The sequence below is a fragment of the Stenotrophomonas sp. STEN240 genome (assembly GCF_056756175.1).
This window is the reverse complement of sequence record NZ_JBRRBO010000024.1, coordinates 1-57,671: the sequence shown is the minus strand read 5'-3', so window position 1 is coordinate 57,671 and position 57,671 is coordinate 1. Positions and strand designations below refer to the sequence as shown.

General features: G+C 65.4%; 42 protein-coding genes and 2 pseudogenes (1 of these 44 running past the window's edge). 24 read left to right on the top strand and 20 right to left on the bottom strand.

Annotated elements, in window-relative coordinates; all coding sequences use genetic code 11:
* From ACVOKO_RS12040 to ACVOKO_RS12020, 5 genes are all read left to right on the top strand, one after another.
* A protein-coding gene (locus tag ACVOKO_RS12040; RefSeq protein ID WP_346499144.1) for a MurR/RpiR family transcriptional regulator crosses the window boundary here: on the top strand, positions 1 to 784 show its 3' portion. The gene continues 92 nt to the left of window position 1, outside the view; the window shows 784 of its 876 coding nt (coding positions 93-876); its start codon lies off the left edge, out of view; it ends in the stop codon at positions 782 to 784.
* Positions 785 to 787: 3 nt separating this feature from the next.
* Positions 788 to 2,227: an N-acyl-D-amino-acid deacylase family protein gene (locus ACVOKO_RS12035; RefSeq protein ID WP_346499143.1), complete on the top strand. Its 1,440-nt coding sequence runs from the start codon at positions 788 to 790 to the stop codon at positions 2,225 to 2,227.
* Positions 2,228 to 2,261: 34 nt separating this feature from the next.
* On the top strand, positions 2,262 to 2,657 hold the full coding sequence (locus tag ACVOKO_RS12030) for a RidA family protein (protein WP_346499142.1): 396 nt from the start codon (positions 2,262 to 2,264) through the stop codon (positions 2,655 to 2,657).
* A gap of 370 nt (positions 2,658 to 3,027) precedes the next feature.
* On the top strand, positions 3,028 to 4,233 hold the full coding sequence (gene gltS / locus ACVOKO_RS12025) for a sodium/glutamate symporter (RefSeq protein ID WP_346499141.1): 1,206 nt from the start codon (positions 3,028 to 3,030) through the stop codon (positions 4,231 to 4,233).
* An 85-nt stretch (positions 4,234 to 4,318) separates the two neighbouring features.
* On the top strand, positions 4,319 to 5,560 hold the full coding sequence (locus ACVOKO_RS12020; RefSeq protein ID WP_346499140.1) for an FAD-dependent oxidoreductase: 1,242 nt from the start codon (positions 4,319 to 4,321) through the stop codon (positions 5,558 to 5,560).
* Positions 5,561 to 5,566: 6 nt separating this feature from the next.
* Here ACVOKO_RS12020 and ACVOKO_RS12015 read toward each other — a convergent pair whose 3' ends face one another.
* On the bottom strand, positions 5,567 to 6,823 hold the full coding sequence (locus ACVOKO_RS12015) for a flavohemoglobin expression-modulating QEGLA motif protein (protein ID WP_346499139.1): 1,257 nt from the start codon (positions 6,821 to 6,823) through the stop codon (positions 5,567 to 5,569).
* Between the two features lie 338 nt (positions 6,824 to 7,161).
* Entirely contained in the window at positions 7,162 to 8,259 is a 1,098-nt protein-coding gene (rsgA, locus tag ACVOKO_RS12010; RefSeq protein ID WP_346499138.1) for a ribosome small subunit-dependent GTPase A, read from the bottom strand.
* Between the two features lie 311 nt (positions 8,260 to 8,570).
* On the opposite strand from rsgA, the gene ACVOKO_RS12005 reads away from it, so the two are divergent.
* The 4 genes from ACVOKO_RS12005 (at position 8,571) to ACVOKO_RS11990 (ending at position 11,597) form a co-directional block, all read left to right on the top strand.
* Complete coding sequence (locus ACVOKO_RS12005; protein ID WP_346499137.1) at positions 8,571 to 9,842, top strand: pyridoxal phosphate-dependent aminotransferase; 1,272 nt, start codon at positions 8,571 to 8,573, stop codon at positions 9,840 to 9,842.
* A gap of 9 nt (positions 9,843 to 9,851) precedes the next feature.
* Positions 9,852 to 10,493, top strand: a complete 642-nt coding sequence (locus ACVOKO_RS12000; protein WP_346499136.1) for an SGNH/GDSL hydrolase family protein — start codon at positions 9,852 to 9,854, stop codon at positions 10,491 to 10,493.
* Positions 10,490 to 11,188, top strand: a complete 699-nt coding sequence (locus tag ACVOKO_RS11995; RefSeq protein WP_346499135.1) for a class I SAM-dependent methyltransferase — start codon at positions 10,490 to 10,492, stop codon at positions 11,186 to 11,188. Before ACVOKO_RS12000 ends, ACVOKO_RS11995 begins: the two co-directional genes overlap by 4 nt.
* Before the next feature lie 79 nt (positions 11,189 to 11,267).
* A complete protein-coding gene (locus ACVOKO_RS11990) occupies positions 11,268 to 11,597 on the top strand; it encodes a DUF6172 family protein (protein ID WP_346499134.1) in 330 nt (109 codons plus the stop codon).
* Positions 11,598 to 11,737: 140 nt separating this feature from the next.
* Here the strand turns inward: ACVOKO_RS11990 and ACVOKO_RS11985 are convergent.
* Both ACVOKO_RS11985 and ACVOKO_RS11980 read right to left on the bottom strand, forming a co-directional pair.
* Positions 11,738 to 12,988: pseudogene (locus ACVOKO_RS11985) on the bottom strand (DEAD/DEAH box helicase); the annotation flags it as partial.
* Between the two features lie 41 nt (positions 12,989 to 13,029).
* The gene (locus tag ACVOKO_RS11980) at positions 13,030 to 13,809 is read right to left on the bottom strand and encodes a polysaccharide deacetylase family protein (RefSeq protein ID WP_346499133.1); all 780 of its coding nucleotides are present in this window, start codon (positions 13,807 to 13,809) and stop codon (positions 13,030 to 13,032) included.
* A 60-nt stretch (positions 13,810 to 13,869) separates the two neighbouring features.
* Between ACVOKO_RS11980 and grxD the strand changes: the two genes are divergently transcribed.
* A complete protein-coding gene (gene grxD / locus ACVOKO_RS11975; RefSeq protein WP_346499132.1) occupies positions 13,870 to 14,796 on the top strand; it encodes a Grx4 family monothiol glutaredoxin in 927 nt (308 codons plus the stop codon).
* 311 nt (positions 14,797 to 15,107) lie between these two features.
* Here the strand turns inward: grxD and ACVOKO_RS11970 are convergent, their stop codons facing one another.
* Positions 15,108 to 15,647, bottom strand: coding sequence for a DUF924 family protein (locus ACVOKO_RS11970; protein WP_346499131.1), 540 nt, complete (start codon positions 15,645 to 15,647; stop codon positions 15,108 to 15,110).
* A 243-nt stretch (positions 15,648 to 15,890) separates the two neighbouring features.
* Here ACVOKO_RS11970 and ACVOKO_RS11965 point away from each other — a divergent pair, with 243 nt between their 5' ends.
* The 3 genes from ACVOKO_RS11965 to ACVOKO_RS11955 all read left to right on the top strand — a co-directional run bounded on the left by ACVOKO_RS11965 (position 15,891) and on the right by ACVOKO_RS11955 (position 17,926).
* Positions 15,891 to 16,835, top strand: a complete 945-nt coding sequence (locus ACVOKO_RS11965; protein WP_346499130.1) for a DegV family protein — start codon at positions 15,891 to 15,893, stop codon at positions 16,833 to 16,835.
* A gap of 71 nt (positions 16,836 to 16,906) precedes the next feature.
* A complete protein-coding gene (locus ACVOKO_RS11960; protein WP_346499129.1) occupies positions 16,907 to 17,245 on the top strand; it encodes a hypothetical protein in 339 nt (112 codons plus the stop codon).
* Between the two features lie 3 nt (positions 17,246 to 17,248).
* On the top strand, positions 17,249 to 17,926 hold the full coding sequence (locus tag ACVOKO_RS11955) for a Dph6-related ATP pyrophosphatase (protein ID WP_346499128.1): 678 nt from the start codon (positions 17,249 to 17,251) through the stop codon (positions 17,924 to 17,926).
* Positions 17,927 to 18,046: 120 nt separating this feature from the next.
* On the opposite strand, the gene ACVOKO_RS11950 is transcribed toward ACVOKO_RS11955, so the two are convergent.
* The 7 genes from ACVOKO_RS11950 to ACVOKO_RS11920 form a co-directional block, all read right to left on the bottom strand.
* Positions 18,047 to 19,483, bottom strand: coding sequence for a GGDEF domain-containing protein (locus tag ACVOKO_RS11950; protein WP_346499127.1), 1,437 nt, complete (start codon positions 19,481 to 19,483; stop codon positions 18,047 to 18,049).
* Between the two features lie 403 nt (positions 19,484 to 19,886).
* The gene (gene fghA, locus ACVOKO_RS11945; protein WP_346499126.1) at positions 19,887 to 20,714 is read right to left on the bottom strand and encodes an S-formylglutathione hydrolase; all 828 of its coding nucleotides are present in this window, start codon (positions 20,712 to 20,714) and stop codon (positions 19,887 to 19,889) included.
* Positions 20,715 to 20,803: 89 nt separating this feature from the next.
* Complete coding sequence (locus ACVOKO_RS11940) at positions 20,804 to 21,913, bottom strand: S-(hydroxymethyl)glutathione dehydrogenase/class III alcohol dehydrogenase (protein WP_346499125.1); 1,110 nt, start codon at positions 21,911 to 21,913, stop codon at positions 20,804 to 20,806.
* A gap of 51 nt (positions 21,914 to 21,964) precedes the next feature.
* Entirely contained in the window at positions 21,965 to 22,240 is a 276-nt protein-coding gene (locus tag ACVOKO_RS11935) for a metal/formaldehyde-sensitive transcriptional repressor (protein ID WP_346499124.1), read from the bottom strand.
* A 471-nt stretch (positions 22,241 to 22,711) separates the two neighbouring features.
* On the bottom strand, positions 22,712 to 23,725 hold the full coding sequence (locus tag ACVOKO_RS11930; RefSeq protein ID WP_346499123.1) for an OmpA family protein: 1,014 nt from the start codon (positions 23,723 to 23,725) through the stop codon (positions 22,712 to 22,714).
* A 10-nt stretch (positions 23,726 to 23,735) separates the two neighbouring features.
* Positions 23,736 to 33,161 carry an SdrD B-like domain-containing protein gene (locus ACVOKO_RS11925; RefSeq protein WP_346499149.1) on the bottom strand — a complete coding sequence of 3,142 codons (9,426 nt, stop codon included), beginning with the start codon at positions 33,159 to 33,161 and terminating at the stop codon, positions 23,736 to 23,738.
* 350 nt (positions 33,162 to 33,511) lie between these two features.
* On the bottom strand, positions 33,512 to 34,858 hold the full coding sequence (locus ACVOKO_RS11920) for a DUF11 domain-containing protein (protein WP_346499122.1): 1,347 nt from the start codon (positions 34,856 to 34,858) through the stop codon (positions 33,512 to 33,514).
* Positions 34,859 to 35,737: 879 nt separating this feature from the next.
* Between ACVOKO_RS11920 and ACVOKO_RS11915 the strand changes: the two genes are divergently transcribed.
* Positions 35,738 to 37,339, top strand: a complete 1,602-nt coding sequence (locus ACVOKO_RS11915; RefSeq protein WP_346499121.1) for a winged helix-turn-helix domain-containing protein — start codon at positions 35,738 to 35,740, stop codon at positions 37,337 to 37,339.
* Here ACVOKO_RS11915 and ACVOKO_RS11910 read toward each other — a convergent pair.
* Together ACVOKO_RS11910 and ACVOKO_RS11905 are read right to left on the bottom strand one after the other, a co-directional pair.
* A complete protein-coding gene (locus ACVOKO_RS11910) occupies positions 37,323 to 38,426 on the bottom strand; it encodes a serine hydrolase domain-containing protein (RefSeq protein WP_346499120.1) in 1,104 nt (367 codons plus the stop codon). The two genes, ACVOKO_RS11915 and ACVOKO_RS11910, sit on opposite strands and share 17 nt — an antisense overlap.
* A 277-nt stretch (positions 38,427 to 38,703) precedes the next feature.
* Positions 38,704 to 40,293: an alpha/beta fold hydrolase gene (locus ACVOKO_RS11905; protein ID WP_346499119.1), complete on the bottom strand. Its 1,590-nt coding sequence runs from the start codon at positions 40,291 to 40,293 to the stop codon at positions 38,704 to 38,706.
* A gap of 176 nt (positions 40,294 to 40,469) precedes the next feature.
* Between ACVOKO_RS11905 and ACVOKO_RS11900 the strand changes: the two genes are divergently transcribed.
* Together ACVOKO_RS11900 and ACVOKO_RS11895 are read left to right on the top strand one after the other, a co-directional pair.
* Complete coding sequence (locus tag ACVOKO_RS11900; protein ID WP_346499118.1) at positions 40,470 to 42,179, top strand: histidine kinase; 1,710 nt, start codon at positions 40,470 to 40,472, stop codon at positions 42,177 to 42,179.
* Positions 42,167 to 42,868 carry a LytR/AlgR family response regulator transcription factor gene (locus tag ACVOKO_RS11895; RefSeq protein ID WP_346499117.1) on the top strand — a complete coding sequence of 234 codons (702 nt, stop codon included), beginning with the start codon at positions 42,167 to 42,169 and terminating at the stop codon, positions 42,866 to 42,868. Before ACVOKO_RS11900 ends, ACVOKO_RS11895 begins: the two co-directional genes overlap by 13 nt.
* Before the next feature lie 210 nt (positions 42,869 to 43,078).
* On the opposite strand, the pseudogene bla reads toward ACVOKO_RS11895, so the two are convergent.
* The 3 genes and pseudogenes from bla to ACVOKO_RS11880 form a co-directional block, all read right to left on the bottom strand.
* Positions 43,079 to 43,855 (bottom strand): annotated as a pseudogene (gene bla / locus ACVOKO_RS11890) (subclass B3 metallo-beta-lactamase); the annotation flags it as partial.
* A 495-nt stretch (positions 43,856 to 44,350) separates the two neighbouring features.
* Positions 44,351 to 44,989 (bottom strand): glutathione S-transferase family protein, encoded by a 639-nt coding sequence (locus tag ACVOKO_RS11885; RefSeq protein WP_346499116.1) that lies wholly within the window; start codon positions 44,987 to 44,989, stop codon positions 44,351 to 44,353.
* A 229-nt stretch (positions 44,990 to 45,218) separates the two neighbouring features.
* Positions 45,219 to 46,583, bottom strand: a complete 1,365-nt coding sequence (locus ACVOKO_RS11880; RefSeq protein WP_346499115.1) for a glutamate--cysteine ligase — start codon at positions 46,581 to 46,583, stop codon at positions 45,219 to 45,221.
* Between the two features lie 203 nt (positions 46,584 to 46,786).
* Here ACVOKO_RS11880 and ACVOKO_RS11875 point away from each other — a divergent pair, with 203 nt between their 5' ends.
* From ACVOKO_RS11875 to ACVOKO_RS11865, 3 genes are all read left to right on the top strand, one after another.
* Positions 46,787 to 47,485, top strand: a complete 699-nt coding sequence (locus tag ACVOKO_RS11875; RefSeq protein ID WP_346499114.1) for a VIT1/CCC1 transporter family protein — start codon at positions 46,787 to 46,789, stop codon at positions 47,483 to 47,485.
* Between the two features lie 3 nt (positions 47,486 to 47,488).
* Positions 47,489 to 48,322 (top strand): helix-turn-helix transcriptional regulator, encoded by an 834-nt coding sequence (locus tag ACVOKO_RS11870; protein ID WP_346499113.1) that lies wholly within the window; start codon positions 47,489 to 47,491, stop codon positions 48,320 to 48,322.
* Positions 48,323 to 48,422: 100 nt separating this feature from the next.
* The gene (locus tag ACVOKO_RS11865) at positions 48,423 to 49,397 is read left to right on the top strand and encodes an MBL fold metallo-hydrolase (protein ID WP_346499112.1); all 975 of its coding nucleotides are present in this window, start codon (positions 48,423 to 48,425) and stop codon (positions 49,395 to 49,397) included.
* A gap of 367 nt (positions 49,398 to 49,764) precedes the next feature.
* On the opposite strand, the gene yihA is transcribed toward ACVOKO_RS11865, so the two are convergent.
* Positions 49,765 to 50,415, bottom strand: a complete 651-nt coding sequence (gene yihA, locus ACVOKO_RS11860) for a ribosome biogenesis GTP-binding protein YihA/YsxC (RefSeq protein WP_346499111.1) — start codon at positions 50,413 to 50,415, stop codon at positions 49,765 to 49,767.
* Between the two features lie 172 nt (positions 50,416 to 50,587).
* Between yihA and ACVOKO_RS11855 the strand changes: the two genes are divergently transcribed.
* From ACVOKO_RS11855 to ACVOKO_RS11840, 4 genes are all read left to right on the top strand, one after another.
* Positions 50,588 to 51,373 carry a c-type cytochrome gene (locus tag ACVOKO_RS11855; protein ID WP_346499110.1) on the top strand — a complete coding sequence of 262 codons (786 nt, stop codon included), beginning with the start codon at positions 50,588 to 50,590 and terminating at the stop codon, positions 51,371 to 51,373.
* Positions 51,374 to 51,466: 93 nt separating this feature from the next.
* On the top strand, positions 51,467 to 52,114 hold the full coding sequence (locus ACVOKO_RS11850; protein ID WP_346499109.1) for a thiol:disulfide interchange protein DsbA/DsbL: 648 nt from the start codon (positions 51,467 to 51,469) through the stop codon (positions 52,112 to 52,114).
* A gap of 120 nt (positions 52,115 to 52,234) precedes the next feature.
* Positions 52,235 to 53,044, top strand: a complete 810-nt coding sequence (locus ACVOKO_RS11845) for a thiol:disulfide interchange protein DsbA/DsbL (RefSeq protein WP_346499108.1) — start codon at positions 52,235 to 52,237, stop codon at positions 53,042 to 53,044.
* A 71-nt stretch (positions 53,045 to 53,115) separates the two neighbouring features.
* A complete protein-coding gene (locus ACVOKO_RS11840; protein ID WP_172837775.1) occupies positions 53,116 to 53,853 on the top strand; it encodes an endonuclease/exonuclease/phosphatase family protein in 738 nt (245 codons plus the stop codon).
* Positions 53,854 to 53,861: 8 nt separating this feature from the next.
* Here the strand turns inward: ACVOKO_RS11840 and ACVOKO_RS11835 are convergent, their stop codons facing one another.
* Both ACVOKO_RS11835 and ACVOKO_RS11830 read right to left on the bottom strand, forming a co-directional pair.
* Complete coding sequence (locus ACVOKO_RS11835) at positions 53,862 to 54,737, bottom strand: EamA family transporter (protein ID WP_346499107.1); 876 nt, start codon at positions 54,735 to 54,737, stop codon at positions 53,862 to 53,864.
* A 139-nt stretch (positions 54,738 to 54,876) separates the two neighbouring features.
* Positions 54,877 to 55,287: an ExbD/TolR family protein gene (locus ACVOKO_RS11830; RefSeq protein WP_346499106.1), complete on the bottom strand. Its 411-nt coding sequence runs from the start codon at positions 55,285 to 55,287 to the stop codon at positions 54,877 to 54,879.
* Between the two features lie 182 nt (positions 55,288 to 55,469).
* Here ACVOKO_RS11830 and ACVOKO_RS11825 point away from each other — a divergent pair, with 182 nt between their 5' ends.
* Entirely contained in the window at positions 55,470 to 57,416 is a 1,947-nt protein-coding gene (locus tag ACVOKO_RS11825; RefSeq protein ID WP_346499105.1) for a transglycosylase SLT domain-containing protein, read from the top strand.
* Positions 57,417 to 57,671 lie beyond the last annotated feature (255 nt).

Below are 57,671 nucleotides of genomic sequence, written 5' to 3'. Positions count from 1 at the left end.
CGCCGACGTGGATGCCGCCGCGCAGTACGGGGTCAGCGAGCTGGCCGAACGCGCCGAAGTCAGCGCCGCCGCCATCTCGCGTTTTGCCAAGGCGCTGGGCTGCGAGCATGTGCGTGAGCTGCGTGCGCGGCTGGCCTCGGCCAGCGCGGTAGGCAAGCGCTTCCTGGAACAGCAGAACGCACCGCCGGTATCCGCGCTGTACGCGCAGATCTGCGATGACATCCAGGAAAGCCTGCGTCACAACATCGCCAACCTGAAGGAAGAGGTGGTGCAGGAGCTGGCCGAAGCAATCTGCCAGGCGCGGATGATCCATATCTTCGGCCTGGGCGGATGCTCCACCGTTTTCGCGCAGGAGCTGCAGAGCCGCTTCGTGCGTTTCGGGCGGCCGGTATCGGCCTGCAGCGATGCGTTGATGATGAAGATCATCGGCGCCACACTTGGGCCGCAGGATCTGGTGCTGGTGTTGTCGGTCAGCGGCATCACCCCGGAAATCATCTCAGCGGTGGATATCGCCCGCACCTATGGCGCCCGCATCGGCGCCATCACCCAGGCCAACACGGCGCTGGCCGAGCGCAGTGACTGGCTGCTGCCGATCCAGATCGAGGAAACCGATTTCGTGTTCAAGCCCTCGGCCTCGCGCTACGCGATGATGCTGGCCATCGACGTGCTTGCCACCACCACCGCGCTCAACGACGCCAACGCCAACCATGAACACCTGCGCCGCATCAAGCTGGCGCTGGACCGCCACCGTGGCGGTGATTCGCGCCTTCCGCTGGGTGATTGATCCATGCATGATTTCCTGATCCGCAACGCGCTGATCTTCGATGGCAGTGACCAACCGGCCGAGCACGGCGATGTCGCCATCGATGCCGGGCGCATCACTGCTGTCGGCGCGCTGGGCAAGGCTGCGGCTGCAAATGTCATCGACGCGCAGGGCCTGGCGTTGGCGCCGGGCTTCATCGATGTGCACACCCATGACGACCTGGAGGTGATCCGCAACCCGGACATGCTCAGCAAGTTGTCGCAGGGCGTGACCACGGTGGTGGTTGGCAACTGTGGCATCAGCGCCAGCCCTGTGAGGATCCATGCGCAGGTGCCGGACCCGATGAACCTGCTCGGTGATGCCGAGGATTTCCGTTATGCGGATTTCGCCAGTTATCGCGACGCCGTCGAACATGCCGGCCCGGCCGTGAATGTGGCAGCCCTGGTCGGTCACACCGCCTTGCGGCAGAACCATATGGATCGCCTGGACCGTGCCGCCACCGACGAGGAAATCAGCGCGATGCGGGCGCAGCTGCGCGACAGCCTGGCACAGGGCGCACTGGGCCTGAGCAGCGGTCTGGCCTATGCCTCGGCCTATAGCGCACCGTCCTCGGAAGTGGACGCGCTGGCCAAGGAGCTGCCACGCAACGGCCTGTATGCCACCCACCTGCGCGATGAATTCAGCGGCATCCTCGATGCGATGGAAGAAGCCTTCTACGCCGCACGTGCGCCACAGGCCGCAGTGCGTGTTTCGCACCTGAAGTGTGCCGGTGTCGACAACTGGGGCCGCAGCGGCGAAGTACTGGACTGCCTGCATGCGGCCTCGGCCAGCCAGGATGTGGCCTGCGACTGCTACCCGTATGCGGCCAGCGCCTCGACCCTGGACCTGAAGCAGGTCACCGAGGCCTACGACATCCTGATCACCTGGTCCGAGCCCGAACCCAGCCAGGGCGGCCGCCTGCTGGCCGAGATCGCCGCCGACTGGAAGGTCCCGTTGATGGATGCCGCGATACGCCTGCAACCTGCCGGCGCGGTGTACCACGGCATGGACGAGGCCGACGTGCGCCGCATCCTGAGCCATCCACTGACCATGATCGGTTCCGATGGGCTGCCACGCGATCCGCGCCCGCATCCACGCCTATGGGGCACATTCCCGCGCGTGCTGGGCCACTACGCCCGCGATCAACAGCTGTTCCCGCTGCACACTGCCGTGCACAAGATGACCGGCCTGCCGGCCTCGCGTTTCGCGATGGGCGCGCGCGGCTTGATCCGTGCCGGCTGGTGCGCCGACCTGGTGCTGTTCGATCCGGCGCGGGTACGCGACACCGCCAGTTTCCACGATCCGATCCGCGCCGCCGAAGGCATCAACGCCGTCTGGGTCAACGGCTGCCTGAGCTATGACGGCAGTCGCGTCGTCGCCCGCGCTGGCCGTTTTGTGCGGCCAGAACCCGCACCGACAGCCTGACTGCTACCGCTGCACCCCATGAAGAGGAATACCGATGAGTGACATCAAACGCTACGGCGCCGAAGGTGGCGTTGGCCAGGGCAAGCAACACATGCCGTTCTCGCGCGCGGTCGAAGCCGATGGCTGGCTGTTCGTGTCCGGGCAGGTACCGATGCGCAACGGCGAACTGGTCGCCGGCACGGTCACCGAACAATCGCATGTGGTGATCGGCAATGTGCTGGAGATCCTGGCCGAAGCCGGTTACGGCCCGGAGCACGTCGTGCGCTGCGGCGTCTGGCTGGACGACGCCCGCGACTTCTATGCCTTCAACGGCGTGTTCAAACACTACTTTGGCGAGAACCCACCCGCCCGCGCCTGCGTCGAAAGCCGCATGGTGGTGGACTGCAAGGTGGAAGTGGACTGCGTGGCCTACAAGCGCCCGCAACGCTGAGCCTGCCGCATCACCGTAGTGCCGAGCCATGCTCGGCAGAGGCTTTACCGCAAGACCCAAACTGTAGTGCCGAGCCATGCTCGGCAGGGGCTTTACCGCAAGACCCAAACTGTAGTGCCGAGCCATGCTCGGCAGAGGCTTTACCGGGAAGGCCCCTTGCCGAGCATGGCTCGGCACTACCGCCCGCTTGGAAAGCCCTTGCCGAGCATGGCTCGGCACTACAGGTAATGCGACAGCCGAGCATGGCTCGGCACCACATTGGGGCGGGCGAGCGCACCCTGACAGCCCGGCCAGTGCCAATAGGCCCGGTTGCTATTGTGCCGGGGGAACGACAAAGTTCGCCTTTCGCTGGTGCAAGGTCCCCGCCCTGATGATCCAACTTGACGCAGTACAGACAGTCGCCTTTGCCGGCCTGACCCTGTTTGCCGGCTACGCATTGTGCCGCGCCATTCCGTTCTTCCGCCGCTACAACCTGCCCGAACCGGTGGTTGGCGGCCTGCTGGTGGCCTTGGCGGTGTGGTGGGCGCATGGCCAGCAGACCACCCTGTTCACACTGGATACCACCCTCAAGACACCGCTGATGGTGGCCTTCTTCACCACCCTGGGCATCAATGCCAGCGTGCGGCTGCTGCGGGTCAGCGGCAAGCAGGTGATGTTGTTCCTGCTGATCGGCAGCCTCTTCGCGGTGCTGCAGAACCTGATCGGCATCAGCGTGGCCAAGATGTTCGGCCTGAACCCGATGTTCGGTGTGCTGGCCGGCTCGGCCACGCTCACCGGTGGCCCGGCCACCGGCCTGGCCTTTGCCGGGCATTTTGAACAGGCCGGTCTGGTCGGCGCGGAAAGCCTGGCGGTGACTGCGGCCATGGCCGGCATCATCTGTGGCGGCCTGGTCGGCGGCCCGGTGATCACCGTGCTGATGCAGCGCTTCAAGGTGCAGCACCCCAGCCAGAAGGCCACCGGCGCGCAGCTCGGCGAAGACGAAGCCGTCACCGTGCGTTACCCCAGCGAATCGGCACGCGAGTTCGATGCGCTCAAGAGCATCGTCGTGCTGCTGATGGCGATGTGGCTCGGCGTCTGGGTAGGCAAGGGCTTTGAAGGCCTGGGCCTGACCTTGCCGACGTATATCGGCGCGATGCTGGTGGGCGCGGTGATCCGCAACATCGATGACTACACCGGCTGGATCAAACTGTCAGTGCCCACCACCGACCTGATCGGCAATATCTGCCTGGCGCTGTTCCTGGCCATCGCGCTGATGGATCTCAAACTCTGGGAATTGGCTGGAATGGGCTTCCCGCTGCTGGTCAACCTAATCATCCAGGTGGCGGTGGTCGCGCTGTTCGCGGTGCCGATCTATTGGCTGATGGGCCGCGACTACGACGCGGCAGTGATGGGTGGCGGCTTCATCGGCTTCATGCTGGGCACCACCGCCAATGCGATGGCGGTGATGCGGCGGCTGGCGCAGCGCTATGGGCCGGCGCCGCGCGCCTTCCTGGTGGCACCACTGGTCGGCGCGTTCTTCATCGACTTCATCAACGCCTTGATCATTACCGGCTTCCTCAACTTCTGGCCGCACTGATCGGGCTGTTCCGTGCGCCACACCCGTGCCTTGCGCGCGGGTTGGCGCGACAATGGGCACTCACCTGTCCCGTGTTGCTCCGCTGATGACCCCCAATGCTGCGCCCCCGGTTTCTTCTGGCCATGACCTCATCGTCATCGGCGCTGGCGTGGTGGGCCTGGCCACGGCGTATGCCGCCGCAAAGCGGGGGTGCTCGGTGCTGCTGCTGGACCGCAATGCCGGCCCGGCGCTGGGCACCTCGTTCGCCAATGGCGCACAGCTCAGCTACGCCTATACCGACGCGATGGCCGGCCCCGCCACCTGGGCGCAACTGCCGGAAATGGCCTTCGGCCGCAACGGGCCGTTCCGCACGCGCTGGTCGGCGGACCCGGGTTTCCTGCGCTGGGGGCTGGCCTTCCTGCGCCAGGCCAGCAGCGGCGGCCTGCATCGCAATACCCTGGCCACGCTGGAACTTGCGCTTCAATCGCGCACCGCCATGCAGGCCTTGCTGCAGCAGCACCCCATCGATTTCGATCATCAGGTCTCCGGCAAACTGCACCTGTACCCCTCGGCCGAGGCGATGCACGGTGCCGCCGCGATGATCGCGCTCAAGCGCACAAGTGGCGTGCAGCAACGGTTGGTGGATGCCGCCGAAGCCCGTGCCATCGAACCTGCGCTCGCTGGCGCGCCATGGCTGGGCGGCGCGGTCTACTCGCCCGAGGAAGAAGCCGGCGACCCCTACCGTTTCAGCCAGGGCCTGCTGCAGGTATTGCAGCAGCACTACGGCATGCAGGCGTGCTTCGGCTTCGACACCCGGTCATTGCGCCATGCCGATGGCCGCTGGCAGCTGCAGGCCGGCGATGGCCGCAGCGTTGAGGCCGCGCGCGTGGTGGTCTGTGCCGGCATCGACAGCGCCGCGCTGCTCAAACCGCTGCGCCTGCGCACGCCGCTGATGGCGATCAAGGGCTATTCGTTCACCGCACCGCTGGGCGCCAACGCGCCACGGGTCAGCCTCACCGATACCAAGCGCAAGCTGGTGTTCTGCCGCCTGGGCGATCGCATCCGCGTTGCAGGGCTGGCTGATCTCAACGACTGGAATCCCACCCCCGAGCCGGCGCGGCTTGCCACCCTGATCGCACAGGCACGCGCCTCGCTGCCCGAGGCGGCCGACTACGATCACATCGAAAGCAGCTGGGCCGGGCTGCGACCGGTCACGCCGTGGTCGTCGCCTATCATCCGCAATCTTGGCGATGGCCTGGCCTGCAACATCGGCCACGGCATGCTCGGCTGGACGCTGGCAATGGGCAGTGGCGAACGCGCGGTGCAGCAGCTGCTCGACACGCCCTGAGCCCGCTCAGGTTTCGCTGATCTGGTCCATGCGGATGCGGTTGGCGAACAGCGAGAACGCCAAGGCGCCGGCCAGGCCGTTGGCGCGGTTGATCCACTGCGGCAACCAGCGTGGCGGCGCCAATACGCCGGCTTCGAACAAGGGCGTCAGCGCCACTGCATCGCCCAGGGTCATCTTGCCGGCAAACAGCCAGCGGCAGGTCTGCAGTTTTTCATCGCGCAGCATCTGCCGGAAAAAGGTGTGCACCGAGACCAGCCCGCGCAGGTAGACGGTGTCCTTGGTGAAGGCGGCACCGCCGCTGGTGGGCACGCCACGGAACACGCGCTGGGCCGAGGAGAAACTTTCCTCGGCGGTCTGCCCGGCAGCACGGAAGAAATTGAAGATCTCGATGAAATCGGCACCGTCGCGCGCCATCGCGATCGCCTCGATGCGCAGGCTGATGCGCTTCAGGCGCTGGATGTCGATGCTGCCGGTGATCTGTTCGGCAAAGGTGGCCAGGCCTTCCTGGGTGGCAGTGATACGCGGAGAGGCCAACGCGAGGCTGGGCAGCAAGGTCTGCTCACGGCCATTGAGGGCAGTCAACGAATGCACCAGCGCCTCGTGGTGGTACAGCTGGGCGCGGTCGTAGGCACTGAATGTGGCGCTGGTGCGCAGGCGGATGCGGGTGGCACCAGCGGCGGCCTTGGCGATCAGTTCGCGGTCCAGTTCCACCGTGATCAGGCGCCCATCGAAGAAATCATCCAGGTCACTCTGCAGCATCAGCTGCAGCGCGGTGGCCGACACCGGCACCTGCTCTTCCGGTGCCAACAGTTCGTGATCGAGTTCTTCGGCGATCTGGATGAAATGCCGCGCGGCATCGCGGGTGGTCGGGCCATTGCCCGGCATGGGCTGCTCCGGCACGCCGAACAACTGCGCGGAATAATCATTCACCGCGCGCGTGCCCAGTGCTTCCAGCAGACCGGCGGCAAGGTCCCAGCTGTGGGCCGAATCGTGTACGTAAACGCCGAGCGGATGCGAGGTATCGGCGGCGGCCATGATCGCGGCCAGTTCGCGCCGCGTATCGCTGAAATCCTGCTTCGGGTATTCCACCTGCGGCAGCAGCGGCTTGCCACGTGCGACGCTGTCGAGGAACGGCGCCTGGGTGGTGGCCGGCCAGCTGGTCAGACCCAGCAAACGGACACCACGTACCGCCGCCACCATGCGCGCATCGAGCGCGGCGTGATGGCTGATGGCTGGATCGTTGTGGGTATCAACCGTGTCCATGCCCGCCTCGTTCAAATCGATATAACGCGCAGCCTCTGCACGCTTTATGTAGGAGCGGCATAAGCCGCGAAGCCACAAACCCATCAGCGCTGCGAAAGCCTACCCCTCCCCAACCCTCCCCTTTGCCACGCAAAAGGGAGGGAGTTGAAGCAGCAGCGTAAGCCGCGAAGCCAAACCCGCATCAATGCTGCGAACAGCCTACCCCTCCCCAACCCGCCCGGCCCGAAGGCATAGCCTTCGGTCGTTCATCAGGCCGCGCGCCAGTGGCGCGCAAGCAGCCTTCTTCACCCCCTTTGCTACGCAAAAGGGAGGGAGTCGAAGCAAAAGCGGCCCCACGCTCAGCGCCGCTTGCCCTTGTTGATTGGCCGCCACTGCGCACCGCGCCCCGTGTGCTTGCGTTCGGTCGCCTGCTCGGCCTGACGCTGCGCCAATTTGGCCGCCGCCAGCGCAACTTCTTCGCGCAGCTTGAGGTAACTCTCCAGCCGGGTTTCATCGATGTCGCCGCGCTCGATCGCTTCCTGCACCGCGCATCCCGGCTCGCTGTTATGCGAGCAGTTGCGGAACTTGCACTGCGTGGTCAGTTCTTCGATATCGGCAAAGCCGCCCTCGGACAGGGTTTCCTCGCCGGTGGGCTTGAGCTCACGCATGCCCGGGGTATCGATCAGGCAGGCACCGTAGGGCAACGGCATCAGCGCGCGATGGGTGGTGGTATGGCGGCCGCGCGAATCATTGCCGCGCACTTCATTGGTCTTCATCCGGTCCTCGCCCAACAACGTGTTGGTCAAGGTGGATTTGCCGGCACCGGAGGAACCCACCAGCACCACCGTATTGCCTGGACCCAGCCACGGTAGCAAGGCGGAAACACTTTCAGGGTCCTTGCCGTTGATCGCCAGCAGTGGAATCTGCTGCGCGGCCAGGTCTTCCAGCACCGCCAGTGCATCTTCGCTGTAGTCGGTCTGGTCGGCCTTGGTCAGCACCACCACCGGCGACGCGCCACCACCGCCTACCAGCAGCAGATAGCGCTCGATACGACGCGGATTGAAGTCCGCATCCAGCCCGCAGACGATGAACACCGTATCGATATTGGCCGCGATCACCTGCTGGTGATAATGCTCACCGGCGGCGCCGCGCTTGATCGAGGTATGCCGTGGCAGCAGCGCGACGATGCGCTTGCCTTCCAGCAGCACCCAGTCACCCACCGCCGCCCGCTCATGGCTGGGGAAGCGCGGACGCTGCCACTCCGGCGGCGACTCGGTCTTGAGGCTGTTATCGGGCGCATCGGCAACCACGTAGCCGGAACGGTGCTGCTCGATCACCCGCCCCGGGCGCGCCTGCGGATGCTCGGCAAAGGCCGCCTGCCAGGCCGGATCCTCAGGAGCACCGGGCCAGGGCCAGCCGATATGGCGCAGCGAATCGAAATCGATGGAATCTGTCATTGGCCGATTCTACCGGGGTAGCGCTTGCCGCCGGGAATGTGGGTTTGTCGGGGCCGGAATCAAAGCAGAACAGGAGCACCCCTCCCCGACCCTCCCCTTGCCTGCGGCAAAGGGAGGGAGCCAAGCGCCCCCTCCCTTGCGCGCAGCGCAGGGGAGGGTTGGGGAGGGGTGCCGTTGCCCTCGCTTGAACGCTTGCTTTTACCTGCAACCAATCCCCAATCCCGATTCCTCTCATCCGCCCCCAAGCCCCGCCCCGCAGCGCAACAATTCGGCTACCATGCCAAATCCATGCCCTTGATGGCCCTGAGAAAATGTCAAGCCCTGTCAAACCGCTAGCCACCCGTGAACGCCTGTCTGAAGTCCGCTACGAGATCCGTGGTGAACTGGCCCGACGAGCGCGGGAGCTGGAGGCCCAGGGCCACAAGCTGATCAAGCTCAATATCGGCAATCCGGGCAATTTCGGCTTCCGTGCGCCGGCTCATCTGCAGCACGCCATCGCCGATGACATGGGCCGCACCGATCCCTACACCCACCAGCAAGGCCTGCCGGTCGCGCGTGAAGCCATCGCAGCCGCCTACGCACGCCGTGGCGCACCCGATGCCGTGGCTGACCGGGTATTCCTGGGCAACGGCGTGTCCGAGCTGATCGATCTGTCGCTGCGTGCCCTGCTCAACCCGGGCGACGAAGTACTGATCCCCTCGCCGGACTATCCGCTGTGGTCGGCCGCCACCATCCTCAATGACGGCCGCCCGGTGTATTACCGCTGCCGCCCGGAAAACGGCTTCCTGCCCGACCCGGTGGAGATGGAAGCGCTGGTGTCCTCGCGCACCCGCGCCATCGTGCTGATCAACCCGAACAATCCGGCCGGCGCCAGCTACCCGCGCGAACTGCTGGAAAAAATCGTCGCCATCGCCCGCAAGCACAACCTGTTGCTGCTGGTGGACGAAATCTACGACCAGATCCTCTACGACGGTGCGCAGTTCCAGCCGGTAGCTCCGCTGGCCGGCGACCATCCCTGCCTGACCTTCAGCGGCCTGAGCAAGGTGCACCGCGCCTGCGGCTGGCGCGTGGGCTGGATGCTGCTGTCCGGCGCTGGCGAACAGCTGGGCGAGTTCCGCGCCGCACTGGATCTGCTCAGCGCGCTGCGCCTGTGCGCCAACGTGCCCGGCCAGTACGCGATCGAAGCCGCGGTGAACGGCCCGGACACCATCACCGAGCTGTGCAGCCCCGGTGGTCGCCTGTACGAAACCCGCCGCGCGGTGATCGAGGCCTGCGCGGCCAGCGAACACCTGTCATTGGTCGCTCCGGCGGGGGCGCTGTACGCCTTCCCGGCAGTGATCGGGCCGGCCGCACAGGGCTTTGATGACCACGACTTCGCCCTGCAGCTGATGGAAGAAGAAGGCGTGCTGGTGGTGCCGGGTTCGAGCTTCAACGTGCCCTACCGCAACCACTTCCGCGTCACCTTGTTGCCCGAGGCCAGCGTGATGCGCGAGGTGTTCGGCCGCATCGACAAGCTGCTCAGCCGCCGCGCCGAAGCCGTCACCAAAGTCGTGCAGCTCAAGCCGCGCAGCGCGGTGGGCTGACCGGCCTTGATGAGCGAAACCGCAGCCACCACCACGTCCTACCTGGCACTGGGCGACTCCTACACCATCGGTGAAGGCGTTCCACAAGCCGGCAGCTGGCCGTTCCAGTTGGCTTCGGCACTGCGTGCGCAGAGGATCCAACTTGCCGACCCGCAGGTCATCGCCACCACCGGCTGGACCACCGACGAACTGGCGGCAGCCATCGACGCCGAAGCCCCGCAGGGGCCGTATGCGCTGGTGAGCCTGCTGATCGGCGTGAACAACCAGTACCGCGGGCGCCCGCTGGCCGAATACCGCCAGCAGTTCGAACAGCTGCTGCAGCGCGCGATTGCGCTGGCCGGCGAGGACCCGCGGCGGGTGCTGGTACTGTCCACGCCGGACTGGGGCTTCACCCCGTACGCGCAGCAGCACGGCCGCGATGCGGCCCAGGTGGCGCGTGAAATCGACGATTTCAACGCCGCCGCCCAGGCCTGCTGCGGCGACTATGGCGTGGCCTTCGTCGACATCACCCCGATCAGCCGCGACAACGGCCAGGACGCACAGATGCTGGCTGAAGACGGCCTGCATCCTTCCGCCCTGATGTACCAGCGCTGGATGCAGGCAGCACTGCCGACCGCAGCCGAACTGCTGCTGGCAGCCCCGGCCGCGTGACGGCGGGCGCCGACAACCAGGCCCTTCCCAGGGATGCCGCACGTGCCATCGCCGGCGCGTTCGCCCCGGCACAGCCTTGGGGCAACCGCTGGGACTACTGCTACACGCTTGCCAAACTGCGCAGCGACCCGCTCTACCCCGGCGTGCTGGACGCCCTGCGTGGCAGCAGCGCCCCCGTGCTGGATATGGGCTGCGGACTGGGTCTGCTGGCGCACGCCTTGCGCCACGACGGCCAGTCCATGCCCTACCGAGGGGTCGACAACGACGCGGCCAAGATTGCCCGCGCCGGCAAGGTCGCGGCGCGCGCCGGGCTGGCCGCCAGCAGTTTCGAGGTCATGGACCTGGGCACCCAGCTGCCCGTCCACCGTGGCAGTGTCGCCATTCTGGATGTATTGCAGTATCTGAACGCCGAAGCCCAGCAGGCACTGCTGCGCAACGCAGCGGCGATGCTGGAGGGCGATGGCCGTCTGGTGATGCGCATGGCCTTGGCCGATAGCAGCCGCCGCGGGCGCATTTCGCGCATCGGCGACCGCGCAGCCAACCTGATCGGCTGGATGCAGTTCCGGCCCCGCCACTACCCGGATGCCGAGTCATTGCGCGCCCTGCTGCAGCAATGCGGCCTGCAGGTCAGCCTGCGCCCGCTGTACGGCAACACCCCGTTCAACAACTGGCTGCTGGTCGCACACCGCGGTTGAAGCACGGTCCAGCCTTTTGCGCCGATAATGGCGCCATTCCCTGCCGGCCCAACCGGGCTGGCGCAGCAACGAGATTCCCGTGAAGAAGACCTACAGCCTCGCCATCGAAGGCAAGCACCCCGACCGTCTGCTGGAAGCCAGCAAGCACGACATCCGCAAGTACACCAAGCGTGAGCGCGGCAAGGCCCTGCCGGCCGGCGCCGACACCTGGGGTTTCGACAGCAAGCTGGGTGTGGACGAAGCCTCCGCCAAGCCGGTGGCCTATGACGAGCTGTTCCGCGCCATTGACGCGCTGGTAGCGGCTGGCAACACCCAGTTCTACGTCGAAGTGACGAGCAAGTCGGCCAAGCGCACCCCGCGCCCGGCAGCCGAGCCGGCCCCGGCAGCGGAAACCGATTTCGAAGATTGATCACCGAAGCACCGTAGTGCCGAGCCATGCTCGGCAGCGACCTGCCGTTGTAGTGCCGAGCCCAGCTCGGCAGTAGCTTTACTGGTAAAGCCCCAGCCGCGCAAGGGTAGGCGCTCCAGGTGGGGCGGGGGCGGGCACGGCTCGGCTTTTTCCGCCGCCGCAGCCCGCGCCCGGTCCTTCTTGCTGGGCCGGCGGCCCTTGATACCGCCCTTGTCGTCAGCCACCACCGTGGCTGCCGGTGCTGCCTGCGTCGGCTCAAAGCCCTCGAGCACTTGCGTGGCGCTGTCCAGCCCATGGCGTTTGCAGATCAGACGCCAATGCGGCATGGCCGCCGAATCGACAAAACTCACCGCCAAGCCCTTTTCCCCTGCCCGGCCGGTACGGCCAATACGGTGCAGGTAATCGGCCGGCGCGCGCGGCAGGTCGTAATTCACCACCACCGGCAGACGCGTGATGTCGATGCCGCGCGCCGCCAGGTCGGTCGCGACTAGCACCCGTACTTCGCCGTCCTTGAAATCCTGCAGCATGCGGAAACGGCGGCCTTGCGACAGTTCGCCATGCAGGGCCTGCGCGTTGATATCGGCCTTGCGCAGCAGCCTGGCCAGACGGTCACCGTCACGGATGCTGCCGACAAACACCAGCACCTGTTGCCACTGCGGGTCTTCCAGCAAGGACAGCAGCAACTCGGCACGGCGAGCGCTATCCACATGGATGGTGCGCTGTTCGATGGCCGGCGCGGACTGTTCGCCGATTTCCAGGCGCTGCGGCTCACGCAGGCCGGCTGCTGCCAAGGCTTCGATATCCGCAGCAAACGTGGCCGAGAACAAGGCCGTCTGCCGCTGTGCCGGCAGCTGCGCCAATATCTGCCGCAACTCATCGCCGAAACCCAGTTCCAGCAGGCGGTCGGCTTCATCCAGTACCAGCAGCTGCACCTGCTTCAATGACAGGGCGTTGTGTGCCATCAGATCCAACAAGCGCCCCGGGGTGGCCACGACGATGTCGGCACCGCCCCGCAGCGACATCATCTGCGGGTTGATCGACACCCCGCCCACCGCACAGACCAGATGCGGCCGGCGCGGCAACTCCCGCCCCAAGGTGGTGAATACATCGCTCACCTGCTGGGCAAGCTCGCGGGTCGGCACCAGGATCAGCTGCGCCAGCACGCGTGGTTTGCGCGGCGTTGCCATGAAGAAGCGTTGCAGCGCTGGCAGCACATAGGCAGCAGTTTTGCCTGAACCCGTAGGCGCCAGCGCCACCACATCACGCCCTTTCAGCAACAACGGCACGGCCTGCTGCTGGATCGGTGTCGGCGCCAGATAGCCGGCCTGCTGCAGGGCTTGCTGCAGCGCAGGCAGCACGTAGGGAGACAGGCCGAGTTGGGAGAAGGGCATGGTGCGGGTCCAGAAACCGCCAAAACGGCGGGGAGGCGAGTCTACGCTGTTGGCTGCGGCAGGCGGGCGCGCAGGCCACGGGCCTGCAGCTGCTGCAACACGGCTTCGATGATGGCCAGGTTATGGCCGTGGGCGGCACCTTCGTGCAGCAGGACGATGGCACCTGGCCCCAGATCCGGTGCAATCCGTGCCACCACGCCCTCCGGCGTGCAGTCCACACCGTCATAGCCACGGGCGCTCCAGCCGATCCGCGCCAGCGCATGTCGCTTGAGTGCCGCCGCTACAAAGGGATTGGTCATGCCCACCACCGAGCGGTACCAGCGCGGCGGCGCGCCGGCAATCGCCGCCAGCGCCTGCTGGCATTGGCCGATTTCCTTTGCCATCTGCGCCGGGCCCAGCGCCCAGAAGCGCGCCTGCGGGTGTGAATGGCTGTGATTGCCCAGGTCGTGGCCGCGCCGCAACACCTCGTGTACCAGCTCCGGGCGGGCCTGCGCCCGCTCGCCCACCATGAAAAAGGTGGCCTTGGCGTCGTGCTGATCGAGCAGGTCCAGCACCGCCAGGGTCTCCGCGGACGGGCCATCGTCGATGGTCAGCCACACGTCCTGCCCGGGCGCGCGGCTCACCACCGGCGCATAGAAGCGGCTGTTGGGCAGGAAGACCGGCACGATGAACAGCGCGTGGCTGAGCAGCAGCGCCGGCAGGCCCCACATCCAGCCCAGCCGCCACCACAACAAGGCCACCAGCAATTGTGAGATCAGCAGCCAGGGCAGCCAGCGCCAGGGGCGTACGGGAATGCGATGCAGGGTTTCCGGGGCAGTCATTCCCCATGATGCCATGCAGCGTAGAATCAGCTGGTCTACGACCACTTATACGAGTTCACGATGTCCCTGGACCCCGCCCTGCGTTCGCGCATTGAATCCATCCTCGGCGCCGATCGCGTCGTTCTGTTCATGAAGGGCCAGCCGGCCATGCCGCAGTGCGGCTTCTCGGCCAAGGCCGTTGGCGCGCTGCAGGACCTGGGCGTGCAGTTCGGCCACGTCAACGTGCTGGCCGACCAGGAAATCCGTGAAGGCATCAAGGCCTACGGCGACTGGCCGACCATTCCGCAGCTGTACGTGGACGGCGAGCTGATCGGCGGCAGCGACATCATCCTGCAGATGGCCAGCAGCGGCGAACTGAGCAGCCTGCTCGGCCTGGCCGCACCCGACCGCACCCCGCCGTCGATCACCGTCACCCCGGCGGCGGTTGAAATGCTCAAAGGCGCACTGGCTGACGCCCCCGGCGCGGCCCTGCAGCTGAGCATCGACGCCAGCTTCCAGCCGAACTTCCAGCTGGCCCCGCGCGACGACAACGCCATCGCTGCCGAGTCCAACGGCCTGCGCGTGCAGTTCGACAGCGCCAGCGCACGTCGCGCCGATGGCATCACCATCGATTGGGTCGACGACATCCGCGGCCAGGGCCTGGCGATCAACAACCCGAACGCGCCCAAGCCGGTGCAGGAACTGGACGTGCGCGCCGCCGACGACCAGCTGCGTGCCGGTGCCATCACCCTGGTGGACGTGCGTCCGGCTGACGAACGCGCCATCGCCGCCATCAACGGCAAGTTCGAAACCTTCGACGGTGACAACCGCGCCAAGCTCGAAGCCCTGCCCAAGGACACCCCGCTGGCCTTCCTGTGCCACCGTGGCGGCCGCAGCGCACAGGCTGCCGCGCAGTTCCTGGCGCTGGGCTTCACCAATGTGTTCAACGTCACCGGCGGCATTGATGCCTGGTCGGAGAACGTGGACAACAGCGTTCCCAAGTACTGATCGGGCTACGTTGCAGCAGTAAATAAAAACGCCGGCATCGCCGGCGTTTTTCATTTCAGGCATTTGAGTCACACGAACGCGATGCCAGAGCTCTTGCTTCGGATTCTTGTGGGAGCGGCGTCAGCCGCGAAGCACGCTGATCATCAGATATCAGCGTTGCCCTGGCTTCAAGCACCACCAGCTTCGCGGCTCACGCCGCTCCCACAGACAAACACCAGGCCCGCGCTTCAGCGGTATTTTTCTTGTCCGTGATTAGGTGCTGGATCGGGGGAGCGTTTCAACCAGATCCGGCAGCAAGCGCACCACAGCCCTCAGCCAGCAAAGCCGCCTTCAGCAAGAAAATGCAGCTCTTCGGCCGTGGGAATGCGGCCAAGCACGGCGTTGCGGTGCGGGAAGCGGCCGAAGCGGCGGATGATATCGCGGTGCAGCTCGGCGTACTTCAGGTACTCCAGGTCACCCAATACCTCGAACATCGCCACCGCGCGTTCCTGGTCGTGCGGATCTTCGGAGTGCTCGAACGGCAGGTAGATGAAAGCCCGCAGCTTGAGCGGCAACTCCCGGTCCCAACCTTCCTCGATGGTGCGGATGGCGTAATGCCGCGCGAGCCCGTCGGTAGCGTAAGAGTGTGCGGTGCCACGGAAGCAGTTGCGCGGGAACTGGTCCAGCAGGATCTGCAGCGCCAGGGCGCCCTCGGCATTTTCCAGCCAACCCTCGCAGGCACGGCTCGCCGCCTGATGGTGCGCCTCCAGGAATCGCTCGCGGAACTGTGCATCAAAGCCCGCATCACGCTCAAACCAACGCTGCGGACCCGCCGCGCGCCAGAACTCAACTACCGAACTTGCCGTTTCCATTACTGATTCCTGGCTCACCACCACCGTCAGGCGGTGAACTCCCACCCATGCCGTCGCACCCGGGGAGCTGGCCGCAGTTGCTTGGCAGTAGCTTAATAGCCAGCCGCGCTGGATGAAATGAGGAAATGGTGAAAAAAGTTGACCTATATTGCGAAGATGGCCGCAGAAACCATCTTTGGGCACCTGAATTTGCGATAGGGTTCTGATCTTTCGACACTGTTACGACCCAGGGGATACAACCGCATGCGTATTGGAATTGTGGTCGACTCAGCCTGTGACCTGCCCGCAGGCTACTTGCAGCAAAACAATGTCGTGCTGCTGCCCATCACCGTACGGATCGGCGAGACCCTGTTGCCGGACCACCGCGACGAGGCCGCCACCCTGGCCTTCCTGCAGGGCCCGCTCAGTGACCAGAGCGCCGAGGCCGAGACCATCCCCTACAGCGCCGAGCAGATCCGCGAACTGTTCCTGAGCCGCCTGGTCACCGATTTCGACCAGGTGTTCTGCCTGACCATCACCCGCACCCGCAGCCCCCTGCACGACAACGCGGTGCAGGCCGGCTACAGCATCCTCAACGAGTACAAGCCGGTCCGCCAGGCCGCCGGCTACAACTCTCCCTTCAGCCTGCGCGTCATCGACACCCAGAACCTGTTCGCCGCGCAGGCAGTAAGCGCGGTGGAGGCGGTGCGGCTGCGCGACAGCGGCGCCACCGTGCCGCAGATGCGCGAGCGCCTGGAGCATGTGGCCAGCAACGTGCACGGCTACATGGTGACCCGTGACCTCTATTACATGCGCGCCCGCGCCCGCCACAAGGGTGACCGCAGCGTCGGCTTGTTCAGTGCCGCACTGGGCAGCGCGCTGGACATCAAGCCGGTGCTGCATGGCTACCGTGGCAATACCGAGCCGGTGGCCAAGATCAAGGGCTTCGACAACGCGGTACAGACCCTGTTCGGCTTCGTCGGCAAGCGCGTTGGCGCCGGCCTGCTGACGCCGGTGGTGTGCGTGAGCTACGGCGGCCCGCTGGACGAGCTGCGCGCATTGCCGGGCTATGCGCAGCTGCGCCAGATCTGCGACAGCCATGGCGTGCAGCTGACCGAAGCGGTGATGAGCCTGACCGGCATGGTCAACGTCGGCAAGGGCGCGGTGACCATTGGCTTTGCCGATGGCCCACATACCTTCGGCAGCTGACAAGCGCACACGACGTGGACAACATGACTACGTTTGAAGCGCTAACCTGACATTCCATCAAGGAGGCCCCCATGACCGTGCACTACTCCATTTCACTGCCTGATCCTGCCAAGGCGCGCGGCAACGACCCCCGCCTGTCGTTTACCGCCAGCGGCGCCGACGCCTTCGCCGAGCAGCTGCAGGCCGCATTGCGCACACCAGAACTGTTCGAGCGCTGGAAAGCCACCCAGGACGAGCCGGAAGATGTGGATCCGGGGCTGGGTGCAACCGATCCGCAGGCCACGGTGACCGGCAAGCAATCCGACCTGCGCATCGACCTGGTTGCCAGCACCAGCTTGCCCGGCGACCTGTTCAAGCAGCGTCTGCGCATGCTCGCCGGCAGCCATTGGGAACTGCGCGATGTGCGCTGAGTCTTGAGCACGGCGGTTCTCCTGTCCTGGAGCGGCGGCAAAGACGCCGCCTGGGCGCTATACGAACTGCAGCAGCGCGATGACATAGAGGTTGTCGCGCTGTTGAGCACACTGACAGAAGGCTATGAACGCTCCTCGATGCAGGGGGTACGCCGCGAAGTGCTGCAGGCGCAGGCCGCCGCTGCCGCGGTGCCATTGCTGGAAGCCTGGATACCGCAGGCCTGCGACAACGCGATATACCTGCAGCGCATGAACGCCGCCCTGGCCGAGGCACAGCGACGCTGGCCCGGCCTGAGCACCATCGCATTCGGTGATCTGCTGCTGCAGGATATCCGCGCCTGGCGCGAACAGCAGTACGCGGCCCAGGGCTGGAGCACGCTGTTTCCGTTGTTCGGCCGTGATACCACGGCGCTGGCCCGGCAGATGATCAGGCAAGGATTGCAGGCCCACCTGTGCTGCGTGGACAGTACGCTGCTGGATGCAGAATTCAGCGGACGCGCCTTCGACAACACGCTGATCGACCAACTCCCCGCCGGCATCGACGCCTGCGGCGAAAACGGCGAGTTCCACACCTGTGTCAGCGCTGGCCCCATGTTCCGCGCGCCGTTGCCGCTTGAACAAGGGGACACCGTGCTGCGCGATTCCCGCTACGCGTATACCGATTTCAGCCTGCGCAGCTAGACTCAACGCACACCGCAGGATTGCCATGACAAGCGCTCCTGCATGCACTCGCGCGCATGGCGGCAGATACATGCCATGGCGCCCCGCAGCCTACAACGCCAGCGCCAGCGCACGGCAGGATCAGGGCACTGCATCGGTATCCAGCTGGGCGGCCTGCGTGGCACGCACGGCTACGCGGTTGCGGCCTGCATGTTTGGCCGCATACAACGCGGCGTCCGCCTCGGCCAGCAAGGTCTCGATATCAACCAGCGCCGAGCTGTGCTGGAAGGAGGCACCAATGCTGATGGTGATCGCGCCCTCCGGCAACACAAGTGTTTCCATCGCGCCCCGCAGGGTTTCGGCGAGAGAGACCGTATCCTCCAGCGTAGCGTCGGCCACAACCACCGCGAACTCCTCGCCGCCATAGCGTGCAAGGCAATCCCCGGCCCTCCTTACATTCGCCTGCAGACCCGCCGCAACCGCCTGCAGGCAGCGATCACCGGCCGGGTGCCCGTGCGCATCGTTGAAGGCCTTGAAGTGATCGATATCCACCAGCAGCAGGCCCAGGCCGGCGCCACTGCGGCGCATGCGGTTCCATTCGGCCTGCAGCACCGTATCGAACTGACGGCGGTTCGCCACGCCCGTCAACGCGTCCTTGCGCGCCAGCTCATCCAATGCCGCCTGCCGCTCCAGCAGACTGATCTGCAGCAGCGTACTGCGCAGGCCAAAGCCCAGCGTGGCGACCACGAAACCGGTCACCGCCAGCGGCCGCGCGTGGTCCACCACCAAGGTGCCGACCACCAGCAACAGCAGCGGCAGGATCATCGGTCCTCCCGCCTGCACCAACCGCGACAGACGCGGACTTGGCACCACCGGGGAAGGTGCTGTCTGCCGCAGCGCCAGCACCGCAAGCAACAGGAACGGCAGGTCAATCAGCAGGTCGCTGTACGTGCCGAAAGCATCCTCCGATGCAAAATGATTGATGTAGCTGGCCACCAGCAGATACGCCGTGGCGTACAGCGCCAGCACGCGGAAAAAACCACGTCGTTGTGCCGTATCCGTGGCCAGCCAACGCACCAGGGCAAAAACGGCAATGCACAGGTTCTGGATGTCGAACATGTAACGCATGCTCGACATCGCCGATGCATCGACATCGATACGGGCGGAGAAATGCAGGGTGTGCGCAAAGAACAACACCCCCAGAAGCGCAGCCATGGCCGCATCGATCAGGCTGATACTGAGGCGCTCATGGCGTGCACGGGCAAGAATGAACACCAGTGGCACGGCGTACAGCACATACAGCAGCAGACTGATGCGTGGCGTCAGGTCGGCCCGACCGGCGCCCAAGGCATCGACCAGGTTGAACGCCATGCCGCCGGCCCATAGCAGCATCGACAGCGCGATCGCATACCAGTCCAACGCCGCGCGGCCACGCCGCGCGCGCCAGAGACAAGCAGCCCCGGCCAACAAAGGCGCAGCCACCAGAAACACAAAGGACCCCACACCGGCCGGGCCAGCCCCCAACGCCAGCACCACCCCATGACAAACCAGAAAAAGCAGGACCAGCAGCAGCGGCATGCATTCCCTTATCGCCAACCCGTATACCGGCAAGATAACGCGGGCGATGCGGCGACAACGTGACCCAGACCCCGCCCTGCATGACCGGGCAGATGTACTTCTGCCGCTTCAGGACAGCACGCGATCAAGAGCATGACCGCGCGGTAGTGCCGAGCCATGCTCGGCAGGGGCCTTACCAGCAATCCCGTAGTGCCGAGCCATGCTCGGCAGAAGCTCTACCAGCAATCCCCTGTAGTGCCGAGCCGTGCTCGGCAGAGGCTCTACCAGCAATCCCCTGTAATGCCGAGCCATGCTCGGCAGAAGCTCTAGCAGCAATTCCCGTAGTGCCGAGCCATGCTCAGCAGAGGCTCTACCCGTAAAGCCCCAGCCGAGCATGGCTCGGCTCTACAAAAATCAGCTCGGCTCAGCGCATCGCCTCGGCATGGTGCGCGATATGCTCACCAATGAAGCTGCTGATGAAGTAATAGCTGTGGTCATACCCCGGCTGCATGCGCAGCTCCAGCGGATGCCCCGCTGCTTCGCACGCGGCCTGCAACAGCTCCGGGCGCAACTGGCTCTGCAGGAACTCATCCGCACCGCCTTGATCGATCAGCAGCGGCAGCTTTTCCTGCGCGTGTGCCACCAGCTCGGTCGCGTCATAGGCCTTCCAGACCTCGCGATCCTCACCCAGATAGGCTGCAAACGCCTTCTGCCCCCAAGCCACCTGCGACGGCGCCACGATCGGCGAGAACGCCGACACGCTGCGATACCGCCCCGGGTTTTTCAAGGCAATCGTCAAGGCACCGTGCCCGCCCATCGAATGTCCGCTGATCGCCCGCACCCCGCTCGCCGGGACATTGGCCTCCACCCATGCCGGCAACTCATCAACGATGTAGTCGTACATGCGGTAATGCCGCGCCCACGGCTCACGTGTGGCATTGAGGTAGAAACCTGCGCCCTTGCCCAGGTCGTAGCCGTCGGCATCGGCAACGGATTCACCGCGCGGGCTGGTATCCGGCGCCACCAGGATGATGCCGTGCTCGGCCGCATGACGCTGTGCACCGGCCTTGGTGATGAAATTCTGCTCAGTGCAGGTGAGGCCACTAAGCCAATACAGCACCGGGCACGGGCCATGCTCGGCCTGCGGCGGCAGGTACACGCCCACCGTCATCTCGCAGCCCAGCACCTTGGAATCGTGCCGGTACACGTCCTGCCAGCCGCCGAAGCAGGCGCGGTGTTCGAGTCGTTGCATGGTTCGGAATCCTTGATGCTGGGTTGCTGGATCTAGTGCAGCTGATGGAGTGTGTGCTTCGCGGCTGACGCCGCTCCTACAAACTGATCTCAGTAATGGATGACCGAGCGGATCGACTTGCCTTCGTGCATCAGCTCGAAGGCTTCGTTGATCTTGTCCAGCTCCATCGTATGGGTCACGAACGGTGCCAGTTCGATATCACCCTTCATCGCATCTTCAACCATGCCCGGCAGCTGGCTGCGGCCCTTCACGCCGCCGAATGCGGTGCCCATCCACTTGCGACCGGTCACCAGCTGGAACGGACGGGTGGAGATTTCCTGGCCGGAACCAGCCACGCCGATGATCACGCTCTGGCCCCAGCCACGGTGCGCACATTCCAGCGCCGCGCGCATCACGTTGGTGTTGCCGATGCATTCAAAGCTGTGGTCCACACCCCAACCGGTCATTTCAACGACCACCTGCTGGATCGGCTTGTCGTGGTCCTTCGGATTGACGCAATCGGTGGCGCCAAACTGCTTGGCCAGCTCGAACTTGGACGGGTTGGTGTCGATGGCGATGATGCGGCCCGCCTTGGCCTGGCGCGCACCCTGGATAACCGCCAGGCCAATACCGCCCAGGCCGAACACCGCAACGCTGTCGCCCTCGGCCACCTTGGCGGTGTTGTGCACGGCGCCAATACCGGTGGTGACGCCGCAGCCCAACAGGCAGACATGCTCCGGGTTGGCCTCCGGGTTGACCTTGGCCAGCGACACCTCGGCCACCACGGTGTACTCGGAGAAGGTCGAGCAGCCCATGTAGTGGTAAATCGGCTCGCCGTTGTACGAGAAGCGGCTGGTGCCATCTGGCATCACGCCCTTGCCCTGGGTAGCGCGCACCGACGTGCACAGATTGGTCTTGCCGCTCTTGCAGAACAGGCACTCCCCGCACTCGGCGGTATACAGCGGAATCACGTGATCACCGGCCTTCACCGAGGTAACGCCCTCGCCCACTTCCACCACGATGCCGGCGCCTTCATGGCCCAGCACGCACGGGAACAGGCCTTCCGGATCATCACCGGACAAGGTGAAGGCATCGGTATGGCAGACACCGGTATGGGTGATCTTGACCAGCACTTCGCCTGCCTTCGGCGGTGCGACATCGATCTCGACGATCTGCAAAGGCTGGCCCGGACCAAAGGCAACGGCGGCACGTGATTTCATGTGGTTTCTCCTGCGGGAATGACGAAGGACGACGCAACGCGCCGACCGGAATTATTTGAGATAGGAACGGATCAGGCTGGACATCTCGGCGACACGCGTGGCGCGCTGCGCGTCGGAGCGCGCGGGCTGGCCAAACTCCTCGCGCAGGTGGGCTTCCATCACTTCGGACATCAGCCCATTGACCGCACCACGGATGGCCGCGATCTGCTGCAGCACCGGGTTGCAATCAGCACCGGCCTCCAACGCCCGCTCCAGCGCATCGCACTGGCCACGGATGCGCTTGACCCGGGCCAGGACCTTCTTTTTCTCTGCGGGGGAGTGCGGCATGGCTGCGCCCACATCCTGTACTGGGGGATAGTATATTTGCGAACTTCGGCATTTGCTATCCGTCGGTGTACTCGTACGGATAACAAGCAAATATGCCCGGAACCGGCGGCAGTTCGAAAGCCTCTGCTGAGCTCAGCCAACGGGACTGCGGATGACAGCTTTCGCTCGAAAGATGCCCTTGGCCAGGTTCAGGAGGTTCCTGGAAGCCATCGCGGAGACTGTTTATGGACGTGACGTCGCGTTGCCGACAAAAAAGTAGTCGTTGGTTGGTCGGGCGCGCGGCGGCTGATGGCCCGGCCTACCGCTCTTGCACGACGACTGGTGCTGTATGGGTAGCGCCCTTGCCGAGCATGGCTCGGCACTACCTTATGCTCTTGCTCGGCGGCTGGTGCTATACGGGTAGTGCCTTTGCCGAGCATGGCTCGGCACTACCGGGCTGGTGCGGCGACGGGGGGAGCCGCGAAGGTGATTTCAGCGCTCCGTGGTGAATTTGACCTCCACCCGACGATTGGGCAGCAGGCATTCGCGCAGCTTCGCCCCGCTCATGCCGTCGCAAGCCTGCACCTGCTCAGTGTCACCGCGCCATTCGTAATTGATGATATCGGCAGCGATGCCCTTACCTATCAGGTACTGGCGCACGGTCTGTGCGCGGCGTTCGGACAGGCCCTGGTTGTATTGATCCGTTGGGCCCTTCAGGCGATCGGCGTGGCCGATCAGCTGCACCCCGGTAATCCTGCGTTTCTCTTCGCTGACGCGGCGCAGTGCATCGTCCACAGCTCGCAGCGACTCCGGACGGATGTGTCGTTGGGTGTCCTTGTCGAAATCGAACACCACGTTTGCGGTGAGAACCGCTTGCTGCGGCGGCACAACAGCCGGCTCCACGGCACATTGACGCGCCAGCGCTTCCGCATCGTTGGTCAGGTCTTCGGCCATCTGGATATATGGCTTGGCATGCCGCCATTGCTGCTGGTTGAATTCGTTGCCGGCATGCACCAGCTCCACTTCGCCGCAGGCTACCGCTTGCTGCGCGCATTCAAACCCGGGGGTTCCATGGATGACGCGTAGACGCTTCCACAAGTCCTCGCGCAGGTAGCGCGCGTCATTCACCAGCGGCGTGTCAGTCGGCATCGGCGACACGTTCCGCTCCATGCCATCGATCAACTTGACCGACTCATCCAATGCCAGCTGCGGGAAATCGCTGCGGTCGTTGCGGCTGTACTCGTGGAAGGATACGTCCAGCCAGCACTGCGCCTTGGACAGGTGATAGTCCCGTACCGGGCGACCGCCGTCGTTGAGTGCCTGGATGCGGTCCTGGGTAGCCTGGTAGCGCGAATGGTCCGCGTACAGGGCCTCGTCGGTGATGCGCGCCTTCTGCGGCAGCAGTTCGGTCCGCTGCCCGGCGCCAGGCTGCTGTGCCCACGAAGGTGCCGAGCATGCCGCGCCCAGCAGCAGTGCAGTGATCAATCGCGTGCGACGAGGTGTCATGTCAGGGTCCTCAATGCTGCGCCGGCTTGCGGTAGCGGTTGTCGTCGCGACGGAAGAGATCTTCGTCGAATTTGAAACGCAGACGTATGAAGGCGCCTTCGTCGGTGTACTCGTAGCCGGCCAGATCCGGATCGGCCTCGAAGCCAACAAAGTTGTAGCCGGCCGACAGCCACAGGTTCTGCCGCAGCAGCCGCCCTATTTCCATGCCGTAGGCGTACTGGTTGCTGCCGTAGTCGCCACGGAAAGTGGTGCCGAGCACGCCGACATCCCAATTCTCGGTGATGTCGTAGACCACCCGGCCCGACAGCAGCACGCCGCGGAAGCTGTCGTCGACACGACTGCCGTCGTTATAGGCGAAGCGATCCTTCTGCCACTTGGCGGCAATGCGCCCGGTCAACCACCATGGCCGCGACGGATGCCAATCGGCGTGGGTGGAGACGATGTGCGCAGCGGTGCGGACATCCTGGCCCACATCCTGCAACGAACTGCCATCGACGCCCATGCCGCTCTTGTCCGACTCCAACTTGTACTCGTAGCGGGCCAGCGCGTTGATCCGGTTGCGGTCGGTGTCACGGTAGGCGACGCCGAGCTGGAACCGGTCCTGCATCACATCGCCACGGGCCTTGTAGTCGGTAGCCAGCAGGTAGTTGCGGGCCAGCAAGGTCCAGTCGCGATTGAGCTTGCGCGCCCATAGCAGCTGGAACAGCGTGGTATTGAACTCCTCGTTAGTGGCAGGCGTGCCATCCACATCACCGGAGATCCGGTATTCCAGCCGCATCGCACCGCGCCACAGCGGGTTGGCGCTGTAGTCCAGGCCCAGGGCCAGTGCGGTGGAATCGCCAGTGTCGCCGTCGTAGATCTTGACGTGCTCGGCGGCGGTGCTCAGGCGCAGGCCTTCGCGCACGCTCCAATCGTTGCGGATGCCCGATGCCATCTGCACATCGCGGCCGGCAATGGCATCACGCAGACGGTACTCGCTGAACACCTGGGTGTCCTTGAGGTAAGTGCTGTCCACACCAAACACCAGCGCATCACTTTCGCGATCGGTGGTGGTGATGCCGTACGCACTGGTCAGGCCGGTCTGCTTCTCGTAGCGGCCGTACAGGCGGTTGCGCTCACGCAGCTGGTAGTCGGCACCCAGGGCAACGCGGTTGCGGTCTTCGCCATTGACGTCCTGCTCGTACTCGGCGCCCAGCACCAGTTTGTCGGTGACTTTGTAGCCGGCACCGACGTGCACGCTGTCCGACTCCAGCTTTGTGCCGACCGGCAGGCTGCTGGTGGGCACCGTGCCACCACTGCGTATCACCGGCAGCCCGGTCAATGGATCCAGCGGCTGTTGGCCATAGCCCAACGCACCGCCCGCCGAACCGGTGGCGAAGCCACCGCTGAGACCACCCGTACTACCGAACGGTGCCAGTGAAGACCACGGCGAATAAGCCCCAATGGTCTCGCGGATGCTGCGCACGCCCAGATCCAGCGTCAGCCGCTTGGTCGCGTCGATGCGCACACCTGCACCGGCCGCGTCGCGGTCGCCGCCGTCGGGGTTGCGGTCCTCGCTGCGCAGTGCTTCCACATATACCTCGAAGCGCGGATTGACCCGCCAGTTGAGCTCCAGGTCGTACTCCCCTCGCCCGCCATACAGCGGCGAGGACGGATTGTTGAAGGCCGGGTCGCTACGGCCGGCAAACAGCCGCGCATCGAAGGCCTTGCCATCGTGGGCGAACTCGAGCCGGTAGGCATTGCCTTGCACATCGCCGCTCAGGTTCTGCAGCCCCGGCGTTGCATACTGGTTGATCGAGTTGGTATTGACCTCGCTTTCGGTACGCGCGGCCTCCAGCACCATCCAGGTGTTGGGCCCGAAGCGGAAGCCGAGGTTGGCGCTGCCCATCTTGAACGGAGCAAACGGATTCTCGTCCTTTACATAGGAAGCCCCGGCCTCGATGTACTTGTTGACGCGGAACTGCGCATCTACGCCGTACACCCAGAACTTCTCCGTGCCCTGGTCCAGCTCGTAGGTCACCCGCAGCGAGATCGGGTTCAACTCGCTGTCGAATGCCGGCAGGAAGCTGTTGAGCAGGATGCGCCCGGAGAACGGCTCGAAGCTGTAATCAATCAGCCGCCCCAGGCCACGCACATTGATGATGCGGCTGGGCTGGTTGCGGTCGCGGGTGATAACTTCCACCCGTTCGCTGCCTTCCAGCACGGCGTTGTTGCGCAGCGCATAGGGGCCGCTGCCCTGGCTGGGGAACTCATCGATCACCTGCCGCAGCGAATCCTCCATCGCAAATACATTGCCGCGCACGCGCTTGCCTTCGAAGTGCCAACCGAAGCCAGTGGCGGTGCGGTTATACGTACCCAGGCTGCGCATCACCGCCTTGCCACTGGCACTGATGCCGGTCTGCGTGGTCAGCGTGTCGCCGGTCTGGAAGTCGCCGTACATCATGTAGCTGCGGTTCTTGTCGATGCGTACGTACAGGCGCTCGGCCGAGCGTGCATCGAAGCCGCGCAGCGAGGAGTCCCCATAAACCGGGTAGAACTCTTCCGGCTGGATGTCACGCAGCAGCCTGCCACGCACTTCCTTGTCCGAGTCGTACGCAGCGGTGAGCAGGTACTCGCCCTTGATCTTGCCCTTCACAAAGAAGGCGGTACGCGCGGCGGCGTTGGCCTTGCCACTGTTGAAGTTTCGCTCCCAGCGGCGGATGTCGCGGTCAAAGCCATCGTCACGACGGGCCGTATCCAGCGTGGCGCCGTTGCGGAAATTGACGATGCCTTCGACCAGGCCGGTCGCCAGCAATTCGCGCATCTCCGGCAGGAAGCTGACCGTGTTCTCGGCGGTTACACCGCCGGCGGTGATGCGCACCAGCACGTCCTGCGGCACATCCGGTGCCAGCAGGTCGAACTCGGCGCTGCCATTTTCCACCGGCAACTGGATGCCCGGTGTGCCGCGGTCGGCATCCAGACGACCTGGCCCGAGCTCGTCGGTGCGGCCGCCGATCAAGCGCACGCGGCCACCGCTGTACTCGATGGTGGCGAAGCGCTTGCCTGGCAGCAACTTGCCATCGGCGCCCAACAGTTGCACCCGCACATGCACCGGCGACTGGCCATCGGCTGGCACACCATCGCGGTCCACATCCACCCGCAGCGTGTCCACATCCGCATTGACGCTGTAGTCGACCGCTCCGGACTGCAGGTTGATCGCCTGCGGCGGTGTGTCGGTCGAGGCCAGCGATTGCGGGTTGGCAATCGGGCCGGCGCTCAGTGCACCGTCGAAACGATGGCTGTCTCCCAGCGTCGGGACATCTCCGGCGCCAGGGCCCACCTGCGCACTGGCAGCAGGCGCAGCTGTCGGCACACTGCTCTCCGTCGTGGCGCCAGCCGTCATGCTGGCGGGCTGCTCGAGCGTAGTACCAACACCACGCTGCGCCGGCTCCGGCCGCACGGTGCCACGCGGGGCGACGATGCCCGGCATCTGGTTTGCGGTATCGGTGGCGCCGGTGGGTGCACGCAGCGGCTGCGCCTGGAAGCTCAACGGCAGGCCCGGCAGTTCGGTTTCCGGTGCACCAATCTCACCCTGGGTACGCCGTGCCTTGACCTGCTCCAACACCTCGTTGGAACCGCTGCCTTCGATGAAGTCGGCGCGGTGCAGCTCGCCGTTCTTCAGGTCGATGAAGAGGCTGTCGGCATCACCGAGATTGCGGTTGCTGCTGGTGGTCAGGCGCGACCCGCGCGGCAAGGTGCTGGCATCCACCTTCAGCGTGTGGCTCTTCGGCGGCAGCCCGCAATAGCTGTACTTGCCTTCCGAATCGGACACCATCCAGGTGCCGTCGTTGAAGTACAGGCGTACGCCCGGAATGCCCAGCTCCTCGCGGTCCTGCAGGTGGTTGTTGTTGCTGTCCACGAAGATCTTGCCCAGCACGCAGGCCTCATCGGTGAACACACCACCGGTGACACGCACACGGTACTGCGCCGGGTTCGACGTTACCCCACCCGGGTACGGGTACAAGGTGCCGGGATCGACGCAGCCGCCTTCGGTGGAGCAGCCGTGCGCCTGCGCGCGATTGATGCCGTCGCCCTGCATTGCGCCCACGCCGATGCGTACGCGGTAAGTGAGCAGCTTCTGCTGGCCCTGGCGGATGCTGCCGACGTTGAACACCAGCCGCGGGCCGGGTTTGCCGAACGGATCGGCAATGCCGCCGCCGTCCACTCGTGCGGTGCCGTTGATGTAGGTGAAGCCCGGCGGCAGGTTGTCGATGATGTTCACCGTCTGCAGCGGCTCGCCTGCGGTCTGGCGGATGCTGATGGTGTACAGCAGCGTGTCGCCGATCTCGACCACCTGCTTGTCGCCGGTCTTGCTGATCACCAGCCCCGGTGCCACCGCCGGATCCAGCGGCAGGTGGTTGTGCACGATGTTGGCGGTGGCCGAACCGGCAAACAGCGCCAGGAAGTACTGCGTACCGGTGCCAACCGGTGCAGTCGGCGCGGTCGGTTGCGGTTGCACCTTGAAGGTGGTGCCGGATGCACCCGGCGGCGACAGGCTGCTGGCATCGGCCGGAATGATCGCCGAACGGAAGGTATAGCCGGCCGGCGGCGTCACCGTCAGCTGGAACTCGCAACGGCTGGGCGCCGCTGGCCCGAACAGGAACTGGTAGTAGCCATCGCTGCCGACCGTCATCGAAATGCTGTCGCCGCTGATGTTGTAACCGCCCTGCCCGCCATTGAGCACGCTGGTGGCCGGGTCATAACCGGCGCACACGCCGTTGGGCGCCAGGGTCACTATCGCCCCCTGCACCGGATTGCGCGTCACCGCGTCATACACCACGCCACTGGGATCCACCGGCAGGCTTTGCTGCGGCAGGTTCTCACCGGCACGCAGCACCACTTCCAGCTGGGTCATGCCGTCGCTGTCGATGCGGCAGGTGCTGCTGGTGCCGTTGGCAATGGCAGTGCTTGAGTCGCACGGCGCCGGCGGGCCTGCAGCGGTTTCACCGGTCACCGGGAAGCCCCACAGCACCCCGCTCTGCGGGTGGCGGAAGCGCACCGAATAGCGCGTGCCCGGCAGCAGATCAACGAAGCGGTAGCTGCCATCGGCGCCGGTACTGGCGGTACGGATGACGGTGTTGGTGGCCGGGTCGAACAACTCCACCGTCCAGTTCTGCAGGCGGATGTCGCCGCCATCGAGCAGCGCATCGTCACTGCCGATATCGAACCAGACCGTGCCCGACAGCGAGGCGGCGTCCTGCACCTGGGTGACCAGCTGGCAGGCGTTCTGGGTGATGGCCGGGTCACAGACCGGCAGCTGGGTCACGTCACCATCAAAGGCGCCCTGTTCTTCAGGGGACGGTGCGTGATCGGCATCTTCGCCGCCACCGCGCACGATCACCGCGTTGTGGATGGGCGATGCGGCAGCCGCCGCCGCACTTACCGCAACGCGCACGCTGATCGCATCCGGCGAGGTCGCACCACTGCCGATCACGGTGCTGCTGGTGCAGCTGAAGCGGTCGGCGCCGGGCGCGCCATCGCAACTCCAGGCGTTGCCGGTCGGCGTTGCCGCCAAGGTCACGCCGGTGGGCAGGCGATCGTCCACCTTGTATACGCCCACGCTCGGCTGCGGCCCGATGTTGCGCACCCGCAGCGTGTAGCTGGCCGGGTTGTTGACAGTGAAGCGGGTCGGCTCGGCGCTCTTGCTGACCACCAGGTCCGGCGTATCGGCAATCTCGCCGAAGTTCTGTTCAATCGACATCTGGCCCAGCGTCAAGGTGATCGCACTGATCGCCGAAGGCACGGTGGCAACGGGCGTGGCAACGCCCATGGTGGCACCGTTGACGGTGCCCGGCGTGGTGATGCCGTTGGTGGTGTTCGGCGGCTGCGTGGGCTCGGTGACGGTATAGGTGCCCGGCCGCAGGTTGTCGAACAGGTAGGCACCGTTGGCGTCGGTGACCACGCTGACCGGCGGCACGATGGCGCGCAGGTTGCCTGCCGGCAGGTCATCGTTGCCGGTGAGCTGCAGGGTGACATTGGCAATGCCGGATTCACCCGCATCGATGATGCCGTTCTTGTTGTTGTCGTAATACACGCGGCCGGCAATGGACGAACTGGCGATCTCGCCGAAGTTGTTGTCGATGCTGACCGCCTCGGCTGCCAACACGATGCCGCTGATCGTCGAGGGGGTGACGCTCACCGCAGTGGCGGTGCCACCGGTACTGCCGGGCACGGTGATGCCGTTGCGCGTGCCGGTGGGCTGGTTGGGCTCGGTGACGGTATAGGTGCCCGGCAACAGGCCTGCAAACAGGTAGGCGCCATTGGCGTCGGTCGACTGGCTCAGTGAGACGGTGCGGTTGTCCAGATCGACGCCATCAAGAACGATATCGACCCCGGCAATGCCGGTTTCGCTGCCATCGATGAGACCGTTGTTGTTGACATCCAGCCACACCCGGCCGGCCAGGGACCCGCTTATTCCATCCTCGCCGAAGTTGAAGTTCAGGCCCTCGCTGGCGCCGATGCCCAGACTCAGGTTGATATCGCTGATGCGATCGGTGGTGTTGCTGTCGCCGGCCACCGCCGTGCCCGGCACGCAGCCGCTGCTGCAGGCCGCGCCGTTGATGGTGCCCGGGTTGATCGCGGTGGAACGGTTGCGGTACAGGCCTGACGGCAAAGGCTCACGCAACGTATAGATGCGGGCCGGATCAAGGTTGGTGAACTGGTAGGCACCGGTCGCATCGGTGGTGGTGGTCTGCAGCACAGCGGAGGTGGCCGCATCCAGCAGCTCGACGGTCGCGCCGGCGATGGCCGGATCGCTGCCTGCCGTGCGCACATTGTTGGCATCGGCATCCACATAGACAAAGCCGGCCAGGCGCGCATTGATCAACTCGGGGAAGTTGTAGCGCACGCCATCGCTGGCTACCGGCACCGGAATCGCGCTGTAGCTTGAATCGGGCGTACCGACGGCATAGGTGCCGCCAAACGACGGCGCCAATAGTCCACTGCTGGGCGGGTCGACCGGGCCATTGGCAAAGCCGGCCGGCTGCGTCTGCACGATGTTGTAGCCAGCCGCATTGGACGGCGACAGATTGCCGAAGCTGTAATCACCGCTGGCATTGGTGGTGGCTGTGGCGTTGACGGGGTTGCCGTATTCGTCAGTACCGCTCAGCGTAAGGGTGACGGCCGCGATGCGCGGTTCCACCCCGGCAGCCTGCGGTACACCGCCATTGCTGCCAGTACGGTCGCGGTCCTGGAACACGGTGCCGGCCAGGGTTGAGGCGGTGACATTGATCGGTGCGGTGGCGGTGTTGTTGCCGGCATTGGTATCCACCTGCTCGGTGCCGACAGCCACGCTGTTGATGGCGCTGCCACCGGGCGGCAGCACATCCCAGCGCACCGGGATGATCACCCGCACGCGCCCATGGTTGTTGCCTTCGGAGGTCACGTCACCGACATTGCAGGTGACGACCTGTGCGTTCTGGGTGCAGCTGCCTGTGCCGTTGGGTTGGTCATCAGGCAGGGTCGCAATGTCCGGGCCGATTTTCTGCCAGGTGATCGGCGTACCGGTGACCACCATGTCCGGCGGCAGCGTATCGGTGATCACCGTACCGGTGCCATTGAGCGGACTGCTGCCGGTGCGATCGCGCGACAGGCTGTTGCCCGGCCCGTTGTTCTCCACGTCGAACACCCAGAAGAACGGCTCGCGGATCGATACCGTGCTCAGCACCGGCGGCAGCGCAACGCTGGGATCGGGATTTGGCGGCGTGGCCCTGGACACGGCCTGCTTGACGATGGCCAGGTCCACCTTGCTGCGGATGGAAGTCGTTTCGTCTTCGGTATTGTTGGCCGGATTGCTTTCAGGCTCGGCCGCCAGGGCCTCTGCCACGTTCCTGATCGTATCGCCGCCGGCACCAGGCTGCGACTGGTACTGGTAACGCAGATACAGGATCGACGTTGCGCCGGGGGCAATCACGCCTTCGGTGTTGCTGCCGTCGAAACCCGCGCCCGGCGCTTCACATTCCACGGTCAGCGGGCTGCCGGTGGTCGGGTTGCTACCTGCGGTCAGCGGGCACCTGATCGGGCTGAACGGCCCGGTAGGCGATGGCGAAGCACCCACGAAGCGCACCGTCTTGCCTGCTTCTGGCGTGATGGTATCGGTGATGGTCACGCTGCTGGCCACCGACGGCCCCAGGTTCTGCACGCTCAGCCGGTAGCTGATGAAGTTGCCGGCCGGGTCGTTGGGGTCATACGGCAAGGGATCGACGCCGCCGGTGAAGCCGGTGTCCTCCTTGTTCATCACCAGGTCCACATCACCGTCGGAAACCGTCAGCGTGGCCGACTTCTCGTCATCGGCCGGAGTGGCGATGCTGTTGTACTCATACTCGCCGTTGGCATCGACACCGCCGCTTGCGTCAGCAGTGCCATCACCATCACGATCAAAGAAGAAGTCGGCGGTATTCATGTACTCGCGCAGCCGGCCACCGGCGATTGGATCGTCCAGCGGCCGGATCACCACAGTCAGCGTGTTCTGCTGGCCACCTGGCATGTCCAACGGGGTGCAGGTGATTACCAGCGTGCCGGCTGCCGCGCCGTTGGAGGTGACGTTCTGTACACCGCCGGTGCCTGGCGTCAGCGTCACCCCACCGGTAACGGTGGGAACGCATTCCTGGCTGCCGCCACCGTTGCGGTTGTCGGTCACCAGGGTAAAGCCGGGGTCATCATCGCGCAGATTGATCACGTCGCGGAACACCACGGCCGGCGCCAGCGACGGGCCTTCATTGCGGTATTCGATGCGGTAGGTCGTCTCGAGGCCCACTCCACCCGGGTTGCCGGAGGTGATGGTCTTGGCCTCGGTCTTGACGTTGGCAACGCGCGGCACGCGCACATAGTCCGAGCCGGTGTTGTTGCCCGGGTTGACCTCGCCGGCAGCACCGGCCACCGAGGGGTCGATGCCAACGCCGGCGGTGTTGCACCATGCGCCCGCCGGTGCGGCAACGGCGCCGCAGGCAGCGGCTGGGCGTGAGGCGCTGTCTGCGAGCGGCCCGGTCAGCGTCACGACGATATCGGTAGGCGTGTTGGCCGGCAGCGGCGTCGTGCCGGATTCACAATGCAGCGTGCCCGACGCGCTGACTGTGCAAGTCCAGTTCGCCGGTGCCTGCACGGTGGCGCTGGTACGCCCCTGCAGGAAGCCCGGCAGCGAATCTTCCACCACCACACCGGTGGTGGCATCCGGGCCGGCGTTGCTCACCGTGATGGTGTAGCTCATGCCGGTGTAGCCGATCGGCAAGGTGTTGTCGGCCGCGCCCACACCATTGGTGCGCTTGGCAATACTCAGGTCGGCGCGCTCGAGCGAAGGCCGGATGCCCGCACCATTGCAGTCATTGGTGTTGTTCGGGTCGCCCAGGCCGCTGCCGGTGCCAGGCTCCGTCGAACCGCCACTGCCGCCGGCGCAGGCCATGTTGGTCAAGTTGGTGCCTTCGGCCTCCGGGTGGGCAAAGCTGAGCAGCTTCAATGGCGGCGTGGCTTGGCCAGCGGCCAGCGGATAGGGGCCGTCGAAGTTGCAGGTGACGATCTGCCGCGAGTTCACCGCATACGGGGTGGCGGTGCAGGTCCACGGCGTGGTGACGGAGGGGAAATACTCTTCACCCAAGGCCAGCTCATCCACCACCTGCACATCGCTGGTGGCCGGCGCAGGCCCCTGGTTCTGCACATTGATGGTTGAGGTGATGATGTAGCCACTGCCGGCCGGAGGCGCGCCAGGGCCAGGCCAGATCGGCACCAGCTGCGGTGCCTTGCTCTTGCTCAGGCTCAGGTCGGCACCGTTGGGCAGCACGGTGAAGTTCGCGGTGCTGTCGTTGTTGGTGGCGTTGCTGTCAGGCAGGCTGCCGGAGACCGTGGCGGTATTGGAGACCGCGCCATTGCTACCGGTCCTGTCAGTGGCACCCGCGCGGTGATGGTGAAGGTTGCGCTGGCGCCCACCGCCAAGGTCTGCGGGGCTGGCAAGGTGCAACCATGTACCGTGTTGGCGCCATTGGTTGTACACGTCCAGCCCGGCGCATCGGCGGTGCTTTCGATCAGGAAGCCGTTCGGCATCGGATCGGTCCAGGACACGTTTTCGGCTGGGCTGGGGCCGTTGTTGGTCACGGTAACGGTGAAGGTGATCAGCTCGCCTGGCAGCGCCGGTGCAGGCGCTGCGGTCTTGTCGATGGCCAGGTCAGCGCCGGCCGCAACGGTCACCGACGCACTGCCACTGTTGTTGCCGGGGATCGGATCGGGTGTACCCACCGCGATGACCGTGGCGGTGTTGACCACGCTGCCGCTGGCCACATTGACCTTGCCCCTGAACGTATAGCTTGCGCTCTGGCCCACCGCGAGGCTGCCGGGATAGGTACCGTCCTGCGCGGCGAACGTCCAGCTGCCGGTCACAGCCTGCGCGCTGCCGGCCACAAAAGTGACGCCGCTCGGCAAGGTGTCGGCAACATTGAAATTGGTCGATACGCTCGGCCCGTTGTTGGTGACGATGATGGTGTAGGTCACTTCGCCACCGGCCGCCACCGGGTCGGGCGTGGCACTCTTGCTCAGCGCCAGGTCACCGGCCTGGATCAAGGTGGTGTTCTGGGTTGCCAGGTTGTCGACAATGTTGGAGTCACCGGCGAAGAACGGATCGTTCGGCGGCAAGCTACCCAGCGGGGTGCCAGCCGGCGGCGGGGGTTGGCGGCCGAGCGCGGCGGTGATGCCAACGGTCGAGGGGCCGAGGCCCGCAGTGCTTACCTGCAGATCGATCTGAAACGAATCACCATTGGCCAGCGCCTGCGGAATCACACACACAACGCGCGTGCTCACAACCGCGTCCACGCTGCAGTAGGCCGGCAGATTGATCGCGCTGGTACCTGCTGGAAGATCAAATGCGACGACGGTATCGGCTACCGCTTCGGGACCACCGTTCTGGATGACCAAGCTGTAATCGATGACGCCGCCCGCAGGCACCGGATCGACAAGTTCGGTGAGGCTGCTGATTCCTAGATTGGCCGCAGCGGCTACCGGCACCCAGCCCAGCAGCAACAGCAGGAAGATCGGGCCGAGAACATGCCTGGCCAAATTCCGCGCAGCACCCTTACGCCGTACCGGAGCACCAGCCACAAGCAACTGCGACATCGCACCTCTCCAGAACACCCATCCCACCGGGGAAATCGCTGCGCATCGCCCCTATGCACGGCGCTACACGTCATGAAGGACTACAGCCCGGAGCGCGCAACACCTACAGGCGGTGTCGGCATCTCCGAAGCTTTTGAGGATCACTGCATACCCCGATGCGGAAAATGCAATCGTTCCTGTGAAAACCACGTCAAGATTGATGGCATTAGATCTGCCTGAACACGCATGTGAACGTGCGTCGGGATTGTTACGGCGGCCTCCACGGGTATCGGTAATCCGCGTTCCCGAAAGTCAGCTGTTTCGCCTATGAAACCCGGCCCCCGCCGAACTGAGACTTGCAGCAAAAATCTGCAACGCGCGCCCCGCGGCTCCGAGCCACGCAGCCATGCAGCGGACAGGTCAGCTGCAATAGTCGAAATCGCATTCATCCCCAAAAAAAACAAACACTTGGCGATGTCCTGCCGGCAATGTCGCGGTCGGACATCACGGCTGCAACGCAGCGCTCATGCAGCCACTACATGACACCTGAATTTCACAGGCGATATTCCGCGCCTGACTGCGTCGTTGTCCGCGCGCCCGATCTCGGGTTGCATCCGCGTGCGCTCACCGCGTACTGACCAGAGCGTGGTTGCCTGCGGGTCCGGCGGGCGGATTCCGGCATTTTGCGCAGAACTCCAATTCCGTGACCTCGTCGGCAGCCTTTTGACGGCACTGCCTGCCACAGGGCCAAGCCGCCCAGACAGCGCTAACGCGGCAGGCGCGCTCGTCCACCACGCCAACCCCACTGTTGAGCTGCAGCCGCAGGCATGCCGCAGTGCGGCCGGCGCCGCCTGCTAATCTTGCCCACCCAAGCCAGTGCCGCCCACCACCATCGTTGCCATGTCCGATCCCCTCGACAGCACGCCCCTGCACTACCGCCTGGACGACCTGCGCATCGATGTGGCCCGGCAACGTGTGCTGCGCGATGACGGCCAACTGCTGGATGTCGCCGGGCTCAATTTCCGCCTGCTGCACTATCTGTTGACCCAGGGCACGCGGGTGGTCGGCTTTGACGCGCTGATCGCCAACATCTGGGCGCCAGCAATCGTCAACGAGGAAACGGTCACCCAACGGGTGCGGCTGTTGCGCCAGGCACTGGGCGATGACGGCCGCAAGGCGCGCTACCTCCGCTCGGTGCGCGGCCAGGGTTACCAGCTGTGCAGTGAGCCGGTGGCCGAGGCTCCCCAGACCGCAACGGCGGCAGTGTCCGACCCGGCACCGGCAAGTGCATCATCGCGGCGTATTGCCATCCCGCTGACCGCTGCCCTGCTGCTCGTCGGCGCTCTGGTCTGGTGGCGATGGCCTGCCGATGCTGCGGCGGTGTCGCCCCTGCTGCAACGCGCGGACTATTACGCAGGCATCGGCCAGCACGACAACAATGAGCGCGCGCTTGCCTTGTACAGGCAACATCTGCAGCAGGCCCCGGACGATGTGCAGGCACAACTGGGGGTGGCCCGTGCACAGGCCGCGCGCGTCTGCCTGTACAACTGCACTGCCGAGGATGCAGCGCAGGCACAGACCCTGGCCGAAGCAGTGATCGCGCGCCAACCACAATCGTCTGCCGCCTATGCGGTGCTGGCTTACAGCCATGATTGCCGTGGCCAGGTCGATGCAGCACTCGCCGCCTATGAGCGCGCGGTGCAGTTGGACCCGGACGCCGATGGCAGCCGCGCTTCGGCCGCCTATCTGTATGCACGGCAGGGGCGCCTGGCCGACGCATTGGCGGCCAACCTGGCGGTGCGCCATCCCGAGCAGGTCCGCTTCTGGGAGTTGCAGGTTGCCTCCAATCTGGATCTGCTCGGCTACAGCGCGGCCGCTGAAGCACGCTACCGGCGCAGCTTCCAGCTTTACCCGGACAACGTGTTCTCCAATATCGCCTGGCCGAACTTTCTCTATGAACATGGCCGCCCCGCTGAAGCACAGGCGGCGCTGGACGAAGCGCATGCGCGCGGCACCGAACACGCGCAGCTGTATCTGCTGGACACCGAGCTGGCACTCCAACGTGGCGACACAGCTGCTGCGCGCACAGCTGCCCAACGCGCACGCGTGTTGAGAGCCGATGCAAGCCTGCCCAGAACCCTCGCCTGGCTGGCGGGCGCAGAACCGGCACCCGCCTCAGCGGTACTGTTGCAGGATGCCGCCTCGCTGCGCGCGGGGCTGGCACAAGGCAGCGACCCGCTCGATGGTATTGATGCCGCATTGCTGGCCAACCTGGCCGGTGACAACAAGGCGGCGTTGGCGGCAATGCAGGCAGCTGTGAGCGCCGGCTATCGCAACGCCGGCTATCTGCGGGTGTCACCGCTGTTCGCCAGGCTGCGCGAAGACCAAGGCTTCGCGCAGCTGCTGGACACGATGGCGACAGCAGTGGCCAGCGAACGTGCACGTATCATCGCCTCCGGCCAGCTGCCGGCCGATGCGCAGGCCGTTACGGCAACGCGCTGAGCACGTAGTCCTGCAGCAGCTTCTGGGTTTGCTGGTGCATGCCGCGCTGGTTGAAGTGCGTGCGCGTCACCACCATCACCAGCTGCTTCTCCGGCACCACGAACACCGCATTGCCACCATTGCCGGACATCGCCCAGGCGTGTACCGGCTTGCCACCCGCAGTGAACGGGAAGCGCCAGATCTGGTAGCCATAGTCGGCATCGAACGGGGTCTGCGCGTGCACCTGGGTCATCGCCCGCGCCCAGGCGGCGGGCAGTACCTGGCGGCCATCCCAGCGCCCCTCGTCGATGAGCAGCTGGCCGAGCTTGGCCAGGTCACGGCTGCGGTATTCCGTGCCGCCACCGCCCATGCCCACACCTTCGGACGAGCGGTTCCAGACCGATGCCGCAATGCCCAATGGCCGCTCCAGTACCTCGGCGGCAAAGCGCTGCAACGGCATGGCGCTGGCGCGCTCGACAATGGCGCCCAACAGGAAGGCGTTCGCCGTGCAGTAAGCAAACGCGCGTCCATGCGGACTGTCGGCCGGGCGCTTCATCCACGGCGCATAACCGCGCTCGGGCAGATCCAGGGTGAAGCCGGTCCAGTCGGCGCTGACGTACATGCGCTCCTCGTGCCCGGCCGAATACTCATTGTTGTCGTCGCACTCCCACTGCGCGCTCATGGTCAGCAGGTCTTCGATGTTGATCGCGTTCTTGAAGGCACCCGGGTGGGCGGGATGGCGGTCCGGAAAGAAGCCCAACACGGGCGCCTGCACGCCGCTGATCATGCCGCGGTCGATGGCCGCGCCGACCAGCATCGCGGTCACGGTCTTGGTCAGTGAGCGGGTGTTGTGCAGGCTGCTGCGGTCAGCGCCATTGAAGTAGGCCTCGTGCACCAGCTGGCCGCGATGCACGACCAGCACGCTGGTGGTGTCCGGCGCCTGCCCGCTGTTGATCGCGGCATCCAGGGCGCTGAACCTGGCCGCATCCAAGCCATGCGTGGCCGGATCGAAAAGTGTCCAGTGCTCGCTGGGCGGCGGCGCGGCGGCCACGGAAGCGGCAGCCAACAGCAGGAAGGCAAACACGGGGAAACGGCTCAGCAGTGTCATCACGGTGCTCCAGGTAAGGAGCCAGCAGACAAACATGCAGCCGAATGAAGCGCCTGATGTCTGCATGAAGATAAATGAAGCCGATACCAATCAATTACTTACCTGCCACCACCGGCACCGCCGCAACCGCAACACAGAACGTCGCCCGGGCTGGGCGACGCCGTGGAACCACACCGATTACGGCTGCCTGCAGCACCGTTTCATTGACGACATCACCCGGCTTGCCGGAGCGGCACGCTGCCTGCGCACCGCCCCGGCCGCCATTGCATGCGCGTGCTTACAGCTCGGTGCGGCTGCCGATGAAGACCGGCAACGGCACATCCAGTACCGCATCGCTCAGCGGACGCCCGGCCAGGAAGCCGGCGATATTGCTGGCGATAGCAGGGTTGCCCAGCCACATCTCGTTGTCGTGGCTGGCCCCTCGCAGCAGCAGCTCCCTACCCTTGCTGAAACCCGGCAGCAGCGCCTGGGCATTGGCATGCGGGGTGCGGCCGTCGAGCGTGCCGCTGATGAACAACACCGGCACATCACTGCGCAGCGGAGCGCGGAATGCGTCGCCCAGATCGAGCAGGCCACTGCCGTCGGCGACCTCCGGGAACGGGAAGTTCAGCGCATCACCCAGCAGGCTTTGCCGCGCCTGCGCAGCGGCCAGCGCCCTGCGCTGCGGGCTCTGACCGGACGCCACATCCATCGCCGTGGGCATGGCGCGGAACCCGCCCAGGCCCTCGCGCACCATCAAGGCGATGGCACCAAGCAGATCGTAATTGCCAGCTTCGGCCTCGCGCAGTGCCAGCGGCAGCATGCGCTGGGTGGAACGCCGCCCCAGCGCGATCGCAATCGCCAGCTGTGCATCGAAGGCGCCGATGGTCACCTTCCTGCCGTCATGCATCGGGCTGCTGCCCTGCCCCGGCTGCTGCCGCAGTTTGGCCAGCACACGCTGTGCCGATCCCTGCAGGTCATCGAAGCCGTCCTTGCGGGCGATCACCGCCAGGTCGGCCAACAAGGCATCAGCGGCCAGTGGCAGTTTGATCGTGTCGTCAGGCCCTTCGCTGCCCATCAACACCACGCGTTCAAGACTGTCTGGGTGGCGGCGCACGGTGGCCAGCGCCAGATGCGTGCCATAACTCATGCCCCACAGGCTCAGCCGTGGCAGCCGCATGGCCTGGCGCAGGTATTCGATGTCGTCGGCACTTTCGGCCGTGGTGTAGGCGCCCATGTCCACCCCGGCGTTCTTCCAGAAGGCCATGCACTGGGCCAGGGTGGCCTTCAACGCGACCAGCGCTGCCTCGCGCTGCAGCGGCTGGGCATCATCGAACTTCTGCTCGTGCGGGCATTCCGGCGGCATCTGCGAAAAATCTGTGCCGCGCTGGTCGAGCAACAGCACATCGGTCTCACGCCGGATCTGGTCGAACACCGGCCAACGCGGGCCAAGCGCGGTGCCGAAACCGGAGCCACCCGGGCCGCCGGCCAGATACACCACCGGCGCGGCATGGCCATCGCCCCCCGTCGCCGGCAACCGCACCACGCGCAGGCGGATACGCGGCCCGTTCGGTTCGCTGTGCCGGCGCGGCACTTCCAGGAAAGCTTCTTCGGTGGCGATGGTGCCATTGCCTTTGGTCTGCATTGCATACGGCGTGAATACCAGCGGCGCCGGCCCATCACTGGCCAGCGCCGGCGAGGTAGAGGCCAGCGCAAGACCGAGCGCCAGCAGGCCTGCGGCCACCGGCAGCAGTTGCCGTGCGCTGCGCTTGCGCGCCACCGCGACAGGTTTCGCGGTATCCAACGACATACGAGCAAGCGCCGTATTGGCAGGCGTCGCGGTGAACTGCAGGCGGGTACGCGTAACGGAAAGAGAGATGTTGGACATGGCCGGCTCCGATGGGCGGGAAGGTGGGTGTTGCCATGGCCTTGGCATCGCCGGAACTCCGGTTGCCTTCGCCACATCAACAGCATCTGCCCGCGCACCGCACTTGCGTGGCGTGCGTCCGCCCAACAGCTCCGGCGGACCGCCCAGCGTCTCCGTCCAGCCGATACGATAGCGCCATGCCGATCCTACGAACCTTGAGTGTACTGGCCGTACTGGTCTTTGCGGTCGCCGCCTGGCTGGCCGTGCTGCTGCGCGATGCAACAACGCTGCATCTGCTGGACGGGGAAATGGCGCCGGCCAGCATCAGCGCCGCAGGCGGCCTGCCGACATCACCGCCACCCACGCTCGACTGGCAACCCATCGATCAGGGTGCACTGGCCAGTTGGCGCGGCCCCTATTGGCTGCGCTGGCATTCACCCGCAGGCACGGCAGCCGACGATGGCGGGCGTGCCTTGCGTCTTTCGTTACGCGCCGCCAGCCAGTTGTACTGGAACGGCCAGCCGCTGGCAGGCAACGGCCGCGTCGGCATGACGGCCGCGCAGGAACGTCCCGGCCAGGTCGACATCACCCGCGTGCTGCCACCGTCTGCGCCGGATACCGTCGACGAACTGCGGGTGCTGGCCTCCAGCCACCACCAGCAGTTTGGCCTGCACAGCGCCGATGCACTGGTGGCGGTGGCGCCAGCGCAGGTCCTGTACCAGCGCGGCGTGCTGCCGTGGCTGATCGCCGCCTTTGCCACCGGCGCACTTGCAGCCGCGTGCCTGTACTTCCTTGCGCTGCAGCGTGGCCGCCCGCAGATGCCGGGCGGTCATTTGCTGCTCGCCCTGTGCGCGGTCGGCATGGCATTGCCGGTGATAGAAGCCTGGCGGCCGGTGCTGGGCTATCCCTATCCATGGCATGGGCCGCGCCTGTACGCCTTGCTGGTTCTGCATGTGGCGGCGGCCGTGCTGCTGCCCGCCTACCTTGCACGACGTTTCAATGTCAGCGTGCACAGAAGCCTGCGCATCGGTTACGTACTGGTGTTGCTGGTGACCGTCATCGCGCTGCCCGGTTTTGATATCCGCTCGGCGGTGGTGCTGCTGTTGAGCCTGCTTGCCTCGGCGGCGCTGCTGTTGCGTACCCATGGCGAGCGCGAGGAACGCTGGCCAATCCTGGCCTTGCTGCTGGCCGGCGTGCTGGCTTTGCTGGTCGCGCCCGGCGCCTTCCTCGACGGCCCGTACTTCCTGCTGCTTGCCGTGCTGATGGGCTTCCTGCTGCTCTGCCACGCAGCACAGGTACGCGCCCTGGACCTGCACAACGCACGCCTGCGCGAAGAGCGTGCAAGCCTCTCACTGCAGCTGCTGCAGCGGGGTATCCAACCGCATTGGCTGATGAACACCCTCACCTGCCTGCAGGAACTGATCGAACAGGCACCACCACGCGCCAGCCGTCTGGTTGAATCATTGGCCGAGCAGTTCGACCGCCTGCGCGACAGCAGCAGCCGCCAGAGCGTGCCCCTGGTTGAAGAACTGGCGCTGTGCCGCAACCATCTGGATATCGTCGGCCAGGCACTGGACCAGACAATGACACTCGATGTCGATGCCGATGACCTGCGACTGTCGCTGCCGCCCGGCGTGCTGCACGCGCAGGTCGAGAACGCACTGACCCACGCCGGCGCGGTGGCCTGCGCACAGCATCCCTTCCGGCTGCGCGTGCAACGCGATGGCCAACGCTGGATTCTGGAGCTGCGCAGCGCCTGCGGCAGCGCCCCCCACCGTGGCCAGGGCACTGGCACGCGCTACATCGAGGCCAGCCTGGCCGCCTCCCATCCCAACCGCTGGCAGTACAGCCAAGGCGCCGATGGCGCCGACTGGTGCAGCCGCATCGAGCTGACATGCGCATCCTGATTGTCGAAGACGAACCGCTGGTGCAACAGCGCCTGCTGCGCCTGTGCGCTGAGCTTGCAGGAACCCGCGCGCGCTTCGATGCCGTCGCCGATCTGGACACTGCAGGCGATCGCCTGCAGCGCAGCGTCTACGACGGCCTGTTGCTGGACCTCAACCTCGGCGGCGAAGACGGTTTCGACCTGCTGCGCCGCGCCGTCGCCGGCCGCTACCACTGCGTGGTCGTTTCGGCCCATCGCGAACGCGCCCTGCAGGCTTTCGAGCACGGCGTGCTGGATTTCGTACCGAAACCCTTTTCGCGCGAACGCCTGGGGCAGGCATTGGAGCGCCTGCTGGATGTCGGCCGCTATAGCGCCGGCCGCGCCCGCTATCTCGGCATCTGGCGCGCACAAGGCACGGCTCTGGTGGAACTGACCGATGTGCAGTGGATCCGCGCCGATGGTGATTACAGCGAACTGCGCATGCGCGATGGCCGCAGCGAGCTGCACGACAAATCACTGGCTGGGCTGAGCGCTGTGCTGCCGCCGGACTTCGTGCGCTGCCATCGCTCCTATCTGGTCAACCTGCGCCATATCAGCACGCTGCATGCCGGCACTGGCAGCCGTTACTGGCTGGTATTGAACGGTGGCGCCGAGCTGCCTGTCGGCCGTGCACATGTTGCAGGCCTGCGGCAGGCACTTGCCCTTGAGTAAACAGCCAGTGACACGACCGAAGCAAGCGTAACGCGGCTAAGCACAGCGCACCCGGCAGCTCTACCGGGTGTCGATGAGAGATTTGTTCTGCAGGTTCGACGACTTCATCCGGTCGCTGCGCTCAACCGGGCCAGGTCATTGCCTCATGCTGTTGAGACACGACGACCGATGGCCACGAGCGAAGAGGAAACTCAAGATCTCGGCTGCCTGTCATCGCCCCTTTTCCGGCGCACTCGCCTTGGTCAGCGCCGCTTCGAAATCCGCTTTGTGCTCACCAACCAAGCTTGCGAGAAGACCGGGTTCCACAAAAGCCTCAAGGTCACCGCCCGCGCGTCGCGCCTGCCGTTGCAGAACACCGGCCGTATCGGGATGGCCACTCAGTACGATATCTGCATGCATCGCCCCCAGCTTCACGAACGTCGCGCGGAAGTCCTCGACGATGCGGGGATAGCTGCGATTGCCAATCAAGGTATTGCCAGCAACCGTGATGCTGCACAGGAACAGCAGCTCACGCGGCGTACCGCGATCATTCACGGTCATGCTCCAACTGGTGCAGCCGGCGGTGTGTCCGGGAGTGAGATGCGCGGTCAGCGCAACCTCACCCAACCGCACCTGCTGCCCGTCGCTGACGACCTCATCCACCTTGATCGGCGCAAACGGCATCACACCGTAATTGTTGTCACCTTGGTTTCTGCCGTTCTCAAGCGCCCAGCGGTCACCTGCGCTGGCAAGTACGCGCGCACCGCTGCCGTGCTTGAGTGCGGCCATCGCACCCACATGATCGGCATGCGCGTGGCTGCTGATCAGCAGTCGCACGTCGCGCAAGGGCACGCCCACGTTTTCGATGTTGCGTTCGATCTGCTCGGCGTTGGCGGCAATCGGGGCATCGAGCAGGATCGCACCATGCTTTGACACGATCAGATACGCGGCCAGCCCTTCGGTGCCAACGTAGTAGATGTTATCGACGATTCGGAACGGTTTGATCGGCGCCGTCCATTCCGCCGGCTCGCCTGCCTACGCGCTTGCTGCAGTCACTCCCGCAACCAACGTTGCAGCCACCCGCAACCCCCAACGAACTCCCTGCCTTGGTTTCATCACCGCACCTTGGTTGATATCTGCAGGAACTGTGCGCTGCAGGTGACCGTGCGACAAATGCGTAGAACTGCGCCGACGCATGAATTATTTAAGGGTCGCCTGGCCCTGGCCTGCAAGCACAACCACCCGGCACTTTGGGCACCGGCCGGCGGCGGTTCTTCAAACAGACGTACGCGGTTTCCGCAGCAGTACCAACTGCGAATCCTACCGAGCTGCCGCTGCTGGAAACTTCGGTTGCCTGCATCGTGGCACTGGCTCCGGCGCAGCGGGCCTTGGGCCGGAACCAGGCGGCAGAAACCGCCCGGCAACAGGCGCCGGCCTGGCAATGGGCCGATGCCCCGTTGAGCGCGGCACGTTACCGACTTGCCACGCTCCTCTGCGCGCTGCTCAGCTGCTCGGCGGAATCAGCGCGTCGTCCAACGCGGCGGCGCGCGCCCATGCCGGCCGCGTGCGCAACTGCGCCGCGTAGCGGTTGAATGCATCACGCTCGGGCAGGGTCTTGAACATCTGTCCCCACAGCACCTGGCTGCCGACGTAGACATCCGCCGCGCTGAAGCGCTCGCCCAGCAACCACGGTGAGGCGTTGCCGGCCACCTGCTCCAGCGTATCGACGACCTGATCGAAGCTGCCATAGCCCACCGTGCCGGCCCTGTCCGCCGGCGCCAGCAAGCCCAGTGCCTTGGCGCTGACTGCCGCCTCCACCGGGCCGGCTGCGAAGAACATCCAACGCAGATAGCTGCCCCGCAGCGGATCGTCCAACGCCGGGGCCAGGCCGGCAGCGGGGAATGCATCTGCCAGATAGGTGCATATCGCCGCCGCCTCACTGACCACCACGTCGCGATGCACGATGGTAGGCACCTTGCCCATCGGGTTGATGGCGAGGAACGCGGGCGCCTTCATGCTTTTGCCGAATTCCAGCACCTCGGTGCGATACGGCTGCCCCAGTTCTTCCAGCATCCAGCGCACGATGCGACCGCGCGACATCGGATTGGTATAGAAGACGATTTCTTCTGCCGTGCTGCCCATGCGTGTGACTCCAGAGATGAGGCCGGCAGTCTAGCAAGCGCCCTAGGTCAGGACGCTATTCGAGCGCCTCGGCTCTTCAAAGCGTCATTCCCCCGAAGACGGGAACCGCTCCTGCTCAGTCATTCCCGCCAAGGCGGGAATGACTGCAAAAGGGCAACGGCAGAAACAGTGCCAAGGCGAAACCAAGGCGAGGGCCAATACCCAGGCCCATTTCCTAAAGCCGCATCAATCAGTACGCAAACTCGGCAAACAACGGATCCACGCTGCCATTCCAGCGGCCATGGAACAGCTCCAGCTTGCGCTCGGCCGCGGTCTTGCCCGAATCCACGATCTCCTGCAGTACATCCAGGAAGCGCGTTTCATCCTGGCCATCGGCATTGAGCGCGGCACGACGACGCAGGCCATCGCGCGAAATCGCCAGGGCCTCACGCGCCAGGTCACGCACCGTGCCGTTGCGGAACGGCAGGTTCATCGCATGCTTGGGCACGCCATCGCGCAGCACGTTGCGCTCGGCCAGGCTGAAATCCTTGACCAGGTCCCAGGCGGCGTTCAACGCGGTCTCGTCGTACAGCAGGCCGACCCAGAACGCCGGCAAGGCACAGATCCGGCTCCACGGGCCGCTGTCGGCGCCGCGCATTTCCAGGTACTTCTTCAGCCGTACTTCCGGGAATGCCGTGGTGGTGTGATCCGACCAGTCACGCAGGGTCGGCATCGCGCCCGGCAAGGCCGGCAGCTTGCCCTGCATGAAGTCGCGGAAACTCTGCCCGCTGGCATCGTGATAGATGCCGTCGCGGTAGGAGAAGTACATCGGTACATCCAACAGATAGTCGACGTAGCGCTCGTAGCCGAAGCCATCCTCGAACACGAAATCAAGCATGCCGGTGCGGTCCGGATCGGTATCGGTCCAGATGTGCGAGCGGTAGCTCAGGTAGGCATTGGGCTTGCCTTCGGTGAACGGCGAATCGGCGAACAACGCGGTGGCAATGGGCTGCAGTGCCAACGACACGCGGAACTTCTTCACCATGTCCGCTTCGCTGGCGTAATCCAGGTTGACCTGCACCGTGCAGGTGCGGGTCATCATGTCCAGGCCGAGCGAACCGACCTTGGGCATGTAGTTCTTCATGATCTGGTAGCGGCCCTTGGGCATCCACGGCATGTCGGCACGCGCCCACTTGGGCTGGAAACCCATGCCGAGGAAACCCAGCTGCAGCTCGCTGGCCACCTGCGCCACTTCATTGAGGTGGCTGCCGGTTTCCATGCAGGTGTCATGCAGGGTCAGCAAGGCACCGCCAGAAAGTTCCAGCTGCCCGGCAGGCTCCAGCGTCACCGAGGCGCCATCACGCAGCAGGGCAATGGTGTTGCCATCCTCCTGCACCGGCTCCCAGCCGAAGCGGGTCAGGCCATTGAGCAGCGCATTGATGCCGCGCTCACCATCAAATGTGGGCGGGCGCAGGTCATCCAGACGGAAGCCGAACTTCTCGTGCTCCGTACCGATCCGCCATTGCGACTTGGGTTTTTCGCCCGAGGCAATGCTCTCGACCAGCTGGTCGCGGTGGGAGATGGGGGTATCAGCGACGTGGCTCGGGCTCGACAAGGGCAGACTCGCAGAATTCTGGTCAGGGCGGGAAGGTGGGGGCCAGCCCCCGCCATCGCAAGGGCGCACTATATCGCGGCCTAGATTGCCATCGTGTCACGGCAACAGTTTTCAGCATCCTATAAAAGCAGACTTGACCGCCTGCGGGACTGCGCCTGCGAGTCATTCCGCGATTGGCCGGGCGCCGGCCCTACACTGTGCACATGAGCCGCAGCCATCATCGTGAAACCCATCGTTCCGAGCGTATCGGCTGGCTGCGTGCCGCCGTGCTGGGGGCCAATGACGGCATCGTCTCGGTCGCCGGCCTGGTGGTTGGCGTCGCCGCAGGCGGTGCCAGCCCCTCGGCCATCCTGGCCACCGGCGTCGCCGGCACCGTCGCCGGTGCCATGTCGATGGCGGCCGGGGAATATGTCTCGGTGATGTCCCAGGCCGATGCCGAACGCGCCGAACTGGTGCGGGAGCAGCGCGAACTGCACGAAGACCCGCACAGCGAGCTTGAAGAACTGGCCGCCATCTATCGCCGGCGCGGGCTCAGCCCGGATCTGGCCTGGCAGGTTGCCGAGCAGCTCACCGACCACGATGCCCTCGCCGCCCATGCACGCGATGAGCTCGGCATCACCGAACAACTGCGCGCCCGCCCCCTGCAAGCCGCAGCGGCGTCAGCCAGCGCCTTCATCGTTGGCGCCGCGCTGCCGGTACTGACTGCGTTGCTGGCAGCGCCCGCATGGGTGGCGGAAACCACCACCGCCGCCACCATTGTCGGGCTGTGCATCACCGGCGCACTGGCGGCCCGCGCCGGTGGCGCGCAGCCCCTGCGTGGCGCGCTGCGGGTGGTGTTCTGGGGCGCGCTGGCGATGGCCGCGGCCTCGGCCATCGGTCACCTGTTCCAGATCACCGTGTAAGTGATGAACGCCGAAACGGACGCCACACTCAGCGTATTGGCCCAGCTGTCCTCGCTGGTGGAGTGCCAACGTGCCGAAGGCTATGCCTGCATCACCGCGCGCGCCGAGCATGGCGCCAGTTCGGTGGAAATCCCACAGCCGCAGTTCGCCATCCTGCTGCAGGGGCGCAAGCAGGTACGTACCGCACAGCAGGCCCTGGAATTCGCGCCCGGCGATCTGTTCCTGATCAGCCGCCGCTGCCGCATCGACGTGGTCAACATCCCGGACCCGCACAGCGGCCTGTATCTGACCGCCCTCGTGCCCTTGTGCCCGGAAGTACTGGGCGCAGCCCGTGCCCTGTGGAGCGAGCCCTTGCCCGAGGCCGGCCCTGCGCTGGCGCGGTTGCGGCTGGTCGAGCACGCGGCCGCGCTGCTGCAATGGCGGCAGGCACTGCAGCAGGGTCACTACGTTGAAGCACGGCTGGCGCTGGCGACGCTGGTGGTGGCGTTCTGCCGGCGCGGCCACGGCAGCCTGCTGGTCGCACCCGAACCCGGGTTGGGCGATCGCATCCGTGACCTGGTGGCCGCGCAACCGGAGCGCGATTGGCAATCACGTGATTTCGAATCACACCTGGGCCTCAGCGGTGCCACCCTGCGGCGGCGCCTGGCCGGCGAACAGCTCAGCGTGCGCGGGCTGGTCGCCGATACCCGCCTCGCCCACGCCATGCAGCTGCTCTACACCACCCGGCTGCCCTTGAAGACCGTGGCAGCGCGCGCCGGCTACCGCTCGCTGAGCAGTTTCAACAAACGTTTCAGCGCGCGCTATGGGCTGGAGCCTGCGGCCATCGGCAATAGCTGACCGCAGGGCGAGCAGTTCGCGCGCCATTATGAGCGGATCGCGGCGGGCAACCGGCGCAGCATGAAGGTCCCGCGGCAGAGCCGCCCCTGCAGGAACCCCCATGCCCATCCGCCCCCCACACACGATTGCCACCGCCCTGCTGATGCTAGCCCTCAGTTGCGGTGCCCAGGCGCGCAGCCCGCACGATGCACAGCAGCAGGTCGCCGGCGTGTATCACCAGCAGATCGGCGAACTGCAGGTCACCGCACTGTTCGACGGCGCGGTGGCGCTGGGCCGGCAGGAACTGGTGGGTATTGATCCAACCACGGTCACCCGCCTGCTGGATCACCGCTATGTGCCGGAAGACGCACAGGGCCTGCAGACCGCGGTCAACGCCTATCTGGTACAGCGCGGCGATCACCTGAGCCTTATCGATACCGGCACCGCCCAATGCTTCGGCCCGGGTCTGGGCCAGGTGCTGGGCAATCTGCGCGCTGCCGGCCATGACCCGGCCGAGGTTGATGACGTGTTGCTGACCCACGCCCACCCCGACCATATGTGCGGGCTGCTGGATGCGCAGGGCAAGACCGCGTTCCCGAATGCCACGGTGTGGCTGTCGCAGGCCGACGCCAGCTACTGGCTGGACCCGGCCAGCGAAGCCACCGCCCCGCAGCAGTTGCGCATGGCCTTCGGCATGGCACGCAATGCGGTGGCCCCGTATGTCGCCGCCGGCAAACTGCACAGGTTCACCCCCGGCGAGCGCCTGCCGGTGGGCATCACCGCAGTGGACAGCCACGGCCACACCCCCGGCCATGTCTCCTACCTGCTGGACGGCGGCAACGACCAGAAGCTGCTGGTGTGGGGCGACATCGTACATTTCCACGCCGTCCAGTTCGCCCGTCCTGACGCCGCCTTCGAGGCCGACAGCGACCGCACCGCCGCCATTGCCAGCCGTCGCCGCTTGATGGCGGAAGCGTCCGATCAGGGCTGGTGGGTAGCCGGCGCGCACCTGCCATTCCCGGGCCTGGGGCATGTACGTCGCGAAGGCGAGGCGTTTGCGTGGGTGCCGGGCGAATTTTCGCCGTTGAAGCGGTAAGCAGGGCGGCTTTGGGCTGTTGGCTTGGCTGTTGGCTTGGCTGTTGCTGTTGCTGTTGCAGTTGCAGTCCCCTCTCCCGTTTACGGGAGAGGGGTAGGGGTGAGGGGAGCTCTGGCTTTTGCTCTGGCTCTGGCTTTTGCTTTTGCTTCAGCTCTCACAACAACCGGGCCGAAAAACAAAACGCCGCCCTGATATGGCGGCGTTTTCTATGCGCTCAGGCCTGATGGTTGGCCAGCTTCGCGGCTTACGCCGCTCCTACAATCCTGGCATTGGCAGCTTCGCGGCTTACGCCGCTCCTACAATCCTGGCATTGCCAGCTTCGCGGCTTATGCCGCTCCCACAAGCCATGCATTGTCGGCCTTGCGGCTTACGGCGCTCCCGCAGCCCCGGCTTTCCCTGCATCGTCTGCTGCCGGCGGGTTCAGGCCCAGCCAGCCGCCGATGATGCCGCGGGCTTCGTCCACGCCCTGGCGCGATTCGCCGGAGAAGGTCTGCACGCTGACCGTTTCACCGAAAATCGAGTGCAGGTCGCTGCGTACTTTCTTCAGGGTCTGCATCTGCTGGCCACGGCCCAGCTTGTCGGCCTTGGTCAGCAAGGCATGCGCCGGCAGGCCGCGCTGTACCGCATAACCCAGCATCTGGCGGTCGTAATCGCGCAGCGGATGACGGATGTCCATCACCACCACCAAGCCCTTGAGGGCATTGCGGGTGCGGAAATACTGGTCGATGAAGGCCTGCCAATGGGCCTGCAGGTCCAGCGGCACCTTGGCGTAGCCGTAGCCGGGCAGATCGACCAGGTGCGCCTCGGGCGTCACCTCGAAGAACACCAGCTGCTGGGTACGGCCGGGCGTCTTGGAGACACGGGCCAGGGCGTTCTGGCGGGTCAGCGCATTGAGCGCGCTGGACTTGCCGGCGTTGGAGCGACCGGCAAATGCCACTTCGGCCCCCAGATCCGGCGGCAACTGCCGGGAATTGTGGGCGGAAAGGTGGTAACGGGCGCGTTCTATGAGCAATGACATGTGCATAGGATCGCATGTTGCGGCGCCGCGCGTCGGCTTCCGTACCCTTCCGGGCGGCCCTGCCGGCCGATTTTGCTGCACTGCTGCGTTGACCGTGCCGCGAAACGCCGTTGATAATCCGGTCGATGCCGGCGGAAAGCCCCGCCCGGCCCGGTCCACACGGAGCTTCAGCATGCGCCATGCTCGTGTTCTTGCCGTTGCTGCATTGGTAGTCCCTGTAATCGCCGCCGTCGCCTTTGCCCAGAGCTCGGTCACTCCCGCGCCGGACAATGCGCCTGTCCAGACCGCTTCGCTGGAGATCGACTTCAGCAAGACCAAGCCCGGTGATGCCAAGGCCGGCGAGGCCAAGGCGTCCACTTGTGCGGCCTGCCACGGTGCCGACGGCAACTCGGCGGTGGAGATCTACCCGCGCCTGGCCGGCCAGAGCGAGCGCTATATCGCCAAGGAGCTGGCGCTGATCGCCAGCGGCCAGCGCAATGAAGGCGCGGTGGCGGCAATGCTGCCCTTCGTGCAGGGCATGACCCCGCAGGACATGCGCGATGTCGGTGCCTTCTTCGCCACCCAGAAGTCCGGGGCCGGTGTGGCCGATGACGCCGTCGTCAGCGAGGGCCCGTACCAGGGCATGAAATTCTTCGAAGTGGGCCAGAAGCTCTACCGTGGCGGCGACAGCAGCCGCAACATCCCGGCCTGCATTGCCTGCCACGGCCCGACCGGCGCCGGCAACCCGGGCCCGGCCTATCCGCATATCGGCGGCCAGCATGCCGGCTATGTGGCCCAGCGCCTGCAGCGTTACCAGGCCGGTCAGACCGGTGAGACCGATGCCGCCCAGTTCAAGATCATGGCCCAGATCAGCCACGCGCTGACCGAACAGGAGATCCAGGCGCTGGCCAGTTACATCCAAGGTCTGCATGATCGAGCCAACGACGCAACGGTAGCCACCGCCGCCGCGCAACCCTGACACCCGCCGGTCGCTCCGGCGACCCGGCAACTGCCCACGCAGACACGCCGGCCGCAAGGTCGGCGTCTGTTTTTCCAACGGAGAATCACCACGATGAAGTTGTTCCCCCGACTGTTGCTGATGCTGCTGGCAACAGCCCCGCTGCTGGCCTGGGCCGCTCCCGCTGCCGCGCCCGTGGAAGGCCAGGATTACGAGCTCATCGCCGAGCCCGGCCCGTTTGCGCCGCTGGCCGGCAAGATCGAAGTCGTAGAGGTCTTTGGCTACACCTGCCCGCATTGCGCCCATTTCGAACCGCAGCTGGCAGCCTGGGCCGCCAAGCTGCCGGCAGACGTGCGCTTCACCCCGGTGCCGGCGGCCTTTGGTGGTTACTGGGATTCCTACGCCCGTGCCTTCTATGCGGCCGAACAGGTAGGCGTGCTCAAGCGCAGCCATGCCGACGTGTTCAAGGCCCTGCACGAACAGCGCAGCCTGCCGGCACAGAACGTCTCACCGGACGAGCTGGCCACCTTCTATTCCCAGTACGGCGTGCAGCCGCAGCGCTACATCGAAGCGCTGCGCAGCCAGCAGGTGGATGACAAGGTCAAGAACGCCCGCGCTTTCGCCATGCGGGTCAAGGTCACCGGCACGCCGATGCTGATCATCAATGGCAAATACCTGGTCAAGGGCAAAACCTTTGACGACAACCTGCGCATCGCCGACGCCCTGCTGGCACGCGAACGCAGCGGCGGCAACCGCCGCTGAGTCACCGGCTGAATCCGGGTTACCGGTTCAGCCGACAACGCCCATAATGCGTCCCTGCGCGCGCCGGCCGTGGCATCGCTGCCCGGCACCCCAACAAAACCCTGCTGGAGATCCCTCCCGATGAATATCCGCTTCGCCCTGGCCCTGACCGCCCTGTTGCCGCTGATGGTTGCCTGCAAAGCCCAGGATGGCACCGCTGATACCGCCGCTCCGGCAGCCCCGGCCGCTACCGAAGCCGCTCCGGCCGCAACCCCGGCACCGGCTGCCGAGGCAGCAACCGGCGCACCGGCCGCCGCCGCTACCGATGCCCCCGTCGCCCCGCCGATTCCGGCCCAGGCCCGTCTGGTCGGCCCGGACCCGGTTGCTGGCACCGACTTCGTTGTGATCGAAGGCGGCCAGGCATTCCAGCCGGCCACCGGCAAAGTGGAAGTGGCCGAGATCTTCGGCTACGTCTGCCCGGCCTGCGCGCGCTTCCAGCCGCTGATCAGCTCGTGGAAGGCCGGCCTGCCCTCGGACGTGAGCTTCGTCTACGTGCCGGCGGCCTTTGGCGGCACCTGGGACAACTACGCACGTGCCTACTACGCCGCTGAAACCTTGGGCGTGCAGGAAAAGACCCACGACGCGCTGTACTCGGCCATCCACATCGAGCAGACCCTGAAGGGTGAGCGCGGTAACGATTCGGTGCAGGACATCGCCAACTTCTACGGCAAGTACGGCGTCGATCCCAAGACCTTCGCCGACACCATGGGCAGCTTCGGCGTCGCCGCCAAGGTCAACCGTGGCAAGCAGTTCGCCCAGCGCAGCAAGATCACCGGCACCCCGTCGCTGGTGGTCAACGGCAAGTACCTGGTCAAGGGCAAGGGTTATGAAGACATGCTCCGCATTGCCGACCACCTGATCGCGCGCGAACGCGCCGCCAACGCCAAGTGAGGTATCAAGGGCCTCGGCAACGAGGCCCTTGAGTTCGACCCACCGTGAAATCCCCTACCCAGACATTGCGTTTGCTGACCGCCAACATCCAGGCCGGCTCCAGCACCCGCCGCTACAGCGACTACGTAACCCGTAGCTGGTCGCATGCCCTGCCTGCCGGGCAGAAGCGCTCCAGCCTGGACGCGATCGCCAAGCTCGCCAGCGGCCGCGACATCGTCGGCCTGCAGGAGGCCGACCCCGGCAGCCTGCGCTCGGGCTTCACCAACCAGACCCATTACCTGGCCGAACGTGCCGGCTTCAACTATTGGGCCCACCAGCCCAACCGCCGCATGGGCGGGGTGGCCTCCAGCGCCAATGGCCTGCTGAGCCGGCTGGAGCCGGTGGAAGTACAGGACCACGCCCTGCCCGGCCGCATCGGTGGCCGTGGCCTGCTGGTGGCCCGTTACGGTGATGGCGACGAAGGCCTGACCGTGGCGGTGGCGCATCTATCGCTGGGCACCGGCTCGCGGCTGTCGCAGCTGGATTTCATTTCCGACGTACTGGCCGACTACCCCAACGCCGTGCTGATGGGCGACTTCAACTGCAAGGCCGACCGCCCGGAAATGCGCGTGCTGTACCACAAGACCCGCTTGCAGCCGCCCAGCTGCCTGGTGCCGACCTTCCCCAGCTGGGGCCCGGACCGCGCCATCGACCACATCCTGATTTCCGACACCATGAAGATGCTGGATACGCGCGCCGTTCCCGCCGCGCATTCGGACCACCTGGCAGTGGAAATGGAAGTCGAAGTACCGGCCAACAGCCTGCGCTGAGCGCTTGCTCAGCCGGCGGCAATTGCCTGCGCCGGCCGCCGCCGCGCGGTCAAGGTACTGCCCGCCGATGCCAACACCGTGCAACCGATCGCCAGCCATTGCAGGCCGGTCAGGTGTTCGTGCAGCAACAGCAGCGCCCACAGCGCAGCCACCGCAGGTTCCATGCTGATCAGGATGCCGAAGGTTTCCTTGGGCAGGCGCTTGAGCGCCATCATTTCCAGCGACATCGGAATGGCGCTGGACACCACCGCAACAACGAACCCGGCCAGCAGGATCTTCGGCTCCAGCAGCGCCATGCCCGCATGCGCCACACCCACCGGCACCACCACCAGCGACGCCGCCAGCAAACCCAATGACACGCTGTGGCCGGCATGCAGGTGCCCTGCCCGCTTGCCGAAGATGATGTACAGCGCCCAGCAGAATGCCGCGCCAAGGGCATACAGCACGCCAACCGGGTCCAGCGCCTGGCCGCCATCCAGTGGCAGTAACAGCACCAGCCCGACCAGCGCGCAGCCCACCCAGACGAAATCGATCGGCCGCCGCGAGGAGAACATCGCCACCGCCAGCGGACCGGTGAACTCGATGGCAACGGCAATCCCGAACGGAATCGTCCGCAGCGCCATGTAGAACAGCAGGTTCATCAGCCCCAGCGTCAAGCCGTAACGCAGGATTGCCGCACCATCGGCACGGCTGGTATGCCAGCGCCATGGCCGCCACAGCAGCAACAGGAACAGCGCCGAGAAACCCACGCGCAACGCGCTGGTGCCCTGCGCACCAATGACGGGAAACAGGTTTTTGGCGTAGGAGGTACCGATCGACAACGACGTCACCGAGCCGAGCACCGCCAGCACCGGCAACAGCGATGCGAATCGGGAATTTTGCATGCCGCTAGTGTATTCGGCCGACCGCGCGAACGCTTGTGCCGAAACAGTTTCCGCATCCGATCCGACGCCGCGAAAGGCCATCACGACGCTGCAGCATCAGCCACCGAATCCGGTGGCCGATGCCGTCGCAGCCAGTGCCTTACTGGATGAAAGCGATGCGTTCCATCTTCGCGTTGTTGGCGGCCGCCAGCACCTTGGCCATCACCTGGTACTGCGCGTCGGGTGAGGCATCAATGCGCAGCTCCGGCAGGTTACCCACATGCAGATCGGCCTGTGCCTGCAGCCGCGCCTGCAGGTCACCTATCGCCAGCACTTCGCCATTCCAGTAAAGCTGGTCGGCCGCATCCACGCGCAACTCGATCGGCGGTGGCGGCTCGATTCTGGGCAGGACCTTTTCGCTGCGCTGTGGCAGATCCACCGGGATCGGCACCGATACCATCGGTGCGGTCACGATGAAGATGATCAACAACACCAGCATCACATCAACCAACGGGGTGACGTTGATATCGGCCAGTGGACGTCCGCTATTGCCTGCTGCACTGAATGCCATTCCAGTTCCCCAGGGCGAGGCCGGCTGCCTCAAGGCCGAAGCTACGCCAGCCCCGCTCGCTTTCCAGCTACCGCATGAAGGCTCGTTCAGCTTTGGTTGATACGCACGCAGCGGACGGGCCCGTTCATGTGCGGGTTGGGCTGGCGCTCGGCCGTTGACGCCGTGGCCGTTATCCTTCGGCCATGAACAGATTTCTCCTGCTGCCCCTGGCCGCCGTTGCCGCGCTGCTCAGCGCCGGTGCCCATGCCCAGAACCTGGATGCCCAGCGCACCGCAATGCGCACCGCCATCGACAATGCCGAGCGCGGGCAATTCGATGCCAGCGCTGCCAGCGCACTGCGCAACCATCCGTTGTACGGCTGGCTGGAGTTCAGTGCCCTGCGCCGCAACATCGACACCCTGCCCTCCGCGCAGGCACAGGATTTCCTCAAGCGCTATCAGGGCCAGGCCGTGGCCGAGAGCTTCCGCTCGGCGTGGTTGCCGGCGTTGGCCCGCCGCCAGGACTGGCCGACTTTCCAAGCCAACTGGAAGGCCAGCAACGATCCGGGCCTGCGCTGCGCCGAACTCAATGCCCGCCAGGCTACCGGCAGGGCCGACGCGCAATGGACCAGCGATGCACAAGCCTTGTGGCGCAGCGCCGGCAAGTCGCTGCCCGATGGTTGTGACCCCGTGTTTGCGGTACTCGCCAGCCGTGGCGGATTGACCCCAGCACTGCGCTGGGAACGCATTGATGCCGCTGCCGATGCGCAGCAACCGGCGGTAATGCGAGCCGCCGCACGCGGTTTGCCGGCCGGCGAACTGGCGCAGGCCAACGACTACGCCGCCTTTGTCGACAAACCCGACGCCCGCGCCTTGAACTGGCCGAAAAATGACCGCAGCCGCCGCATCGCCGTCGATGGCCTGCAGAAACTGGCCAAGGCCGACCCGGGTGCCGCCGAGCTGCAGTTGCCGCAATACGCGCAAAGTCTCGGCCTGAACGCAGACCAGCAAGGCCAGGTGCTGTACGAAATCGCGCTGTGGACCGTTGCCTCCTACCTGCCCGATTCCGCACGCCGCCTGGCGGCCGTGCCCGAGTCGGCCTACGACGGCCGTCTGCACGAATGGCGCACCCGCGAGGCGATGGCACGTGGCGACTGGCCGGCAGCGTTGACCGCCATCCGCAAAATGCCTGCAAGCCAGCGCAACGATTCACGCTGGCGCTGGTTCGAAGGCCGTCTGCTGGAAAAGACCGGCAAGCCCGCCGAAGCCACCGCGCTGTATCGCGCCGCCGCCAGCGAACCTACCTTCCACGGCTTTCTGGCTGCGGACAAGCTCAAGCAGCCCTACACCTTGTGCCCGTGGAATCCGGGCGACAGCGCAAGCGCAAAAAGCGCCGTGGCACGTGAGCCGGCACTGGTGCGAGCCATCGAGCTGTTCAAGATCGAGCGCCCAAGCTGGGCCGCACGCGAATGGGCCGACGCATTGACCCGTTTCGACGACAGCCAGCGCCGGCTGGCAGTGGAAGTGGCCAGCAACAACGGTTGGTTTGATCGCGCCGTATTCGCATTGAAGGGCCCGCAGGAAATGCGCCTGTACAACCTGCGCTTCCCGCTGCACCACGACGACAGCATCCGCCGCGAAGCCGCACGCAACGCATTGGACCCGGCCTGGATCGCCGCCGAGATCCGCGCCGAGAGTATTTTCAATCCGAACGCGCGTTCACCGGCCAACGCCATGGGCCTGATGCAGGTATTGCCAGCCACCGGCGCCAGCGTTGCCAAGAGTATCGGTTTGAGTGGCTACGGCGGCGCGGCCAGCCTGTACGACTCGGACACCAACATCGCCATCGGCACTGCGTATCTGCGCCAATTGATGGACAAGTACAACGGCCTGCCCTACGTCACCATCGCCGCCTACAACGCCGGCCCCACGCCGACCGCACGTTGGCAGAGCCAGCGCCCGAACTACGACCCGGATTTCTGGATCGAGACCATCAGCTACAAGGAAACCCGCGAATACGTAGCACGGGTGCTGGCCTTCAGCGTGATCTACGACTGGCGCCTCAACGGCAACGCCCTGACCCTGAGCGACCGCATGGTCGGCAAAACCGAAGGCGCCCGCAAAGCCTTCAACTGCCAGCAAACCCCCTGAAACGCAGCACCGTAGTGCCGAGCCATGCTCGGCAGAGGCCTTACCAATGTAGTGCCGAGCCATGCTCGGCAGATGCCCCCTCCCTTTGGCCGAAGGCCAAGGGGAGGGCTGGGGAGGGGTGAGCTTTTGAGGCCTTCCAACATTGTCAGCTTCGCGGCTTGCACCGCTCCCACACGCAGCTGATGTAGTGCCGCGCCCAGCACCGCCGCGGCGCGAAAGGGCAAAACGCCGCCGCCCCCTGCGGAGCCAGAAAAG

Bases quoted from the DNA above. Each gene is read 5' to 3' on its own strand.
- ACVOKO_RS11885 (WP_346499116.1), bottom strand. From the start codon at position 44,989: ATGGGCAGCACGGCAGAAGAAATCGTCTTCTATACCAATCCGATGTCG.
- ACVOKO_RS11980 (WP_346499133.1), bottom strand. From the start codon at position 13,809: ATGACTGCCCCGGAAACCCTGCATCGCATTCCCGTACGCCCCTGGCGC.
- gltS (WP_346499141.1), top strand. From the start codon at position 3,028: ATGATCCAACTTGACGCAGTACAGACAGTCGCCTTTGCCGGCCTGACC.
- ACVOKO_RS12005 (WP_346499137.1), top strand. From the start codon at position 8,571: ATGTCAAGCCCTGTCAAACCGCTAGCCACCCGTGAACGCCTGTCTGAA.
- ACVOKO_RS11900 (WP_346499118.1), top strand. From the start codon at position 40,470: ATGCCGATCCTACGAACCTTGAGTGTACTGGCCGTACTGGTCTTTGCG.
- ACVOKO_RS12030 (WP_346499142.1), top strand. From the start codon at position 2,262: ATGAGTGACATCAAACGCTACGGCGCCGAAGGTGGCGTTGGCCAGGGC.
- ACVOKO_RS11855 (WP_346499110.1), top strand. From the start codon at position 50,588: ATGCGCCATGCTCGTGTTCTTGCCGTTGCTGCATTGGTAGTCCCTGTA.
- fghA (WP_346499126.1), bottom strand. From the start codon at position 20,714: ATGCAACGACTCGAACACCGCGCCTGCTTCGGCGGCTGGCAGGACGTG.
- ACVOKO_RS12000 (WP_346499136.1), top strand. From the start codon at position 9,852: ATGAGCGAAACCGCAGCCACCACCACGTCCTACCTGGCACTGGGCGAC.
- ACVOKO_RS11940 (WP_346499125.1), bottom strand. From the start codon at position 21,913: ATGAAATCACGTGCCGCCGTTGCCTTTGGTCCGGGCCAGCCTTTGCAG.
- rsgA (WP_346499138.1), bottom strand. From the start codon at position 8,259: ATGACAGATTCCATCGATTTCGATTCGCTGCGCCATATCGGCTGGCCC.
- ACVOKO_RS11850 (WP_346499109.1), top strand. From the start codon at position 51,467: ATGAAGTTGTTCCCCCGACTGTTGCTGATGCTGCTGGCAACAGCCCCG.
- ACVOKO_RS11825 (WP_346499105.1), top strand. From the start codon at position 55,470: ATGAACAGATTTCTCCTGCTGCCCCTGGCCGCCGTTGCCGCGCTGCTC.
- ACVOKO_RS11905 (WP_346499119.1), bottom strand. From the start codon at position 40,293: ATGTCCAACATCTCTCTTTCCGTTACGCGTACCCGCCTGCAGTTCACC.
- ACVOKO_RS11925 (WP_346499149.1), bottom strand. From the start codon at position 33,161: ATGGCCTGCGCCGGCGGCAGTGGCGGTTCGACGGAGCCTGGCACCGGC.
- ACVOKO_RS12015 (WP_346499139.1), bottom strand. From the start codon at position 6,823: ATGGACACGGTTGATACCCACAACGATCCAGCCATCAGCCATCACGCC.
- ACVOKO_RS11970 (WP_346499131.1), bottom strand. From the start codon at position 15,647: ATGGAAACGGCAAGTTCGGTAGTTGAGTTCTGGCGCGCGGCGGGTCCG.
- ACVOKO_RS11830 (WP_346499106.1), bottom strand. From the start codon at position 55,287: ATGGCATTCAGTGCAGCAGGCAATAGCGGACGTCCACTGGCCGATATC.
- ACVOKO_RS11930 (WP_346499123.1), bottom strand. From the start codon at position 23,725: ATGACACCTCGTCGCACGCGATTGATCACTGCACTGCTGCTGGGCGCG.
- grxD (WP_346499132.1), top strand. From the start codon at position 13,870: ATGTCCCTGGACCCCGCCCTGCGTTCGCGCATTGAATCCATCCTCGGC.
- ACVOKO_RS11950 (WP_346499127.1), bottom strand. From the start codon at position 19,483: ATGCCGCTGCTGCTGGTCCTGCTTTTTCTGGTTTGTCATGGGGTGGTG.
- ACVOKO_RS11935 (WP_346499124.1), bottom strand. From the start codon at position 22,240: ATGCCGCACTCCCCCGCAGAGAAAAAGAAGGTCCTGGCCCGGGTCAAG.
- ACVOKO_RS12020 (WP_346499140.1), top strand. From the start codon at position 4,319: ATGACCCCCAATGCTGCGCCCCCGGTTTCTTCTGGCCATGACCTCATC.
- ACVOKO_RS11915 (WP_346499121.1), top strand. From the start codon at position 35,738: ATGTCCGATCCCCTCGACAGCACGCCCCTGCACTACCGCCTGGACGAC.
- ACVOKO_RS11865 (WP_346499112.1), top strand. From the start codon at position 48,423: ATGCCCATCCGCCCCCCACACACGATTGCCACCGCCCTGCTGATGCTA.
- ACVOKO_RS11835 (WP_346499107.1), bottom strand. From the start codon at position 54,737: ATGCAAAATTCCCGATTCGCATCGCTGTTGCCGGTGCTGGCGGTGCTC.
- ACVOKO_RS11870 (WP_346499113.1), top strand. From the start codon at position 47,489: ATGAACGCCGAAACGGACGCCACACTCAGCGTATTGGCCCAGCTGTCC.
- ACVOKO_RS11895 (WP_346499117.1), top strand. From the start codon at position 42,167: ATGCGCATCCTGATTGTCGAAGACGAACCGCTGGTGCAACAGCGCCTG.
- ACVOKO_RS11960 (WP_346499129.1), top strand. From the start codon at position 16,907: ATGACCGTGCACTACTCCATTTCACTGCCTGATCCTGCCAAGGCGCGC.
- ACVOKO_RS11910 (WP_346499120.1), bottom strand. From the start codon at position 38,426: ATGACACTGCTGAGCCGTTTCCCCGTGTTTGCCTTCCTGCTGTTGGCT.
- ACVOKO_RS11965 (WP_346499130.1), top strand. From the start codon at position 15,891: ATGCGTATTGGAATTGTGGTCGACTCAGCCTGTGACCTGCCCGCAGGC.
- ACVOKO_RS11845 (WP_346499108.1), top strand. From the start codon at position 52,235: ATGAATATCCGCTTCGCCCTGGCCCTGACCGCCCTGTTGCCGCTGATG.
- ACVOKO_RS11920 (WP_346499122.1), bottom strand. From the start codon at position 34,858: ATGTCGCAGTTGCTTGTGGCTGGTGCTCCGGTACGGCGTAAGGGTGCT.
- ACVOKO_RS12035 (WP_346499143.1), top strand. From the start codon at position 788: ATGCATGATTTCCTGATCCGCAACGCGCTGATCTTCGATGGCAGTGAC.
- yihA (WP_346499111.1), bottom strand. From the start codon at position 50,415: ATGTCATTGCTCATAGAACGCGCCCGTTACCACCTTTCCGCCCACAAT.
- ACVOKO_RS11875 (WP_346499114.1), top strand. From the start codon at position 46,787: ATGAGCCGCAGCCATCATCGTGAAACCCATCGTTCCGAGCGTATCGGC.